Annotated in this window: 57 protein-coding genes (2 of these 57 running past the window's edge); 45 read left to right on the forward strand and 12 right to left on the reverse strand. The window is 54.9% G+C overall.

All coding sequences use genetic code 11. From position 1 onward, the window contains the following. From truA to hisP, 13 genes are all read left to right on the forward strand, one after another. Nucleotides 1-139: the 3' portion of a tRNA pseudouridine(38-40) synthase TruA gene (truA, locus tag JKP81_RS01350; protein WP_200550322.1), read on the forward strand. Its footprint begins 674 nt before the window's first position; 139 of the gene's 813 nt are visible here — the last part of the coding sequence; its start codon lies off the left edge, out of view; it ends in the stop codon at nt 137-139. 27 nt (nt 140-166) lie between these two features. Beyond that, nucleotides 167-826 carry a DedA family protein gene (locus JKP81_RS01355; protein ID WP_200550323.1) on the forward strand — a complete coding sequence of 220 codons (660 nt, stop codon included), beginning with the start codon at nt 167-169 and terminating at the stop codon, nt 824-826. A 103-nt stretch (nt 827-929) separates the two neighbouring features. Further along, complete coding sequence (accD, locus tag JKP81_RS01360) at nt 930-1,844, forward strand: acetyl-CoA carboxylase, carboxyltransferase subunit beta (RefSeq protein WP_020454558.1); 915 nt, start codon at nt 930-932, stop codon at nt 1,842-1,844. A gap of 70 nt (nt 1,845-1,914) precedes the next feature. Continuing rightward, nucleotides 1,915-3,186, forward strand: a complete 1,272-nt coding sequence (gene folC, locus JKP81_RS01365; protein WP_200550324.1) for a bifunctional tetrahydrofolate synthase/dihydrofolate synthase — start codon at nt 1,915-1,917, stop codon at nt 3,184-3,186. Further along, nucleotides 3,176-3,877, forward strand: a complete 702-nt coding sequence (dedD, locus tag JKP81_RS01370; protein ID WP_200550325.1) for a cell division protein DedD — start codon at nt 3,176-3,178, stop codon at nt 3,875-3,877. Before folC ends, dedD begins: the two co-directional genes overlap by 11 nt. A 210-nt stretch (nt 3,878-4,087) precedes the next feature. After that, the gene (gene cvpA / locus JKP81_RS01375) at nt 4,088-4,576 is read left to right on the forward strand and encodes a colicin V production protein (protein WP_017458623.1); all 489 of its coding nucleotides are present in this window, start codon (nt 4,088-4,090) and stop codon (nt 4,574-4,576) included. Between the two features lie 180 nt (nt 4,577-4,756). Then, nucleotides 4,757-6,274 (forward strand): amidophosphoribosyltransferase, encoded by a 1,518-nt coding sequence (purF, locus tag JKP81_RS01380; protein ID WP_017458622.1) that lies wholly within the window; start codon nt 4,757-4,759, stop codon nt 6,272-6,274. Between the two features lie 92 nt (nt 6,275-6,366). After that, nucleotides 6,367-6,948 (forward strand): UbiX family flavin prenyltransferase, encoded by a 582-nt coding sequence (locus JKP81_RS01385; protein ID WP_017458621.1) that lies wholly within the window; start codon nt 6,367-6,369, stop codon nt 6,946-6,948. Nucleotides 6,949-7,220: 272 nt separating this feature from the next. Next, on the forward strand, nt 7,221-8,003 hold the full coding sequence (gene argT, locus JKP81_RS01390; protein WP_200550326.1) for a lysine/arginine/ornithine ABC transporter substrate-binding protein ArgT: 783 nt from the start codon (nt 7,221-7,223) through the stop codon (nt 8,001-8,003). 266 nt (nt 8,004-8,269) lie between these two features. Beyond that, the gene (gene hisJ / locus JKP81_RS01395; protein WP_017458619.1) at nt 8,270-9,052 is read left to right on the forward strand and encodes a histidine ABC transporter substrate-binding protein HisJ; all 783 of its coding nucleotides are present in this window, start codon (nt 8,270-8,272) and stop codon (nt 9,050-9,052) included. Nucleotides 9,053-9,135: 83 nt separating this feature from the next. Beyond that, complete coding sequence (locus JKP81_RS01400; protein WP_200550327.1) at nt 9,136-9,822, forward strand: histidine ABC transporter permease HisQ; 687 nt, start codon at nt 9,136-9,138, stop codon at nt 9,820-9,822. Next, on the forward strand, nt 9,819-10,535 hold the full coding sequence (locus tag JKP81_RS01405; RefSeq protein ID WP_017458617.1) for an ABC transporter permease: 717 nt from the start codon (nt 9,819-9,821) through the stop codon (nt 10,533-10,535). The genes JKP81_RS01400 and JKP81_RS01405 overlap by 4 nt, the downstream gene beginning before the upstream one ends. A gap of 7 nt (nt 10,536-10,542) precedes the next feature. Beyond that, nucleotides 10,543-11,316: a histidine ABC transporter ATP-binding protein HisP gene (gene hisP / locus JKP81_RS01410; protein ID WP_200550328.1), complete on the forward strand. Its 774-nt coding sequence runs from the start codon at nt 10,543-10,545 to the stop codon at nt 11,314-11,316. Nucleotides 11,317-11,322: 6 nt separating this feature from the next. On the opposite strand, the gene JKP81_RS01415 is transcribed toward hisP, so the two are convergent. The 4 genes from JKP81_RS01415 to yfcG all read right to left on the reverse strand — a co-directional run bounded on the left by JKP81_RS01415 (nt 11,323) and on the right by yfcG (nt 14,147). Beyond that, nucleotides 11,323-11,889 carry a hypothetical protein gene (locus JKP81_RS01415; protein ID WP_200550329.1) on the reverse strand — a complete coding sequence of 189 codons (567 nt, stop codon included), beginning with the start codon at nt 11,887-11,889 and terminating at the stop codon, nt 11,323-11,325. 51 nt (nt 11,890-11,940) lie between these two features. After that, a complete protein-coding gene (locus tag JKP81_RS01420) occupies nt 11,941-12,432 on the reverse strand; it encodes a GNAT family N-acetyltransferase (RefSeq protein ID WP_200550330.1) in 492 nt (163 codons plus the stop codon). 68 nt (nt 12,433-12,500) lie between these two features. After that, nucleotides 12,501-13,397, reverse strand: a complete 897-nt coding sequence (locus JKP81_RS01425; protein ID WP_200550331.1) for a TIGR01777 family oxidoreductase — start codon at nt 13,395-13,397, stop codon at nt 12,501-12,503. A gap of 120 nt (nt 13,398-13,517) precedes the next feature. Continuing rightward, a complete protein-coding gene (gene yfcG / locus JKP81_RS01430) occupies nt 13,518-14,147 on the reverse strand; it encodes a GSH-dependent disulfide bond oxidoreductase (RefSeq protein ID WP_200550332.1) in 630 nt (209 codons plus the stop codon). 139 nt (nt 14,148-14,286) lie between these two features. Here yfcG and yfcF point away from each other — a divergent pair, with 139 nt between their 5' ends. The 3 genes from yfcF to yfcD are packed head-to-tail and all read left to right on the forward strand — an operon-like array spanning nt 14,287 to nt 16,138. Further along, a complete protein-coding gene (gene yfcF / locus JKP81_RS01435) occupies nt 14,287-14,931 on the forward strand; it encodes a glutathione transferase (protein WP_175273382.1) in 645 nt (214 codons plus the stop codon). Nucleotides 14,932-14,986: 55 nt separating this feature from the next. Continuing rightward, nucleotides 14,987-15,538, forward strand: coding sequence for a phosphodiesterase (gene yfcE, locus JKP81_RS01440; RefSeq protein ID WP_200550333.1), 552 nt, complete (start codon nt 14,987-14,989; stop codon nt 15,536-15,538). Between the two features lie 54 nt (nt 15,539-15,592). Continuing rightward, nucleotides 15,593-16,138, forward strand: a complete 546-nt coding sequence (yfcD, locus tag JKP81_RS01445; protein WP_200550334.1) for an NUDIX hydrolase YfcD — start codon at nt 15,593-15,595, stop codon at nt 16,136-16,138. A 280-nt stretch (nt 16,139-16,418) separates the two neighbouring features. Here the strand turns inward: yfcD and pta are convergent, their stop codons facing one another. Beyond that, entirely contained in the window at nt 16,419-18,557 is a 2,139-nt protein-coding gene (gene pta / locus JKP81_RS01450; RefSeq protein WP_200550335.1) for a phosphate acetyltransferase, read from the reverse strand. A gap of 78 nt (nt 18,558-18,635) precedes the next feature. Continuing rightward, nucleotides 18,636-19,838, reverse strand: a complete 1,203-nt coding sequence (gene ackA / locus JKP81_RS01455; protein WP_200550336.1) for an acetate kinase — start codon at nt 19,836-19,838, stop codon at nt 18,636-18,638. 336 nt (nt 19,839-20,174) lie between these two features. Here ackA and yfbV point away from each other — a divergent pair, with 336 nt between their 5' ends. The 4 genes from yfbV (at nt 20,175) to JKP81_RS01475 (ending at nt 23,875) form a co-directional block, all read left to right on the forward strand. Beyond that, the gene (gene yfbV, locus JKP81_RS01460) at nt 20,175-20,630 is read left to right on the forward strand and encodes a terminus macrodomain insulation protein YfbV (RefSeq protein ID WP_044489434.1); all 456 of its coding nucleotides are present in this window, start codon (nt 20,175-20,177) and stop codon (nt 20,628-20,630) included. 172 nt (nt 20,631-20,802) lie between these two features. After that, entirely contained in the window at nt 20,803-21,297 is a 495-nt protein-coding gene (locus JKP81_RS01465) for a YfbU family protein (RefSeq protein ID WP_200550337.1), read from the forward strand. A gap of 10 nt (nt 21,298-21,307) precedes the next feature. Next, nucleotides 21,308-21,967: a sugar phosphatase gene (locus JKP81_RS01470; RefSeq protein ID WP_200550338.1), complete on the forward strand. Its 660-nt coding sequence runs from the start codon at nt 21,308-21,310 to the stop codon at nt 21,965-21,967. A gap of 75 nt (nt 21,968-22,042) precedes the next feature. Further along, nucleotides 22,043-23,875 (forward strand): SLC13 family permease, encoded by a 1,833-nt coding sequence (locus JKP81_RS01475; RefSeq protein WP_200550339.1) that lies wholly within the window; start codon nt 22,043-22,045, stop codon nt 23,873-23,875. 31 nt (nt 23,876-23,906) lie between these two features. On the opposite strand, the gene yfbR is transcribed toward JKP81_RS01475, so the two are convergent. After that, nucleotides 23,907-24,506: a 5'-deoxynucleotidase gene (gene yfbR / locus JKP81_RS01480; RefSeq protein WP_017458602.1), complete on the reverse strand. Its 600-nt coding sequence runs from the start codon at nt 24,504-24,506 to the stop codon at nt 23,907-23,909. 80 nt (nt 24,507-24,586) lie between these two features. Then, nucleotides 24,587-25,801, reverse strand: a complete 1,215-nt coding sequence (locus JKP81_RS01485) for a pyridoxal phosphate-dependent aminotransferase (protein ID WP_020454530.1) — start codon at nt 25,799-25,801, stop codon at nt 24,587-24,589. A gap of 946 nt (nt 25,802-26,747) precedes the next feature. Between JKP81_RS01485 and lrhA the strand changes: the two genes are divergently transcribed. From lrhA to nuoN, 14 genes are all read left to right on the forward strand, one after another. Beyond that, on the forward strand, nt 26,748-27,686 hold the full coding sequence (gene lrhA, locus JKP81_RS01490) for a transcriptional regulator LrhA (RefSeq protein ID WP_200550340.1): 939 nt from the start codon (nt 26,748-26,750) through the stop codon (nt 27,684-27,686). A 625-nt stretch (nt 27,687-28,311) separates the two neighbouring features. Further along, nucleotides 28,312-28,755, forward strand: a complete 444-nt coding sequence (gene nuoA / locus JKP81_RS01495) for an NADH-quinone oxidoreductase subunit NuoA (RefSeq protein WP_017458599.1) — start codon at nt 28,312-28,314, stop codon at nt 28,753-28,755. 15 nt (nt 28,756-28,770) lie between these two features. After that, nucleotides 28,771-29,445, forward strand: a complete 675-nt coding sequence (gene nuoB, locus JKP81_RS01500; RefSeq protein ID WP_007371088.1) for an NADH-quinone oxidoreductase subunit NuoB — start codon at nt 28,771-28,773, stop codon at nt 29,443-29,445. 89 nt (nt 29,446-29,534) lie between these two features. Beyond that, nucleotides 29,535-31,337 carry an NADH-quinone oxidoreductase subunit C/D gene (nuoC, locus tag JKP81_RS01505; RefSeq protein ID WP_200550341.1) on the forward strand — a complete coding sequence of 601 codons (1,803 nt, stop codon included), beginning with the start codon at nt 29,535-29,537 and terminating at the stop codon, nt 31,335-31,337. Between the two features lie 2 nt (nt 31,338-31,339). Further along, a complete protein-coding gene (gene nuoE / locus JKP81_RS01510) occupies nt 31,340-31,840 on the forward strand; it encodes an NADH-quinone oxidoreductase subunit NuoE (RefSeq protein WP_017458597.1) in 501 nt (166 codons plus the stop codon). Beyond that, a complete protein-coding gene (gene nuoF / locus JKP81_RS01515; protein ID WP_017458596.1) occupies nt 31,837-33,174 on the forward strand; it encodes an NADH-quinone oxidoreductase subunit NuoF in 1,338 nt (445 codons plus the stop codon). The genes nuoE and nuoF overlap by 4 nt, the downstream gene beginning before the upstream one ends. A gap of 90 nt (nt 33,175-33,264) precedes the next feature. After that, on the forward strand, nt 33,265-35,991 hold the full coding sequence (gene nuoG / locus JKP81_RS01520) for an NADH-quinone oxidoreductase subunit NuoG (protein WP_200550342.1): 2,727 nt from the start codon (nt 33,265-33,267) through the stop codon (nt 35,989-35,991). After that, nucleotides 35,988-36,965 carry an NADH-quinone oxidoreductase subunit NuoH gene (gene nuoH, locus JKP81_RS01525; RefSeq protein WP_200550343.1) on the forward strand — a complete coding sequence of 326 codons (978 nt, stop codon included), beginning with the start codon at nt 35,988-35,990 and terminating at the stop codon, nt 36,963-36,965. The genes nuoG and nuoH overlap by 4 nt, the downstream gene beginning before the upstream one ends. Nucleotides 36,966-36,979: 14 nt before the next feature. After that, the gene (gene nuoI, locus JKP81_RS01530; protein WP_017458593.1) at nt 36,980-37,522 is read left to right on the forward strand and encodes an NADH-quinone oxidoreductase subunit NuoI; all 543 of its coding nucleotides are present in this window, start codon (nt 36,980-36,982) and stop codon (nt 37,520-37,522) included. An 11-nt stretch (nt 37,523-37,533) separates the two neighbouring features. Next, nucleotides 37,534-38,088, forward strand: a complete 555-nt coding sequence (nuoJ, locus tag JKP81_RS01535) for an NADH-quinone oxidoreductase subunit J (RefSeq protein ID WP_200550344.1) — start codon at nt 37,534-37,536, stop codon at nt 38,086-38,088. After that, nucleotides 38,085-38,387 carry an NADH-quinone oxidoreductase subunit NuoK gene (gene nuoK, locus JKP81_RS01540; protein WP_002463445.1) on the forward strand — a complete coding sequence of 101 codons (303 nt, stop codon included), beginning with the start codon at nt 38,085-38,087 and terminating at the stop codon, nt 38,385-38,387. Before nuoJ ends, nuoK begins: the two co-directional genes overlap by 4 nt. Continuing rightward, nucleotides 38,384-40,225 (forward strand): NADH-quinone oxidoreductase subunit L, encoded by a 1,842-nt coding sequence (gene nuoL, locus JKP81_RS01545; protein WP_200550345.1) that lies wholly within the window; start codon nt 38,384-38,386, stop codon nt 40,223-40,225. The genes nuoK and nuoL overlap by 4 nt, the downstream gene beginning before the upstream one ends. A gap of 234 nt (nt 40,226-40,459) precedes the next feature. After that, nucleotides 40,460-41,989, forward strand: a complete 1,530-nt coding sequence (nuoM, locus tag JKP81_RS01550; RefSeq protein WP_020454522.1) for an NADH-quinone oxidoreductase subunit M — start codon at nt 40,460-40,462, stop codon at nt 41,987-41,989. 6 nt (nt 41,990-41,995) lie between these two features. Then, the gene (gene nuoN, locus JKP81_RS01555; protein ID WP_200550346.1) at nt 41,996-43,453 is read left to right on the forward strand and encodes an NADH-quinone oxidoreductase subunit NuoN; all 1,458 of its coding nucleotides are present in this window, start codon (nt 41,996-41,998) and stop codon (nt 43,451-43,453) included. A 75-nt stretch (nt 43,454-43,528) separates the two neighbouring features. Here the strand turns inward: nuoN and JKP81_RS01560 are convergent, their stop codons facing one another. Beyond that, nucleotides 43,529-44,554, reverse strand: coding sequence for a chemotaxis protein (locus JKP81_RS01560; protein ID WP_025263901.1), 1,026 nt, complete (start codon nt 44,552-44,554; stop codon nt 43,529-43,531). 77 nt (nt 44,555-44,631) lie between these two features. Continuing rightward, nucleotides 44,632-45,549, reverse strand: coding sequence for a ribonuclease BN (gene rbn, locus JKP81_RS01565; protein ID WP_200550347.1), 918 nt, complete (start codon nt 45,547-45,549; stop codon nt 44,632-44,634). Between the two features lie 62 nt (nt 45,550-45,611). Between rbn and JKP81_RS01570 the strand changes: the two genes are divergently transcribed. From JKP81_RS01570 to JKP81_RS01610, 9 genes are all read left to right on the forward strand, one after another. Beyond that, nucleotides 45,612-46,073, forward strand: a complete 462-nt coding sequence (locus tag JKP81_RS01570; protein WP_200550348.1) for a GNAT family N-acetyltransferase — start codon at nt 45,612-45,614, stop codon at nt 46,071-46,073. Nucleotides 46,074-46,126: 53 nt separating this feature from the next. Then, entirely contained in the window at nt 46,127-46,432 is a 306-nt protein-coding gene (gene elaB, locus JKP81_RS01575) for a stress response protein ElaB (protein ID WP_017458585.1), read from the forward strand. 87 nt (nt 46,433-46,519) lie between these two features. Further along, the gene (menF, locus tag JKP81_RS01580) at nt 46,520-47,815 is read left to right on the forward strand and encodes an isochorismate synthase MenF (protein WP_200550349.1); all 1,296 of its coding nucleotides are present in this window, start codon (nt 46,520-46,522) and stop codon (nt 47,813-47,815) included. A 71-nt stretch (nt 47,816-47,886) separates the two neighbouring features. Then, a complete protein-coding gene (gene menD, locus JKP81_RS01585) occupies nt 47,887-49,557 on the forward strand; it encodes a 2-succinyl-5-enolpyruvyl-6-hydroxy-3-cyclohexene-1-carboxylic-acid synthase (protein ID WP_200550350.1) in 1,671 nt (556 codons plus the stop codon). Continuing rightward, entirely contained in the window at nt 49,554-50,330 is a 777-nt protein-coding gene (gene menH, locus JKP81_RS01590) for a 2-succinyl-6-hydroxy-2,4-cyclohexadiene-1-carboxylate synthase (RefSeq protein WP_200550351.1), read from the forward strand. Before menD ends, menH begins: the two co-directional genes overlap by 4 nt. Continuing rightward, nucleotides 50,327-51,184 (forward strand): 1,4-dihydroxy-2-naphthoyl-CoA synthase, encoded by an 858-nt coding sequence (menB, locus tag JKP81_RS01595; protein ID WP_017458581.1) that lies wholly within the window; start codon nt 50,327-50,329, stop codon nt 51,182-51,184. Before menH ends, menB begins: the two co-directional genes overlap by 4 nt. Further along, a complete protein-coding gene (gene menC / locus JKP81_RS01600) occupies nt 51,184-52,149 on the forward strand; it encodes an o-succinylbenzoate synthase (protein ID WP_200550352.1) in 966 nt (321 codons plus the stop codon). Before menB ends, menC begins: the two co-directional genes overlap by 1 nt. Beyond that, complete coding sequence (gene menE, locus JKP81_RS01605) at nt 52,146-53,516, forward strand: o-succinylbenzoate--CoA ligase (protein WP_200550353.1); 1,371 nt, start codon at nt 52,146-52,148, stop codon at nt 53,514-53,516. The genes menC and menE overlap by 4 nt, the downstream gene beginning before the upstream one ends. A 113-nt stretch (nt 53,517-53,629) precedes the next feature. After that, nucleotides 53,630-54,562, forward strand: a complete 933-nt coding sequence (locus JKP81_RS01610; protein ID WP_200550354.1) for an Rpn family recombination-promoting nuclease/putative transposase — start codon at nt 53,630-53,632, stop codon at nt 54,560-54,562. An 8-nt stretch (nt 54,563-54,570) separates the two neighbouring features. On the opposite strand, the gene nudI is transcribed toward JKP81_RS01610, so the two are convergent. Beyond that, the gene (gene nudI / locus JKP81_RS01615) at nt 54,571-54,996 is read right to left on the reverse strand and encodes a nucleoside triphosphatase NudI (RefSeq protein WP_200550355.1); all 426 of its coding nucleotides are present in this window, start codon (nt 54,994-54,996) and stop codon (nt 54,571-54,573) included. Between the two features lie 172 nt (nt 54,997-55,168). Here nudI and JKP81_RS01620 point away from each other — a divergent pair, with 172 nt between their 5' ends. Further along, nucleotides 55,169-55,711 (forward strand): YfaZ family outer membrane protein, encoded by a 543-nt coding sequence (locus JKP81_RS01620; RefSeq protein ID WP_017458576.1) that lies wholly within the window; start codon nt 55,169-55,171, stop codon nt 55,709-55,711. Nucleotides 55,712-55,804: 93 nt separating this feature from the next. Beyond that, nucleotides 55,805-57,004: a nicotinamide mononucleotide deamidase-related protein YfaY gene (locus tag JKP81_RS01625; RefSeq protein ID WP_200550356.1), complete on the forward strand. Its 1,200-nt coding sequence runs from the start codon at nt 55,805-55,807 to the stop codon at nt 57,002-57,004. Between the two features lie 23 nt (nt 57,005-57,027). Here JKP81_RS01625 and glpC read toward each other — a convergent pair whose 3' ends face one another. Next, nucleotides 57,028-57,278: the end of an anaerobic glycerol-3-phosphate dehydrogenase subunit GlpC gene (gene glpC / locus JKP81_RS01630; protein WP_200550357.1), read on the reverse strand. The gene runs 940 nt beyond the window's last position; only the last 251 of its 1,191 coding nucleotides appear in the window; its start codon lies off the right edge, out of view; its stop codon occupies nt 57,028-57,030.

Consider the following 57,278-nt stretch of genomic DNA (forward strand, 5'->3'; position numbering starts at 1 on the left):
AGAGCTGCTGGCGGTAAAGGACAGAACGCTGGCGGCAGCAACGGCGAAAGCGGAAGGGCTTTATCTGGTGTCGGTGGATTATCCCGCGCGCTTTGAGCTTCCCGCTGCGCCAATGGGCCCGCTGTTCCTGGCGGACTAGTCGCAATTTAAAAAGGCATAACCAGACATGGACTTAATACACTTCCTTATTGATTTCATCCTGCATATTGATGTGCACCTGGCGGAGCTGGTAGCGCAATACGGCGTCTGGGTTTACGCCATTCTGTTCCTGATCCTGTTTTGTGAAACCGGCCTGGTGGTGACACCGTTTTTGCCAGGTGATTCGCTACTGTTTGTCGCTGGTGCGCTGGCCTCGCTTGGCACCAACGATCTGAATGTCCATATGATGGTGGTGCTGATGTTGGTCGCCGCGATTGCGGGCGATGCGGTTAACTACACCATTGGACGTTTATTCGGTGAGCGTCTATTCAGCAATCCGCATTCAAAGATCTTCCGTCGCAGCTATCTCGATAAAACGCATCAGTTTTATGAGAAGCACGGGGGCAAAACGATTATCCTGGCGCGTTTTGTACCGATCGTGCGTACTTTTGCGCCTTTTGTCGCTGGCATGGGGCATATGTCCTATCGCCACTTCGCGCTGTTCAACGTGGCTGGCGCGCTGCTGTGGGTGTTACTGTTCACCTACGCAGGCTATTTCTTTGGCACTATCCCGGCTATCCAGGAGAATCTTAAGCTGCTGATTGTGGGAATTATCGTGGTGTCTATACTTCCCGGAGTGTTTGAAGTTATTCGTCATCGTCGCGCCGCGTCGCGACAGGCAAAATAAGAAGTCAGTGGCGGTTCGACCACTTTTTTATCCCAAGTTGCGAACCGTTATGTTTTAATGTGCACCATTTATGGGCTACCAGGTTCATGTATAAAGGTTATCAATGAGCTGGATTGAAAGAATTAAGAGCAACATTACCCCCACCCGTAAGGCGAGCATTCCTGAAGGCGTGTGGACAAAATGCGACAGCTGCGGCCAGGTGCTGTATCGCGCCGAGCTGGAGCGTAACCTTGAGGTCTGCCCGAAATGTGACCACCACATGCGGATGTCAGCGCGTAATCGCCTGCATAGCCTGCTGGATGAAGGTTCACTGGTAGAACTGGGTAGCGAACTTGAGCCGAAAGATGTACTGAAGTTCCGCGACTCCAAAAAATACAAAGACCGTCTGGCGACAGCGCAGAAGGAAACCGGCGAGAAAGACGCGCTGGTGGTGATGAAAGGCACGCTGCACGGCATGCCGGTTGTGGCCGCGGCGTTTGAGTTCGCCTTTATGGGCGGATCCATGGGCTCGGTTGTCGGCGCGCGTTTTGTGCGTGCGGTCGAGCAGGCGCTGGAAGACAACTGCCCGCTTATCTGCTTCTCCGCTTCCGGCGGCGCGCGTATGCAGGAAGCGCTGATGTCGCTGATGCAGATGGCGAAAACCTCTGCCGCGCTGGCGAAAATGCAGGAGCGCGGTCTGCCGTATATCTCCGTGCTGACCGACCCGACCATGGGCGGCGTCTCCGCAAGCTTCGCGATGCTGGGCGATCTGAACATCGCTGAACCGAAGGCATTGATTGGTTTTGCCGGTCCGCGCGTTATCGAGCAGACCGTGCGTGAAAAACTGCCACCGGGCTTCCAGCGCAGCGAGTTCCTGATTGAAAAAGGCGCAATCGATATGATTATCCGCCGTCCGGAACTGCGCCTTAAACTGGCGCGTATCCTGGCGAAGCTGATGAATCTGCCGTCGCCGGAACCGGAAGATACGCTGACGGGCACGGTGATGCCGTCACCAACCGATCAGGAAGGCGAAGCCTGATAATACCGAAGGGCAGAGCCAACAGGCTCTGCCCTTTTGCTTTTCAAACCGTACATTATTAACGGGCATCATGGACACAAAACGCATTCCGCAAGCCACGTCGCCCCTGGCCGCGTGGCTTTCTTATCTGGAAAACCTGCACAGTAAAACCATCGATTTGGGCCTTGAACGCGTAAGCCAGGTGGCGGCGCGTCTTGATGTGCTCCGTCCCGCGCCGTTTGTCTTTACCGTTGCCGGAACCAATGGCAAAGGCACGACCTGCCGCACCCTGGAATCTGTCCTGCTGGCTGCGGGTTATCGCGTCGGCGTTTACAGTTCACCGCATCTGGTGCGTTACACCGAGCGCGTGCGCGTGCAGGGTGATGAGCTGGCCGAGAGCGCACATACCCACTCGTTTGCCGAAATTGAAGCGGTGCGCGGCGATATTTCGCTGAGTTATTTTGAATACGGCACCCTGTCGGCGCTGTGGCTGTTTAAACAGGCGCAGCTCGATGTGGTGATTCTGGAAGTCGGCCTTGGTGGGCGCCTGGACGCGACCAATCTGGTCGATGCCGATGTCGCCGTTGTCACCAGCATTGCGCTTGATCATACCGACTGGCTGGGGCCGGATCGTGAAAGCATTGGCCGCGAAAAAGCGGGGATCTTCCGCGCCGGGAAACCGGCGGTGGTGGGCGAACCGGACATGCCGCACACCATTGACGCGGTGGCGCAGGAAAAAGGTGCTAAATTGCTGCGTCGCGGCGTGGACTGGCAGTATGAGGTGGGCGCTGATAGCTGGCGTTTTCACGATGCGCAGGGTGAGCTGAACGGATTGCCGTTACCGCAGGTGCCGCAGCCAAACGCTGCCACCGCGCTGGCCGCGCTGCGCGCCAGCAAGCTGGCGGTGAACGAGCAGGCTATCCGCGACGGCATCGCCGGGGCGATTTTACCCGGACGCTTCCAGATTGTGAGCGAATCGCCGCGTCTTATTCTCGATGTCGCGCATAATCCTCACGCGGCAGGCTATCTTGCCGGACGTCTTTCCGCGCAACCGAAAACCGGGCGTGTGCTGGCGGTGATCGGCATGCTGCATGATAAAGACATCGCCGGAACGCTTGCCTGTCTGGAGCCTGTGGTCGATAGCTGGTATTGTGCCCCTCTGGAAGGGCCGCGCGGTGCGACAGCGGAACAACTGCTGGAGCATCTGCGAACCGGTCGTGCATGGCCGGATGTCGCGCAGGCCTGGCAGGCGGCAATGGCGGACGCTAACGCCTGCGATACCGTGCTGGTGTGTGGCTCGTTCCACACGGTGGCGCATGTCATGGAAGCGATGGAAAAAGCGGGGAGAACCGGTGGCAAGTAAGTTTCAGAACCGTTTGATGGGTACCATTGTGCTGGTCGCGCTCGGGGTGATTATTCTCCCCGGGCTGCTCGACGGGCAGAAAAAGCATTACCAGGATGAATTCGCGGCAATTCCGCTGGTGCCGAAACCCGGCGATCGCGATGAGCCGGATATGATGCCTGCGGCAACGCAAGCGTTACCGGCGCAGCCGCCGGAAGGGGCTGCGGAGGAGGTGCGTGCCGGAAACGCGGCTGCGCCATCGCTGGATTCGTCGCGCCTGGCGGCAAACGACAGCCCGGACCCGGAAGTGACCAGCACGCCAGTAGAACAGCCCAAGCCAAAACCGGTCGAGAAGCCGCAGCCAAAACCGCAACCGCAGCAGCAGGCACAACCGCCAGCCGCGCGTGAGCAGCAGACGGCGGCCAGCGACGCGCCGGCGAAAGCGCAGGAAGATAAATCCGCGCCGACCGGTAAAGCGTATGTGGTGCAACTGGGCGCGCTGAAAAACGCCGATAAAGTGAATGAAGTGGTGGGCAAATTGCGTGGCGCGGGGTATCGCGTTTACACGTCGCCGACGACGCCGGTTCAGGGTAAAATCACCCGCATTCTGGTGGGACCGGATGCATCACGGGACAAGCTAAAAGATTCGCTCGGCGAGCTTAAACAGATCTCGGGTTTAAGCGGTGTCGTCATGAACTATAGCGCGAATTAATGGCTGAAACGTGCCTCACTTTTTGAGGTAAGTGGGCGAGGGAAGCCAATAATTACCACGCCCGAAGAGGCCAAAGTTCCGATGGCGTTGAATATTTTTTCAGCGCCATTTTTATTTCCGCGCGGGAAGGAAATCCCTACGCAAACGTTTTCTTTTTCTGTTAGAATGCGCCCCGAACTGGACGACAGGGCGTAAAATCGTGGGACACATATGGTCTGGATTGATTACGCCATCATTGCGGTGATTGGTTTTTCTTGTCTGGTAAGCCTGATCCGCGGCTTTGTTCGTGAAGCGTTATCGCTGGTGACATGGGGCTGTGCTTTCTTTGTCGCCAGTCATTACTACACTTACCTGTCTGTCTGGTTCACGGGCTTTGAAGACGAACTGGTGCGCAATGGCATCGCCATCGCGGTCCTGTTTATCGCGACGCTGATTGTTGGCGCTATCGTTAATTATGTGATCGGTGCGCTGGTGGAGAAAACCGGCCTGTCGGGTACTGACAGGGTGTTGGGGATCTGTTTTGGCGCGCTACGCGGCGTGCTGATCGTCGCCGCCATTCTGTTCTTTCTGGATACCTTTACAGGCCTGTCGAAGAGCGAAGACTGGCAGAAGTCGCAGCTTATCCCGCAATTCAGCTTCATCATCAGATGGTTCTTTGACTATCTGCAAAGCTCGTCGAGTTTCTTGCCCAGGGTATAAACCCTGAGATGTGGCTTAGAGTTTGGTGTATTAGGCTATTTTACTCGCCATTTTGAACCTGGGCAGTGCTCACAATCCTCGCGTACTATATGTACGCTCCGGTTGTTGCGCGCTGTCCGTGTTCAAACTGTCTTCGACAATTACGCCTACTAAACCAAACTCTTAACGAGGAAAAGACGTATGTGCGGTATTGTCGGTATCGCCGGTTTTATGCCGGTAAACCAGTCGATTTATGACGCGTTGACGGTGCTTCAGCACCGTGGGCAGGATGCTGCGGGCATCATCACGATTGATGCCAATAACTGTTTCCGTCTGCGTAAAGCGAACGGCATGGTGAGTGATGTATTTGAAGCCCGCCATATGCAGCGTATGCAGGGCAATATGGGTATTGGTCACGTACGTTATCCCACTGCGGGCAGCTCCAGCGCTTCAGAGGCGCAGCCTTTTTACGTTAACTCCCCGTACGGCATTACGCTTGCGCACAACGGCAATCTGACCAACGCGCACGAGCTGCGTAAAAAGCTGTTCGAAGAGAAGCGTCGCCACATTAACACCACCTCTGATTCTGAAATCCTGCTCAATATCTTTGCCAGCGAGCTGGATAACTTCCGCCACTATCCGCTGGAAGCAGACAACATTTTTGCCGCAATTGCCGCCACCAACCGCCAGATCCGCGGCGCGTACGCGTGTGTGGCAATGATCATCGGCCACGGCATGGTTGCGTTCCGCGACCCGAATGGCATCCGTCCGCTGGTGCTGGGCAAACGCGAGATCGGCGATGGCCGTACCGAGTATATGGTCGCTTCTGAAAGCGTAGCGCTGGATACGCTGGGCTTCGAATTCCTGCGTGATATCGCGCCGGGCGAAGCGGTATATATCACTGAAAAAGGCCAGTTGTTCAGCCGCCAGTGCGCGGACAACCCGGTCAGCAACCCGTGCCTGTTCGAATACGTTTACTTTGCACGCCCGGACTCCTTCATCGACAAAATTTCCGTCTACAGCGCGCGTGTCAATATGGGCACCAAGCTTGGCGAAAAGATTGCCCGCGAGTGGGAAGATCTGGATATCGACGTGGTGATTCCGATCCCGGAAACCTCCTGCGATATCGCACTGGAAATCGCCCGTATTCTCGGCAAACCGTACCGTCAGGGTTTTGTGAAAAACCGCTATGTTGGCCGCACCTTCATCATGCCGGGTCAACAGTTGCGACGTAAATCTGTGCGCCGCAAACTGAACGCCAACCGCGCTGAGTTCCGCGATAAAAACGTGCTGCTGGTAGATGATTCCATCGTGCGTGGCACCACTTCTGAGCAGATTATCGAGATGGCACGTGAAGCGGGCGCGAAGAAGGTTTATCTCGCTTCTGCCGCCCCGGAAATTCGTTTCCCGAACGTCTACGGTATCGATATGCCAACGGCAAATGAGCTGATTGCGCACGGTCGTGAAGTGGACGAAATCCGCCAGATAATTGGTGCAGACGGGCTGATTTTCCAGGATCTTAACGATTTGATTGATGCGGTGCGTGCCGAAAACCCGGATATTCAGCAGTTCGAATGCTCGGTATTTAACGGTGTTTACGTCACCAAAGATGTCGATCAGCAGTACCTCGATTATCTCGACTCCCTGCGTAATGATGATGCCAAAGCAGTGCAGCTTCAGAACGAAGTGGAAAGTTTAGAGATGCATAACGAAGGTTGATCCTCCTGCGCCCCTCGCTCTGAGGGGCGCAATCTGTTGCAACGCCCTCTATAATCAGGCAAAGTTCGTGCGTGTAAAAAGGGGCAACAATCATGAAACGACTCATTGTGGGGATCTCTGGCGCCAGCGGTGCTATCTACGGCGTGCGCCTGCTGCAGGTGCTGCGTGACGTGGCAGAAGTGGAAACCCATCTGGTTATGAGTCAGGCCGCCCGCCAGACCCTCTCTCTGGAAACCGACTACTCGCTGCGCGATGTGCAGTCGCTGGCTAACGTGGTGCATGACGCGCGCGATATCGCTGCCAGTATCTCTTCCGGTTCGTTTAAAACCGCAGGCATGGTGATTTTGCCATGCTCGATTAAAACCCTTTCCGGCATCGTGCACAGTTATACCGACAGCCTGCTGACGCGTGCGGCGGACGTGGTGCTCAAAGAGCGCAGACCCCTGGTGCTGTGCGTGCGTGAAACGCCGTTGCATCTTGGGCACCTGCGTTTGATGACGCAAGCCGCGGAACTGGGCGCGGTAATTATGCCGCCGGTTCCGGCGTTTTATCATCGCCCGCAAAGTTTGCAGGAGGTGGTTGATCAGACGGTTAACCGCGTGCTGGATCAGTTCGATATTGAATTACCGCACGACCTTTTTACCCGCTGGCAAGGGAGCGATGTCGCAAAATAGTGCGTCGCTTACCGGCATGCGCTTTTTTGGGGCAATTCTGCAAGCGCGATCATAACCTCAACATTTAATCCTCTTTTCGCTGTGTTAGCACTGCGGTTCGTTCAGCAGAGCTGCTATCTTTCATCATTAAGTAAGTTTGCAACGTTTTATTAACATATTTAGCGCGGTGTTTTTTAACGCCCGGGAAAGTGGCATAAGACGTGCAAGGTAACTGTCAGCAACACACAACACAACGTAATACAAAATAAAAACAGAACACTTGAGGGTAATGTATGAAGAAGACGGTTCTCGCTCTGTCTTTACTGCTGGGTCTGTCGGCGACGGCCAGCGTTTATGCAGCGCTTCCCCAGACGGTACGCATCGGAACTGATGCGACCTACGCACCGTTCTCATCGAAAGATGCAAAAGGGAACTTCGTGGGTTTTGATATCGATCTTGGCAATGAAATGTGCAAACGCATTCATGTGAAATGCACCTGGGTGGGCAGCGATTTCGACGCGCTGATCCCGTCGCTGAAAGCGAAGAAAATCGATGCCATCATCTCTTCTCTGTCGATTACCGAAAAACGTCAGCAGGAGATCGCCTTCTCTGACAAGCTCTACGCCGCAGATTCCCGCCTGATCGCCGCTAAAGGCTCGCCGATTCAACCGACGCTGGAGTCGCTGAAAGGCAAGCATGTTGGTGTGCTGCAAGGCTCAACGCAGGAAGGTTACGCCAATGACAACTGGCGCAGCAAAGGCATCGATGTGGTGGCTTATCAGAACCAGGATCTGATCTATTCTGACCTCGCTGCAGGTCGTCTGGACGCTGCGTTCCAGGATGAAGTTGCCGCCAGCGAAGGCTTCCTGAAACAGCCTGCCGGGAAAGATTTTGCGTTTGCTGGCCCGTCAGTTAAAGACAAAAAATACTTCGGTGACGGTACCGGTATCGGCTTGCGTAAAGATGATACCGAGTTGAAAGCCGCCTTCGACAAAGCCTTTGCCGAACTGCGCAAAGACGGCACCTACGACAAACTCGCCAGGAAATACTTCGACTTTAACGTCTACGGCGATTAAGACTGGCCGACCCGCTATGCCGGGTCAAAAGGGAAAACTGTGCCATGCCGGAAAATCGGCATGGTGCAGAGATACGGTGAATGCTCCAGAACAGTGCATTGAATGCTTCGTGATGGTGCATGAGTGCATAGTTAAGCATTCAGAATGCAAATAAAAGCCATTGGACAGCCATAATTTTTTGCCTTAACGGGGCATAAAGTGGCACGATAGCGGCACCGTATTGTGATGAGAATTCCCTTAGGGAAGACAGTCTGTTGAGGATAATGATGAAAAAACTGGTGTTATCTCTTTCTCTGGTGCTCGCTTTCTCCAGCGTTTCCAACGTGTTCGCCGCTATTCCGCAAAAATTACGTATCGGTACCGATCCTACCTATGCGCCTTTCGAATCGAAGAATGCGCAGGGGGAATTAGTGGGTTTTGATATCGATCTGGCAAAAGAGCTGTGTAAACGCATTAATACGCAATGTGTGTTTATCGAAAACCCACTCGACGCGCTGATCCCGTCTCTGAAAGCGAAAAAAATCGATGCCATTATGTCGTCTCTCTCCATTACGGAAAAACGTCAGCAGGAAATTGATTTTACCGACAAGCTCTACGCGGCAGATTCCCGCCTGGTGGTAGCGAAAGATTCTGATGTTCAGCCTGAGCTGGACAAACTGAAAGGCAAACGCATTGGCGTACTGCAAGGCACCACGCAGGAAACCTACGGCAACGTACATTGGGCACCGAAAGGGGTGGAAATAGTCTCCTATCAGGGGCAGGACAATATTTACTCCGACCTGACCGCAGGCCGTATCGACGCCGCGTTTCAGGATGAAGTGGCCGCCAGCGAAGGTTTCCTGAAAACTCCGCAGGGCAAAGCCTATAAATTTGGTGGTCCTTCCATTAAAGACGAAAAACTGTTCGGCGTCGGTACCGGTATGGGCGTGCGTAAAGGCGACACTGAACTGCGCGACGCGCTGAATAAAGCCTTTGCAGAGATGCGCGCTGACGGGACTTACGAAAAGCTGGCGAAGAAATACTTTGATTTTGATGTTTACGGTGGTTAATACCACGCGTGATTAACGTGCGGCCCCTCCCGTTACGGGAGGGGAAGAGACACGGCAACACCACACACGACAGGACTGGCTGCATGCTGTACGGGTTTTCTCAAGTCATTTTACAAGGCGCGCTGGTCACGCTGGAGCTGGCACTCAGCTCCGTGGTGCTGGCGGTGCTGATTGGCCTGGCGGGCGCGGGCGCGAAGCTCTCGAAAAACCGGCTTCTCGCGCTGATCTTTGAAGGCTATACCACGCTTATCCGCGGCGTGCCGGATCTGGTGCTGATGCTGCTTATTTTTTATGGCCTGCAAATTGCGCTCAACGGCATTACTGATGCGCTGGGCATGGAACAGCTTGATATTGATCCGATGGTGGCGGGTATCATCACGCTCGGCTTTATCTACGGTGCCTATTTCACCGAGACCTTCCGCGGTGCTTATATGGCGGTGCCGAAGGGACACATTGAAGCCGCAACCGCCTTCGGTTTTACCGGTCGCCAGACTTTTCGCCGCATTCTGTTCCCGGCGATGATGCGTTACGCGCTGCCGGGCATTGGCAATAACTGGCAGGTGATCCTCAAAGCCACCGCGCTGGTCTCGCTGCTGGGGCTGGAAGATGTGGTCAAAGCTACTCAGCTTGCCGGGAAAAGCACCTGGGAGCCTTTCTATTTCGCGATCGTCTGCGGCATTATTTATCTCATTTTTACAACGGCTTCCAATGGCGTACTGCTTCTGCTCGAACGTCGCTACTCGGTGGGTGTGAAGAGGGCTGACCTGTGATCGAGATTATTCAGGAGTACTGGAAATCCCTGCTGTGGAGCGATGGCTATCGCCTGACCGGTGTGGCGATCACGCTGTGGTTGCTGATCTCTTCGGTGGTGATGGGCGGCGTGATGGCGGTGTTTCTGGCTATCGGGCGCGTTTCCAGCAATAAATTTATCCGCTTCCCGATTTGGTTATTCACCTACGTGTTTCGCGGCACGCCGCTTTATGTGCAACTGCTGGTGTTCTACTCCGGCATGTACACGCTGGAAGTGGTGAAAGGTACCGAGCTGCTGAACGCTTTTTTCCGCAGTGGCCTTAACTGTACGGTGCTGGCGCTCACGCTCAACACCTGCGCCTATACAACCGAGATTTTCGCTGGGGCGATCCGCTCTGTGCCGCACGGTGAAATTGAAGCGGCGCGCGCCTATGGTTTCTCCTCGTTCAAAATGTATCGCAGCATTATTCTGCCCTCGGCGTTGCGCATTGCGCTGCCAGCGTACAGCAACGAGGTGATTTTGATGCTGCATTCCACGGCGTTGGCGTTTACCGCCACGGTGCCGGATCTGTTGAAAATTGCTCGCGATATTAACTCTGCGACCTACCAGCCGTTTACCGCGTTTGGTCTTGCCGCAGTGCTGTATCTGATTATCTCTTATGTGCTGATTAGCCTCTTTCGCAAAGCGGAAAAGCGCTGGCTTCAGCATATGAAACCTTCTTCGACGCACTGAGAACACGATGTCTGAGAATAAATTAAACGTTATCGATCTACACAAGCGCTACGGCGAGCATGAAGTGCTGAAAGGGGTGTCGTTGCAGGCGAACGCAGGTGATGTGATTAGCATCATCGGCTCTTCCGGCTCCGGTAAGAGTACGTTTTTGCGCTGCATTAACTTTCTCGAAAAACCGAGCGAAGGCTCGATTGTGGTTAACGGGCAAAATATCAACCTGGTGCGCGACAAAGACGGCCAGTTAAAAGTAGCTGATAAAAACCAACTGCGTCTGCTGCGTACCCGCCTGACGATGGTGTTCCAGCACTTCAATTTGTGGAGCCATATGACGGTATTAGAAAACGTCATGGAAGCGCCCATTCAGGTGCTTGGCCTGAGCAAGCAGGAAGCCCGCGAGCGTGCGGTGAAATACCTGGCGAAGGTCGGCATCGATGCAATGCAGCAGCAGAAATACCCGGTGCATTTATCCGGAGGTCAGCAGCAGCGCGTCTCCATTGCCCGTGCGCTGGCGATGGAGCCGGAAGTGTTGCTGTTTGATGAGCCCACATCGGCGCTGGATCCGGAGCTGGTGGGTGAAGTTCTGCGCATCATGCAACAGCTGGCGGAAGAGGGGAAAACAATGGTGGTGGTGACCCATGAAATGGGGTTTGCCCGCCATGTTTCTACCCACGTTATCTTCCTGCATCAGGGCAAAATTGAAGAGGAAGGCACCCCGGATGAATTATTCGGCAATCCGAAAAGCCCGCGTTTGCAGCAGTTCCTCAAAGGTTCACTGAAATAAAGCACCTTAACGGGAAGGTGGCGAGACAGGCCACCATCCCTGCGGGATGCCGTTCGCTGAGATAAAACGATAGTGGGTAAACACGGCGCCTCTGGCGCTGACCCGTTTTTCCAGCTGTACTTTCTGTGCGCCGGGCACAACGATGGCATCGCGCGTGCACAGCTCAATCGGACGCTGAAGCCACGAATCATAGAAACGTAACCCGGCTTCGCAGTGCTTACTCTTGCTGATCGGCGGGCCAGGATGACCAATCGAGAAAGCCACTTCGCTGTGTACCATCTCGTTTGCGCTATAGCGCACCCAGGCTTCCGGCACATTCCATAATGTCATCCCTGTGAACAAAAAGAGGCCCAAAAACGTCAGCAACCGGGTTTTGTTGCGGGTAACTTTTTTCCTGCTGCACCATGTCGCTAATAACGCCACCAGCACGGCAATCGCCAGCATCACCAGCGTGTCTGGCGCGCCCGCCTGGAGGTAGACTTTATGGCTGAGCCTGCTGGCAAACAGTATCCAGATAATCCATATCGTGAACAGCACCAGATAAAGCCAAAACCGCGTTTTGCCGGATTTCATCCCTTCGGTATCCCTCTCTTTAAACGTGGCTGTCAGCTCAGCGCGTAAGCCTTATTTTTCCCGCCGGTAAACCCAGTCGTCATAATATTCGCCATGGAGCAGATAAACTTTTTCCAGCACCTGTACGCGGGTAAAGCCGCTCTTTTCCAGCACCCGCACGGAACCTTGATTGTCCGCCAGCACCCACGCATTCAGCGCATTCACGTTGCTCTGTGAAAAAACGTAATCACAGAGCGCTTGCAGCGCTTCGGAGGCGATGCCTCGCCCCTGCGCTGCTGGCGCAACCGAATAGCCGACATCGGCTTCATGCGGATTATGCTGGCTGATTCGTAGGCCAATATCGCCAACCGCGTTGTGCTGGTCACGAATGATAAAGGCGTTGCTGTCCCGCAGGCGATCGTCAAACAGGGTTCGGATTTGCGCCTCTGAGGCGATTTCGGTCATATAGCGCATCACGCTGTTATTTGAACGCAGATGCAGAAAAAAAGGCCAGTCGGATTCCTGAAATGAAGAGAGCGTAAAGCGGGGCGTGTGCAATGTCATGAAATCGCCTTTGCGGTGGTAAGGCGTTCTAGCTTACCACCGCCAGTGACGTACGGATGCCACGAAAATTAGGAGGGAACCACATCTCCCAGCGCCTCTTCCAGATCGTACCAGCGGAAGGCAAAACCGGCGGCTTCGAGGCGTTTTGGCAGCGCGCGTTGACCGCCAAGCACCAGCACAGAGGATTCGCCCATCATCAGGCGCACCGCAAACGCCGGCGCGCGCATGATAGCCGGACGGTGCAGCACATGACCGAGCGTATGTGAGAACTGCTCATTACGAACCGGGTAGGGCGACACCATGTTGAATGGCCCGCGCAGGTCGTTATCCAGCAGCCAGAGAATGCCGTTGACCATATCATCGATATGGATCCACGCCAGATATTGGCGGCCATCGCCTATTGGGCCGCCAAGGCCAAGACGAAACAGCGGCAACAGCTTGCCGAGAATGCCCCCTTTCGGTGCGAGCACCACGCCGGTGCGTAGCAGGCAAACCCGGGTGCGATCGCTTTGCGCTTCACAGGCGATTTGCTCCCAGCGGGCGCACAACTTATGGGTGAATTCGTTATGCGGCGGCTCTTCCTCAGTCACCACGACCTCACCGAGATCGCCATAGTAACCGGCGGCTGAACCGGAGATCAGCACTTGCGGCGGTGTGTCGCTGGCGTTGATCAGATCCGCAATCTGCTGGGTTATCTGCCAGCGGCTGTTGCACAGACGCTGTTTTTGTTCCTCGCTCCAGCGCTTATCGGCAATGGGTTCACCGGCCAGATTGATCACCGCATCGACATCATTCAGGTTGCTTAGCTCATTTAGCCCTTTTAACAGGCTGACGCGCGCATCAAGCAACTGTTGTGCTTTGGCGGGGTTGCGCGTCACCACGGTCACACTGTGTTTTAACTCCAGCAGGCGGGGGATAAGATGACGACCAATCAGGCCAGTTCCGCCGGTAATCAGTATCTTCATGCTTCCCTCCAGGGTATGTGTGCCTTTCCTCAGCATATGTGACTCAGCAAAACCCGCATGCGATGGCGGGCACATTTTGCATCAAATTTTTCAGCAATGTGAAGAGGTTACCCGCAATACTTACGCTTGTTGCGCCTTCTGTAGCGCCCGCTCGGTCGCTGGACGTGTACGAATACGCTCGAACCAGTTAAATACCGCCGGATAATCCTCCAGATCGACGCGCTGGCGCGAGTGGGCATTGATCCACGGCCAGGCGGCAATATCGGCAATGCTGTAATGCTCGCCTGCCAGCCACGGTACGCGTTCAAGACGTTTATTCAGCACCTGATACAAACGCTGGGTTTCTACCTGGTAGCGCTCAATAGCGTAGGGCACCGGCTGCGGCGCAAAGTGGTTAAAGTGGTGGTTCTGTCCGAGCATCGGCCCCAACCCGCCGACCTGCCAGAACAGCCATTGCAGCGTAAGATGGCGCTCACGGAGCTCACCGCTGAGCAATTTCCCTGTTTTTTCGGCCAGATAAAGCAGGATCGCCCCGGATTCGAACACGCTAAGCGGCGCGCCGCCATCGGCGGGAAGATGGTCGACAATGGCCGGGATTTTGTTGTTAGGGGAGATGGAGAGAAAGTCGGAGCGAAACTGATCGCCTTTACTGATATCCACACGGATCAGGCGATATTCCAGCTCCGCCTCTTCCAGAAAAAGCGTTATTTTATGACCGTTTGGTGTAGGCGCAAAATAGAGGTCTATCATCAAAGCTCCCGTGAAGCGGAAAAGAAACGTCTGAGTTTGAGTATAGGTGTTACCTCTGATGCGTGAACTTTCATCAAGTGACAGGGCGCACAGGACGTTATATTTTGAAGAAAAATCCCAACTACTGAACGAGGATGTTATGAGCGAACCGGCTATCACCTTATGGTCTGACGCAGAGTATTTTTCCCCGTATGTGCTGTCGGCCTATGTCGCACTACATGAAAAAGGGCTGCCCTTTACCCTCAAAACCGTCGATCTCGATAGTGGTGCGCAACGTGCACCCGATTGGCCGGGTTTCAGCCTGACGCAACGTGTGCCGGTGCTGGAGATTGAAGGGTTTGAGCTCAGTGAATCCACGGCGATTGATGAATATCTGGAGGAGCGCTTTGCCCCGCCGGAGTGGGAACGTATTTATCCTCTTGATCTGCAAAAACGTGCGCGCGCCCGGCAAATTCAGGCCTGGCTGCGTAGCGATTTAATGCCTATCCGCGAAGAGCGTTCGACCACGGTAGTGTTTGCCGGCGCCAAAAAAGCGCCGCTCAGTGCTGCCGGGCAGGCGAGTGCAGCCAAGCTGTTCGCGATCGCCGGTGAGTTGCTGGCGCACGATAAACCGAATCTGTTTGGCGAATGGTGCATCGCTGATGTTGACCTGGCGTTGATGCTGAACCGGCTCGTGTTGAACGGCGACAGCGTGCCGGAGCGGCTGGCGGATTACGCCACCTTCCAGTGGCAACGCTCATCGGTCCAGCGCTTTGTTGCACTTTCCGCTAAGCGCGCGGGCTGATAAGCCCGGCAACTTCCGTTATTATGGGGCGTTTTCTTCCACATGAGGTGCAGTGATGAAACTGATGTTTGCATCGGATATTCATGGGTCGTTGCCCGCGACGGAACGCGTACTGGAAAGGTTCGCGCAAAGTGATGCCCGCTGGCTGGTGATCCTTGGCGATGTGCTGAATCATGGCCCGCGCAATGCCTTACCCGAAGGCTATGCGCCAGCGCAGGTTGCGGAGCGTTTGAACGAACAGGCCAGCCGGATTATTGCCGTGCGCGGCAACTGCGACAGTGAAGTGGATCAGATGCTGCTGAAGTTTCCGATTACCGCGCCCTGGCAGCAGGTTTTACTGCCTGAACGCCGCCTGTTTTTGACACACGGCCACCTCTTTGGCCCGGATGACGAGCCGTCGCTGGCGGCGGGCGATGTGCTGGTCTATGGTCATACGCATATTCCGGTTGCTGAGAAGCGAGGTGATATTTTCCACTTCAACCCCGGCTCGGTCAGTATTCCAAAAGGCGGATTCGCGGCCAGCTACGGCATGCTGGAAGAGGACGTATTGCGCGTTATCACACTTAATGATCAGCGGGTTATTGCGCAGGTCACGATTAATCCGTAAGTTACCTTTCAACCGAAACGCGCCAACAGAGCGCCCTAAAGAGAAGATTTCCCGATGGTGGAACAGAGTCATTTTGCAGGCATGGAGTGGGTGGATATTGTCAATGAAGACAATGAGGTGATCGCGCAGGCCAGCCGGCAGCAAATGCGGGCGCAATGTCTGCGTCACCGCGCAACCTACATTGTGGTGCATGATGGGATGGGCAAAGTGCTGGTGCAGCGTCGCACAGAGATCAAAGATTTTATGCCCGGTATGCTGGATGCCACCGCCGGTGGTGTGGTGCAAGCAGGAGAAAACCTGCTGGATTCCGCGCGCCGCGAAGCGGAAGAAGAGTTAGGTATTGCGGGTGTGCCGTTTGCCGAGCATGGCCAGTTTTATTTTGAAGACGAACACTGTCGGGTCTGGGGCGGGCTGTTTAGCTGCGTTTCCCACGGGCCGTTCGCATTGCAGGAAGAAGAAGTTAGCGAAGTATGCTGGATGACGCCGGAAGAGATCACTGCGCGCTGCGACGAGTTCACCAATGATTCGTTAAAAGCGCTGGCACTGTGGATGACACGCAATGCCAGTAATGATGCGGTAGCGATGCAGGAAGCAGAGTAATCAGCTTTTCTGTCGCAGGCAAAACACCGACATTATCGGTGTTTTGTTTTTTATGTCCTGACAGTCGATATGGCCGCGCAAGCATAGAGCTGCTTTCACAGAAGCGGCCCCTGAAAGCCATGTCGAAACGTCTACAGAGAAGCACCTGTCGCGTTGTGAGATTTCACTCCTGGTAATAAGGCGAGCCAAAATCTGCTTCGCTTGCCAACAAAACATGATTTTCTGTCAGAAATAAAAAAGGCGACCGGATGGTCGCCTTTTTATTGCCGGTTAAAGCAGATTACTGCTGTGAAGCCTGGATCGCGGTCAGTGCGATGGTGTAGACGATATCGTCTACCAGCGCGCCACGGGACAGGTCGTTAACCGGTTTGCGCATGCCCTGCAGCATCGGCCCGATGGAGATCAGGTCGGCAGAACGCTGTACCGCTTTGTAGGTGGTGTTACCGGTGTTCAGATCCGGGAAGATGAACACGGTAGCACGACCTGCAACCGGCGAGTTCGGCGCTTTGGATTTTGCAACGTCAGCCATAACGGCGGCGTCGTACTGCAACGGGCCGTCGATTACCAGGTCAGGACGTTTTTCCTGCGCCAGACGCGTTGCTTCACGCACTTTCTCTACATCGCTACCCGCGCCGGAGTTACCGGTGGAGTAGGAGAGCATTGCCACGCGCGGTTCGATACCGAACGCGATAGCGGAATCCGCAGACTGAATCGCGATTTCTGCCAGTTGTTCAGCGGTCGGATCCGGGTTGATGGCGCAGTCACCGTACACATAAACCTGTTCCGGCAGCAGCATAAAGAACACGGAGGAAACCAGTGAGCTGCCCGGTGCGGTTTTGATCAACTGCAGCGGCGGGCGGATGGTGTTCGCGGTGGTGTGCACAGCACCGGAAACCAGACCGTCAACTTCGTCCTGTTCCAGCATCAGCGTGCCGAGAACCACGTTGTCTTCCAGCTGTTCGCGGGCGACGGCTTCGGTCATGCCCTTGCTCTTACGCAGCTCCACCAGGCGAGCAACGTAGCTTTCACGCACTACGTCCGGATCGACGATTTCAATCCCGGTGCCCAGCTCAACGCCTTGCGCAGCGGCAACGCGGTTGATCTCGTCCGGGTTACCCAGCAGGATACAGGTCGCGATACCACGTTCAGCACAGATAGCGGCAGCCTTCACGGTACGCGGTTCGTCGCCCTCCGGCAGAACAACGCGTTTGCCCGCTTTACGCGCCAGCTCAGTCAACTGGTAACGGAAGGCCGGCGGAGAGAGACGACGGCTGCGTTCGGAGGTCGCGGTCAGAGAATCGATCCACTGGGCATTGATGTAGCCAGCCACGTATTCCTGAACGTTTTCGATACGCTCGTTATCATCAACCGGAACTTCCAGGTTGAAGCTCTGCAGGCTCAGAGAGGTCTGCCAGGTGTTGGTATTCACCATAAATACCGGCAGGCCGGTGGCGAATGCACGTTCACACAGTTTGCGCACGCTGGCGTCCATTTCGTAACCGCCAGTCAGCAGCAGCGCACCGATTTCCACGCCGTTCATCGCGGCAAGGCAAGCAGCAACCAGCACGTCCGGACGATCTGCGGAGGTCACCAGCAGTGAACCCGGGCGAAAGTGTTCCAGCATGTGCGGAATGCTGCGCGCGCAGAAGGTCACAGATTTCACGCGGCGGGTTTTGATATCACCTTCGTTAACAATGGTCGCATTCAGGTGGCGGGCCATGTCGATTGCGCGGGTAGCAATCAGATCGAAGCTCCACGGCACAGCGCCCAGCACCGGCAGCGGGCTGGCTTCTTGCAGTTTAGCCGGATCGATATGAACCACTTTTGCTTTGGACGAGTCATCAAAAATTTCTGACAGGTCAGGGCGGGTACGGCCTTGTTCATCAACCGGTGCGTTCAGTTTATTAACGATAACGCCAGTGATGTTGGTGTTTTTCGTGCCACCGAAGCTGTTGCGGGTCAGTTCGATACGCTCTTTCAACTGCTCCGGCGTGTCGGTGCCCTGAGACATGACAAACACGATTTCTGCGTTCAGCGTTTTCGCGATTTCAAAGTTCAGCGACTGCGCGAACTGATGTTTACGCGTCGGAACCAGGCCTTCAACCAGCACCACTTCAGCGTCTTTGCTGCTTTCGTGGTAACGGGCGATGATCTCTTCCATCAGCACGTCTTTCTGGTTGCTGGAGAGCAGCGACTCAACGTGGCTCATTTTCAGCGGTTCTGCTGCAGTCAGGCCAGAGTTGGCACGCACGATAGTGGTGGTCTGGTCCGGCGCATCGCCACCGGCGCGCGGCTGGGCAATCGGTTTAAAGACGCTCAGACGAACGCCTTTGCGTTCCATAGCACGGATAACGCCAAGGCTGACGCTGGTCAGGCCGACGCTGGTTCCGGTAGGGATCAGCATAATAATACGGGACACGGTTAATCCTCTTTCGTTACCGTCTTGCGAGACGGGTTACAAAACAGCACCGCCAGCGTGGGCTGGCGGTGTGTGGAATCAGGCAGTCAGGCGGCTCGCGTCTTGCGCGATGACCAGCTCTTCGTTTGTCGGGATAACGACAGCCGGGCGGGTGCCTTCTTTGTTGATAAAGCCAGACTTACCAAAACGGGCAGCCAGGTTACGTTCGTGATCAACTTCAAAGCCGAGAACGCCCAGTTTGCCCAGAGACAGCTCACGTACCATGGCGGCGTTTTCACCGATACCGCCGGTGAAGACAACCGCGTCCAGACGACCGTCCATCAGCGCAGTGTAAGAGCCGATGTACTTCGCCAGACGGTGGCAGTAAACGTCCATTGCGCGTTTCGCGTCTTCTTTATCTTTGTAGTTGTCTTCTACATAACGGCAGTCGCTGGTGACTTCGGTCAGACCCAGCAGGCCAGACTCTTTGGTCAGCATTTTGTTGATAGCTTCAACGCTCATGCCCAGGGTGTCATGCAGATGGAAAATGATAGCCGGGTCGATATCACCAGAACGGGTACCCATTACCAGGCCTTCCAGCGGGGTCAGACCCATGGAAGTATCAACGCATTTGCCGTTGCGGATAGCGGAAACAGAACCACCATTGCCCAGGTGGCAGGTGATGATGTTCAGCTCTTCAACCGGTTTGTTCAGGACTTTGGCTGCTTCCTGAGTCACATAGAAGTGGCTGGTGCCGTGTGCGCCGTAGCGACGAACGCCATGCTCTTTGTACAATTTGTACGGCAGCGCATACAGGTAGGATTCTTCCGGCATAGTGGTGTGGAACGCAGTGTCGAACACCGCCACGTTTTTGTCTTTCAGCTTAGGGAAGGATTTCAGCGCTTCGGCAATACCGATCAGATGAGCCGGGTTGTGCAGCGGTGCGAAAGAGGCTGCATCTTTGATGCCCTGAATAACGGATTCGTCGATAACCACAGAGCTGGTGTATTTTTCGCCACCGTGCACGATGCGGTGACCGATTGCGGTCAGCTGTGCAGACAGTTCTGGTTTTTGTGCCAGAATAGTGTTAACGATAAAGTTCAGCGCTTCGCTGTGAGCGGCACCTGCACCTAAAGCCGCTTCTTGTTTACCGCCATCAATTTTCCACTTGATGCGCGCTTCAGGAAGGTGGAAACATTCGGCTAAACCAGAAAGGTACTCGTCACCATTAACTGCATCGATGATTGCGAATTTCAGTGAGGAGCTACCGCAGTTCAGAACCAGTACTAACTTACTCGACATGGAAGTACCTATTTATGATACGTGGCTAAAAAAGGTCAGTGAGTCGCACAGCGTAGCGCAGGTGGATACTGACAATTATGATTAACATCATGCCGGGTTTACTTTCTGGCATGATGAGAAGAATACATAAAATTTTAAGCTATTTTGCGCAAATTTCAGGCAGTGGCATAATGAGCTTAAATTTGACGATTTAAAGATATTCGTCTAATGAACCGGTCAAGGCCGCCACAGGATACCTGATACCAGGTGGGATTGACAAAAAATTTTAACGTTGTCATTCACAGTTGTTGTTTTGCACAAATTTTTTAATTTTTATATGTGAAGTTGAGGTAAACCATGTCCACTTCAGAGAATCGACCCGTCACTTTTTTTAGTTTGTTTCGTCGGGGTCAGCACTATGCGAAGACCTGGCCTATGGAAAAACGCCTCGCTCCGATGTTCGTTGAAAACCGCGTAATCCGCGCAATGCGCTATGCCACGCGCTTTATGCCGCCGGTGGCGGTATTTACTCTCTGTTGGCAAATTGCGCTCGGCGGCCAGCTTGGACCCGCGGTGGCTACCGCGCTGTTTGCGCTGAGCTTGCCGATGCAAGGGCTATGGTGGCTGGGTAAGCGCTCCGTGACGCCGCTACCGCCGTCGATTCTGCACTGGTTTTATGAAGTGCGCGGTAAGTTGCAAGAAGCGGGTCAGGCGCTGGCACCTGTAGAGGGTAAGCCTGATTATCAGGCGCTGGCCGACACGCTTAAGCGTGCTTTTAAACAGCTCGATAAAACATTTCTTGATGATTTGTGAGTTCGAGCAAGTTTCGCCATCTCTATAAAAGAAGGCATTTTTGCGATGTCTTCTTTTTTATTTTTCATCGTGTTCTACCCAAAACCCCCGGCAAATCAAAAAAGCCGTCTTTTTCAGCAGGTAAACTCAAGGCATCTTTTTTAATGCGCCGATGTGCCACAGGAGTCGAAAGATGGAAATGACCAATGCCCAACGTCTGATCTTATCCAACCAGTACAAAATGATGACCATGATGGATCCGGCTAATGCGGAGCGCTATCGCCGTTTGCAAACTATTATTGAGCGCGGATATGGCCTGCAAATGCGCGAGTTGGATCGTGAGTTCGGCGAGTTAAAAGAAGAGACCTGTCGCACTGTTATCGACATTATGGAGATGTACCACGCACTGCATGTTTCCTGGGCCAACCTGAAAGACACCAGTGCCATTGATGAGCGCCGCGTGACTTTCCTCGGCTTTGACGCCGCAACGGAAGCGCGTTACCTCGGCTACGTGCGTTTCATGGTGAACATCGAAGGCCGCTATACCCATTTTGACGCGGGTACCCACGGCTTTAACGCGCAAACCCCAATGTGGGAAAAATATCAGCGCATGCTGGGCGTGTGGCACTCCTGCCCGCGTCAGTACCACCTGAGCAGTAACGAAATTAATCAGATTATCAACGCCTGAGGAGGTGAGTGTGCAGTGTAAAGGATTTCTGTTTGACCTGGATGGCACCCTGGTGAATTCGCTGCCCGCCGTGGAGCGGGCATGGTGTAACTGGGCTGATCGATTTGGTATCGCGCATGATGAAGTACTGAATTTTATCCATGGCAAACAGGCGATTACCTCGCTGCGGCATTTCTTACCGGGCAAGTCTGAAGCAGTGATTGCGGCTGAATTTACCTGGCTTGAACAGATTGAAGCGGCAGACACTGATGGCATTACCGCGCTACCAGGCGCGATTGCGCTGCTTCAGCATTTAGATGAGTCAGGCATTCCGTGGGCCATTGTCACTTCCGGGTCGGTGCCTGTCGCTCACGCGCGTCATCGTGCGACCGGCTTGCCGACGCCGAAAGTGTTTGTCACCGCCGAGCAAGTCACACGCGGCAAACCTGAACCTGATGCTTATCTCCTCGGCGCGCAACTGCTGGGACTTTCACCGCAAGAGTGCGTGGTGGTGGAAGATGCGCCGGCGGGTGTCCTTTCCGGCCTTGCCGCAGGTTGCCATGTGATTGCGGTAAATGTTCCGGTAGATGCGCCCCGGCTTGATGAAGTTGATTTCCGGCTCACCACGCTTGAAACGCTTGATGTCGCAAAACGGCCGGACGGCCTGGTGAATGTCACGCTAAAGGCCTGATCCCATGATTTAACCCCACTTTCGTGGGGTTTTTTATGGCACTATTTCTCCACTATCAACTGACAAGGATACGTTGTGAACGGTGAACTTATCTGGGTACTGTGTCTGCTGGGCATCGCGGTGGTGCTTTTTGCAACGGGCAAAGTGCGTATGGATGCTGTTGCGCTGTTTGTTATTGTTGCCTTTGTTCTCAGTGGAACGCTGACGCTTTCCGAAGCGTTTTCTGGTTTTAGCGATCCGAACGTCGTGTTAATCGCCGCCCTGTTTATCATCGGCGATGGCCTGGTGCGCACCGGCGTAGCGACGAATATGGGGGCGTGGCTGGTCAACATGGCGGGCAGCAGCGAAATCAAAATGCTGGTGCTGTTGATGGTTACCGTTGCCGGGCTTGGCGCATTTATGAGTTCGACCGGCGTGGTGGCTATCTTCATCCCGGTAGTGCTCAGTGTGTCAATGCGTATGCAGATTTCGCCGTCACGGCTGATGATGCCGCTCAGCTTCGCTGGCCTTATTAGTGGCATGATGACGCTGGTAGCGACGCCGCCAAATCTTGTCGTTAACAGCGAATTGCTACGCGAAGGCTTTAGCGGGTTCAGCTTTTTTAGCGTGACGCCTTTGGGGCTGGTGATTTTGCTGCTTGGCATCATTTATATGCTGTTGATGCGTTTCACGTTGAAAGGGGAGAATGACGATACCGCGCGTGAAAGCTGGAAACGCCGCAGTTTTCGCGATCTTATTAAGGAGTATCGTCTGGCCGGGCGCGCGCGCCGTCTGGCGATTCGCCCCGGTTCGCCAATGATTGGGCAGCGCCTGGATGATTTACAGCTGCGCGAACGGTATGGCGCCAACATTATCGGTGTTGAGCGCTGGCGACATTTCCGGCGTGTCATTGTTAACGTTAATGGGGTGTCCGAATTTCGTGCCCGCGATGTGCTGCTGATTGATATGTCTGCCGCCGAAGTAGACTTGCGCCAGTTTTGCGCTGAACAACTGCTTGAGCCGATGATCCTGCGCGGTGAGTATTTTTCCGACCAGGCGCTGGATGTTGGGATGGCGGAGGTGTCGTTGATCCCCGATTCGGAATTGATTGGTAAAACAGTGCGGGAAATCGGTTTTCGCACCCGCTACGGTCTTAACGTTGTTGGTCTGAAACGCAACGGCGAGGCGCTGGAAGGTGCGGTGACGGATGAAACGTTACAACTGGGCGACGTTTTTTTGGTGGTCGGGAACTGGAAACTCATCAGCCAGCTTGGTTCGCACGGGCGCGACTTTGTGGTGCTCAACTTGCCGGTAGAAGAGAGCGCCGCATCCCCGGCGCACAGTCAGGCGGCACATGCCATTTTCTGTCTGGTATTGATGGTTGCTTTGATGCTGACCGATGAAATTCCCAACCCTGTTGCCGCGATCATTGCTTGTATGCTGATGGGCAAGTTTCGCTGTATTGATGCAGAAAGTGCGTATAAAGCGATCCACTGGCCGAGCGTTATTTTGATTGTCGGCATGATGCCGTTCGCGTTGGCGTTGCAAAAAACCGGCGGTGTGGATCTGGTGGTGAAAGGGTTGATGGATTTGGGCGGCGGCTACGGTCCGCACCTGATGCTGATATGTTTGTTCGTGATGTGCGCCACGATTGGTTTATTTATCTCTAACACTGCGACCGCGGTATTGATGGCGCCGATTGCCCTGGCGGCGGCGAAATCGATGGGTGTTTCGCCTTACCCGTTCGCAATGGTCGTGGCGATGGCGGCCTCGGCTGCGTTTATGACGCCCGTTTCCTCACCGGTGAATACGCTGGTTTTAGGGCCAGGTAACTATCGATTTAGTGATTTCGTAAAAATCGGTGTGCCGTTCACGTTGTTGGTGATGGTGGTCTGCACACTATTAATTCCGGTGCTGTTCCCGTTTTGACATGACCGGGCTGTTAGCCCGGCATGTTCAGTTACAGCGGTGAATCCTGGCTGATTTCATCCAGCGACAAATGAAAGCTCGGCACAAACACCTGCATAAAATAATCCATTTCCGGGCTGCGGCGCGCATCAAGTGTTTTTTCCAGCCGTGATTTAGCCAGCAAGAATTCATTGTTGCCGGCGGAGAGCTCTTCCAGACATTTCAGATAAGCGCACAGGGCATCTGCCTGCTTCACGATCGATTTTTCTTCTGCGGTGTAGTGATGTTCATCGATCAGCGGCGCAAAAATATCGCGCAGTTCTTCCGGCACCATCTCGACCAGTTTTTGCTGGGCGATCTTCTCGATGGCTTTATATTCCTGGGCGATCTGCGAGTTGAAGTATTTTACCGGCGTTGGTAAATCACCGGTCAGCACTTCCGATGCATCGTGGTACATCGCCAGCAGCGCGATGCGTTCAGCATTGACCTGGCCTGCGAATTTACGGTTTTTAATTGCCGCCAGCGCGTGGGCGACCATCGCCACTTGCAGGCTATGTTCGGAGACATTCTCCGTACGCACATTGCGCATCAGAGGCCAGCGATTGATAAGTTTAAGGCGGGAAAGGTGGGCGAAAAAGTGGCTCTGACTCATGGTTAACCTTGTCTGTGACTGCGACCTGAGTCATTGTGCGCAGAGTGTGGGGGAAGATGCAAATCCTCCCCCCGGAATGCTTACTGGTGGTAACCCGAGAGGAAACGACCAAAACGGGTAATCGCCATTTCCAGATCGTCTTCGCGCGGCAACGTCACAATTCGCACGTGATCGGGCCATGGCCAGTTAAACGCAGAACCTTGTACCAGCAGTACTTTTTCCTGTAACAGGAAATCGAGCACCATTTTCTGATCGTCATGAATATTGAAGCGCTTTGCGTCGATTTTCGGGAACATATACAGCGCGCCGCTTGGTTTCACGCAAGAAACACCCGGGATCTCATTGATCAGCTCCCACGCGCGATTACGCTGCTCATACAGACGTCCACCAGGAACAATAAATTCACTAATGCTCTGGTAGCCGCCGAGCGCAGTCTGAATCGCGTGTTGTGCCGGAACGTTGGCGCACAGACGCATCGATGCCAGCATCTCAAGCCCTTCAATGTAGCCTTTCGCGTGCTTTTTCGGCCCGCTCAACACCATCCAGCCCTGGCGGAAACCCGCGACCCGGTAGGTTTTCGACAATCCGTTAAAGGTGATAGTGAACAGATCCGGCGCGAGTGCGGCAATGGAGTGATGCTGCGCTTCGTCGTAAAGAATTTTGTCGTAGATTTCATCTGCAAAGATGATGAGGTTGTGCTGACGCGCGATCTCAACGATTTCCAGCAGCAGCTCTTTTGAGTAAACCGCGCCGGTTGGGTTGTTTGGGTTGATAATGACAATCCCGCGCGTACGCGGCGTAATTTTGGCGCGAATATCGTCGAGATCGGGAAACCAGCCTGCCGACTCATCACATAAATAGTGCACCGCTTTCCCGCCGGAGAGCGAGACTGCAGCGGTCCACAGCGGGTAATCCGGTGCGGGCACCAGCATTTCGTCACCGCTGTTAAGCAACGCCTGCATCGACTGCACGATCAATTCGGAAACACCGTTGCCAATATAGATGTCTTCCACAGTGATTTCGCGCATGCCGCGTGCCTGGTAGTGCTGCATGATGGCTTTGCGCGCGGAATAAAGCCCTTTGGAGTCGCAGTAACCTTGCGCGCTGGGCAGGTTGCGGATCACATCAACCAGAATTTCATCCGGTGCCTCGAAGCCGAAAGGGGCTGGGTTGCCGATGTTGAGTTTGAGGACCTTGTTGCCTTCTTCTTCAAGACGTTTTGCTTCTTTAAGAACCGGGCCACGGATGTCGTAACAGACGTTATCTAATTTGCTGGATTTTTCGATGGAGGACATGAATCTTTGACCTTTTAGCTAGAATAGCCACTGCCTGCCGTGGAAGTGAGCACGGAACAATGTACTCCCCCGTCCGGCTGTTTTGAAGGGTTTGCAGGAGAAGATTTTGTCTTAATGCCTCTGATGGTTAACGATTTTTTAACTATTTATCGTGCTTTTTGTTTTTCGTTTTTTCCGTTTTTGTTTTTAAATTTGGTTTTTCATGCTGATTTTATTTTTTCAGGTGATATTTTTAACCGTCTAAATGCGTTCGTTTCGTCTCGGTTTGAGGCGACTGTGCTACGGTAGAATTCGCTTCCTGCTCAAAACCAGCGCGATAGATTACCTCCGCAGTCGGCAGGCGAATAGGTGAGTTGGCTGTAAACGCAATGTTAAGCATTATTAATAGTTAGTTCTTCACTTAATTAATAGCTATTTAATATTGAGAATAGGAACGATGACTATCACTAATATTTATAAGATGATGGTGTGGTACAAACCATTTGTTTGCTTAAGATTATTCGCAATAATGCTTATAAATATAAAGGTTTTAGGTTAAACTCGTGGGGCAAGAAATGGAACTGACACCAAAAGCCTTGCTTTAGTTAAGGTTTATTTCTTAATTGTAGTTGATTGTTATTACTCGCTTTTAATTCTGACCAGTTATATAGGCTGGTTCTATATGGCGCAGTGCTATGTATAGCCTATGAACCTTGCACAAACATGTTTTTCTTAAAAGGAATAACGCGCTTTGGCATCTTTTATATATCTAAAAGGAATGGCAGAAGGCGAAATAAAGCCATTCAGTTCAGCTTGCGTTAGACAGCGAACTATAAACACCTGAACGACTGCCAGCTTTACCTGGTTATGATCCCGCTGGATGCACTTTTTAAATGGAATTACTTAATCTTACGAGCACAGCATAAACCCGGGTCACTCCGCGCGAACGACCCGTAAGTGAAAAATTATGATAAATGCAAATCGTCCGATATTGAATCTCGACCTCGATCTGCTGAGAACTTTCGTTGCGGTCGCCGATCTAAACACTTTTGCTGCGGCCGCTGCTGCAGTTTGTCGCACACAATCCGCCGTAAGTCAGCAAATGCAGCGGCTTGAACAATTAGTGGGAAAAGAATTATTTGCCCGTCATGGTCGCAATAAACTCTTAACTGAACATGGTATTCAGTTACTGGGATATGCGCGAAAGATCTTACGTTTCAATGACGAAGCATGCACGTCGTTAATGTTTAGCAATCTTCAGGGCGTCTTAACTATTGGCGCTTCTGACGAGTCCGCAGACACGATTTTACCGTTTTTGCTTAATCGTATTAGCTCGGTATATCCGAAGCTGGCTCTTGATGTGCGCGTGAAACGCAACCCCTTTTCTGACGAACGCGAACAAGAGCACGATGTTGATCTCGTGGTGACGACTCACCGTTCCGCGCAATTTGATTGCCTGACGTTACGCACATCGCCAACGCACTGGTACTGCTCGGCTGAATATGCGTTACAGAAAAGTGAGGCGATACCGTTGGTCTTATTGGATGAGCCCAGCCCATTTCGCGATATGGTCATCAATTCGCTAAATGATGCGGATATCCCCTGGCGCATGGCGTATGTCGCTTCGTCGCTGTCGGCGGTAAAAGCGGCCGTAAAAGCCGGATTAGGTGTGACCGCGCGGCCGGTGGAAATGATGAGCCCTGATTTGCGCGTGCTGGGCAGAGCCGAAGGGCTGCCGCTGTTGCCGGATACGGAATATCTGCTTTGTTATAACCCACAAAGCCGCAACGAGCTGGCACAGGTAATTTTCCAGGCCATGGAACATTATCAAAACCCCTGGCATTACAGCGGCGGTACTCCTGAAGGAGGAGGCGATCCGCTGGTTATAGAAGGGGATTTTAGCTAACATTCCCTGCCAAATCTGGTAACAAAATGTAAGTGCAAAAATGAACCGCTGGCGGCAAAAAAGCGGTTATCGGTTCATTTTACGCACAGATTGTGAATCACAGAAACACCCTTCCTGAAAATTATTCTTTCTTTCAATAATTTAATATCACTCACAGCAAGATCTCCTTTTTTCAACTATAGTCTTTCATGCCTGCTGGTCATGTTAAAAATCAAGGCGGATTGTTGCTGTTTCACTGAATGAATTAACAAAAGCGTGTCTCAGATCAAGAAAATACTCCCGTTGAGGGGGAGGAATCCGGACAAAATCCTGTCAAAATAAGCGGGTAATTAGTGTAAAACCTCGCTACGGACACGATTCAACACTTGGATATTTCTTGTGAATGTTTGAAGCCGTTCAAGAAAACGGCACTAAATGTTAATGAATTGCTGCCGATGTAAACTAATGTGAGGAAACCTTTGTTAAAGTTGACAAAAGGTTATAGAAAGGAGTAAAAACCCACATCGTTTAGCTGTTTTCGCCTTTTACACAGTTAATGTGTGGTTTTTTATTCCTCCCCGTGAATCGATGTGGCGTCATCTGCCAGCAAGAGCAGAGGTAATAACGCTACCTTTTGAGTTAAGCAATGCGTATGTCAACATCCACTGAAATCATCGCTCATCACTGGGCATTCGCTATCTTTCTTATTGTCGCCATTGGCCTGTGTTGCCTGATGCTGATCGGCGGTCGGTTTTTGGGCGGTCGCGCACGCGCGAGGCACAAAAACGTTCCTTTCGAATCGGGTATCGACTCCGTCGGTTCCGCTCGCTTACGTCTATCCGCCAAGTTCTACCTGGTGGCCATGTTCTTCGTCATCTTCGATGTGGAAGCGCTCTATTTATATGCATGGTCAACCTCCATTCGCGAGAGTGGTTGGGTCGGGTTTGTCGAAGCCGCAATTTTTATATTAGTGCTGCTGGCTGGTCTGGTTTATCTGGTGCGTATTGGCGCGCTGGATTGGACGCCCGTGCGTTCGCGCCGTGAGCAAATCAACCCAGAGACTAACAGCTACACTGACAGTCAACGCTAACCGCGAGGCAATAAGATGGATTATACGCTCACCCGCATAGATCCTAACGGTGAGAACGACCGTTACCCCCTGCAGAAACAGGAGATCGTAACCGACCCCCTGGAACAAGAAATTAACCGTAGCGTTTATATGGGCAAACTCGAAAATGCCCTGCACGATATGGTGAACTGGGGACGTAAAAACTCAATTTGGCCATATAATTTTGGCCTGTCGTGCTGTTACGTAGAGATGGTGACATCCTTTACGGCGGTGCACGACGTTGCGCGTTTTGGTGCGGAAGTGCTGCGTGCTTCTCCTCGTCAGGCAGACCTGATGGTGGTGGCGGGCACATGCTTTACCAAAATGGCGCCGGTCATTCAGCGCCTTTACGACCAGATGCTGGAACCTAAGTGGGTTATCTCCATGGGGGCCTGCGCAAACTCTGGCGGTATGTACGACATCTACTCAGTCGTACAAGGCGTCGACAAATTTATCCCGGTGGATGTTTACATCCCTGGCTGCCCGCCGCGTCCTGAAGCTTATATGCAGGCGCTGATGCTGCTGCAGGAGTCGATTGGTAAGGAGCGTCGTCCGCTCTCGTGGGTGGTTGGCGATCAGGGCGTTTATCGCGCCAATATGCAGTCGGAACGCGACCGTAAGCGTGGCGAGCGTATCGCCGTAACCAATCTGCGTACGCCGGACGAGATTTAATTTGCGCCTGTGGGTAATGGAAGAAACTTCGCATTTCAATAATCCAATAACGCGAAGCCATACCCAACAGTCACCACGGACCCTTTGCAATGGTGAACAATATGACCGATTTAACTGCGCAAGAAGCCGCATGGCAGACCCGGGATCATCTGGATGATCCGGTCATTGGCGAATTGCGCAACCGTTTTGGGCCGGATGCCTTTACCGTTCAGGCGACCCGCACCGGGGTACCCGTCGTTTGGGTTAAGCGTGAGCAATTGCTGGAAGTGGTCGATTTCTTAAAGAAATTACCGAAACCGTACGTCATGCTGTTCGATTTGCACGGCATGGACGAACGTCTACGCACACACCGCGCCGGTTTGCCCGCCGCGGATTTTTCCGTTTTCTACCACTTCATTTCCATCGATCGCAACCGCGACATCATGCTGAAAGTGGCGCTGGCTGAAAACGATCTGAATGTGCCGACGCTGACCAAACTTTTCCCGAATGCCAACTGGTATGAGCGTGAAACCTGGGAGATGTTTGGCGTTACCTTTAATGGTCACCCGCACCTGACGCGCATCATGATGCCGCAAACCTGGACGGGTCACCCGCTGCGTAAAGATTACCCGGCGCGCGCAACTGAATTCGATCCATTTGAGCTGACCAAAGCCAAGCAGGATCTGGAAATGGAAGCGTTGACCTTCAAGCCGGAAGACTGGGGCATGAAACGCGGCACCGAAAACGAGGACTTTATGTTCCTCAACCTCGGTCCGAACCACCCCTCTGCGCACGGTGCGTTCCGTATCATCCTGCAGCTGGACGGCGAAGAGATCGTCGACTGCGTGCCGGATATCGGTTACCACCATCGTGGCGCGGAGAAAATGGGTGAGCGCCAGTCCTGGCACAGCTACATTCCTTACACCGACCGTATCGAATATCTCGGCGGTTGCGTAAACGAAATGCCTTACGTGCTGGCGGTGGAAAAACTGGCCGGTATCACCGTGCCGGATCGCGTCAACGTGATCCGCGTGATGCTGTCTGAACTGTTCCGCATCAACAGCCACCTGCTTTATATCTCAACCTTTATTCAGGACGTCGGCGCAATGACGCCGGTGTTCTTCGCCTTTACCGATCGTCAGAAAATCTACGATCTGGTGGAAGCGATCACCGGTTTCCGTATGCACCCGGCCTGGTTCCGCATTGGCGGTGTGGCGCACGATCTGCCGCGTGGTTGGGATCGTCTGCTGCGCGAGTTCCTCGACTGGATGCCAAAACGCCTGGCCTCTTACGAGAAAGCGGCGCTGCGTAACACCATTTTGAAAGGCCGCTCGCAGGGCGTTGCCGCTTACAACGCAAAAGAAGCGCTGGAGTGGGGCACGACCGGTGCAGGTCTGCGTGCGACCGGCATCAATTTTGACGTGCGTAAAGCGCGCCCGTACTCCGGTTACGAGAATTTCGACTTTGAAATCCCGGTTGGCGGTGGCGTAAGTGACTGCTACACCCGAGTGATGCTGAAAGTTGAAGAGCTGCGCCAGAGCCTGCGCATTCTTGAGCAGTGCCTCAACAACATGCCGGAAGGCCCGTTCAAAGCGGATCACCCGCTGACTACGCCGCCGCCGAAAGAGCGCACGCTGCAACATATCGAAACCCTGATTACTCACTTCCTGCAAGTGTCGTGGGGCCCGGTAATGCCGGCCAACGAATCCTTCCAGATGATTGAAGCAACCAAGGGTATTAACAGTTACTACCTGACCAGCGACGGCAGCACCATGAGCTACCGCACCCGCGTTCGTACCCCGAGTTTTGCGCACCTGCAGCAAATCCCGTCGGCCATCCGCGGCAGCCTGGTATCAGACTTGATTGTCTATCTGGGTAGTATCGATTTTGTTATGTCAGATGTGGATCGCTAATTATGCACGAGAATCAACAACCACAAACCGAGGCTTTTGAGCTGAGTGCGGCAGAGCGTGAGGCAATTGAGCACGAGAAGCACCACTACGAAGACCCGCGTGCGGCGTCCATTGAAGCGCTGAAGATCGTTCAGAAACAGCGTGGTTGGGTGCCGGACGGCGCAATTTACGCCATCGCTGATGTGCTGGGTATTCCGGCGAGCGATGTCGAAGGCGTGGCAACATTCTACAGCCAGATCTTCCGCCAGCCGGTTGGCCGCCATGTTATTCGCTATTGCGACAGCGTGGTTTGCCATATCACCGGCTATCAGGGCATTCAATCAGCGATTGAAAGCCACCTGAAGATCAAACCGGGCCAGACAACGTTCGACGGTCGCTTTACGCTGCTGCCGACCTGCTGTCTGGGTAACTGCGATAAAGGCCCGAACATGATGATTGATGAGGACACTCACAGCCATCTGACACCGGACGCGATCCCTGACTTGCTGGAGCGGTATAAATGAAAACAGTTATCCGTACTCCTGAAACGCATCCGCTGACCTGGCGTCTGCGCGATGACAAACAGCCGGTCTGGCTCGAAGAGTACCAGAGCAAAAACGGTTACGCCGGTGCGCGCAAAGCGCTGACCGGCATGGCGCCGGATGAGATTGTCAACGCGGTCAAAGATTCTGGTCTGAAAGGTCGCGGTGGCGCGGGCTTCTCCACGGGGCTGAAGTGGAGCCTGATGCCGAAAGACGAATCCATGAACATCCGTTACCTGCTGTGTAACGCCGATGAAATGGAACCGGGCACCTACAAAGACCGCCTGCTGATGGAGCAACTGCCGCACCTGCTGGTGGAAGGAATGCTGATTTCGGCATTCGCGCTGAAAGCCTACCGTGGCTACATCTTCCTGCGCGGTGAATACATTGAAGCGGCGGTGCATCTGCGCCGCGCGATTGCGGAAGCAACCGAAGCCGGTCTGCTCGGCAAGAACATTCTTGGCAGCGGTTTTGACTTCGAACTGTTCGTGCATACCGGTGCGGGACGTTATATCTGCGGCGAAGAAACGGCGCTGATTAACTCGCTGGAAGGCCGCCGCGCCAACCCGCGTTCCAAACCGCCATTCCCGGCAAGTTCTGGCGCATGGGGCAAACCGACGTGTGTCAACAACGTCGAAACCCTGTGTAACGTCCCGGCTATTCTGGCGAACGGCGTTGAGTGGTATCAGAACATTTCGACCAGCAAAGATGCAGGCACCAAACTGATGGGCTTCTCCGGGCGCGTGAAGAATCCGGGTCTGTGGGAGCTGCCGTTTGGTACCACCGCGCGTGAAATTCTTGAGGATTACGCGGGCGGTATGCGTGATGGCCTGAAATTTAAAGCCTGGCAGCCGGGTGGGGCAGGTACTGACTTCCTGACCGAAGCGCACCTCGACTTGCCGATGGAGTTTGAAAGCATCGGTAAAGCAGGTAGCCGTCTCGGTACAGCGCTGGCGATGGCCGTTGACCATGAAATTGGCATGGTACCGCTGGTGCGTAACCTGGAAGAGTTCTTCGCCCGCGAGTCCTGCGGCTGGTGTACGCCATGTCGCGATGGTCTGCCGTGGAGCGTGAAAATCCTGCGTGCGCTGGAGCGCGGTGAAGGCCAGCCTGGAGATATCGAGACACTTGAGCAACTGTGTCGACAACTCGGGCCGGGTAAAACCTTCTGCGCGCATGCGCCAGGTGCGGTTGAACCGTTACAGAGCGCGATTAAATATTTCCGCGAAGAGTTCGAAGCGGGCATTAAACAGCAATTCAGCAATACCCATGCAATTGGCGGTATCCAGCCAAACTTGCTGAAAGCGCGCTGGTAATGGTTCTCCCTTCATCGTGCAGATGAGGGGAACGCGAACAGAATTTTGATTAACTCTTAGTCGCTGACTGAGACAACTGGAAGCATGCTAATGGCTACTATTCATGTAGACGGCAAAGAATACGAGGTAAACGGAGCAGACAACCTTCTTGAGGCGTGTCTCTCTTTAGGCCTTGATATTCCCTATTTTTGCTGGCATCCGGCGCTGGGGAGCGTGGGTGCGTGCCGCCAGTGTGCGGTGAAGCAATATCAAAACGCGGAAGACACGCGTGGCCGCCTGGTAATGTCCTGTATGACACCAGCATCAGACGGTACTTTTATCTCTATTGATGACGACGAAGCGAAGCAGTTCCGTGAAAGCGTGGTCGAGTGGTTGATGACCAACCACCCGCACGACTGCCCGGTCTGCGAAGAAGGGGGCAACTGCCACCTGCAGGATATGACCGTAATGACCGGTCACAGCTTCCGCCGCTATCGTTTTACCAAACGTACGCACCGTAATCAGGATCTCGGCCCGTTCATCTCTCACGAAATGAACCGCTGTATCGCCTGTTACCGCTGCGTGCGTTACTACAAAGACTACGCGGACGGCACGGATCTTGGCGTGTATGGCGCCCATGACAACGTCTACTTTGGTCGCCCGGAAGATGGCGTGCTTGAAAGCGAATTCTCCGGCAACCTGGTGGAAATTTGCCCGACCGGCGTATTCACCGATAAAACCCACTCCGAGCGTTATAACCGTAAGTGGGATATGCAGTTTGCGCCGAGCATCTGCCAGCAGTGCTCGCTGGGTTGCAACACCAGCCCTGGCGAACGTTATGGCGAACTGCGCCGCATTGAAAACCGTTACAACGGTACCGTTAACCACTATTTCCTTTGCGACCGTGGTCGTTTCGGCTATGGCTACGTCAACCTGAAAGACAGACCGCGTCAGCCGGTTCAACGCCGTGGCGATGATCTGATCACCCTTAACGCCGAGCAGGCGATGCAGGGTGCCGCGGATATTCTGCGTCAGTCGAAGAAAGTGATCGGTATCGGTTCTCCGCGCGCAAGCGTAGAGAGCAACTTCGCGCTGCGTGCATTAGTCGGCGCGGAAAACTTCTACACCGGCATTGCCAAAGGTGAGCAGGAACGTCTTGAGCTGGCGCTGAAAGTGCTGCGCGAAAGCGGCATCCGTACACCGGCGCTGCGTGAAATTGAATCTTACGACGCGGTTTTGATCCTCGGTGAAGATATCACCCAGACCGGCGCGCGCGTCTCGCTGGCGGTTCGCCAGGCGGTGAAAGGCAAAGCACGTGAAATGGCGGCGGCGCAGAAAGTGGCCGACTGGCAGATCGCGGCGATCATGAACATTGGTCAGCGCGCTAAACATCCGCTGTTCGTTACGAACGTCGACAGCACGCGTCTGGACGATATCGCGGCGTGGACCTACTGCGCACCGGTAGAAGACCAGGCTCGCTTAGGTTTCGCCATTGCGCATGCGCTGGACGACGCGTCCCCTGCGGTTGACGGTCTGAGCAACGACCTGAAAAGCAAAGTAGATGTGATTGTTCAGGCGCTGGCTGGAGCGAAAAAACCGCTGATTATCTCCGGAACTAACGCCGGGAGCACGGCGGTGATTCAGGCGGCAGCAAACGTTGCGAAAGCACTGAAAGGCCGTGGTTCCGATGTCGGCATCACCATGATTGCCCGTTCGGTGAACAGCATGGGGCTGGGGCTTATCGGCGGCGGTAGCCTCGATGACGCGCTGGCTGAGCTGGAAAGCGGCAGTGCTGACGCCGTTGTCGTGCTGGAAAACGATCTGCATCGTCACGCTTCTGCTGCCCGCGTTGACGCGGCGCTGGCGAAAGCGCCGCTGGTGCTGGTGGTTGATCATCAGCGCACCGCCATTATGGACAGCGCTCATCTGGTGCTCTCCGCCGCCAGCTTTGCTGAAAGCGATGGTACGGTTATCAACAACGAAGGCCGCGCGCAGCGCTTCTTCCAGGTTTACGATCCGACCTACTACGACAGCAAAACCCTGATGCTGGAAAGCTGGCGCTGGCTGCACTCGCTGCACAGCACCGTGCAAAACCGCGAAGTGGACTGGACACAGCTTGATCATGTGATCGACGCGGCTGTCGAAGCACTGCCGCAACTGGCCGGTATTAAAGACGCCGCGCCGGATGCCAGCTTCCGCATTCGTGGCCAGAAACTGGCGCGTGAACCGCACCGCTACAGTGGACGCACAGCAATGCGCGCCAATATCAGCGTGCACGAACTGCGTCAGCCGCAGGACAAAGACACCATGTTTGCTTTCTCAATGGAAGGGAACAACCAGCCGTCTGCCCCGCGTTCGCAAATCCCGTTTGCATGGGCGCCGGGCTGGAACTCCCCGCAGGCCTGGAACAAATTCCAGGACGAAGTGGGTGGTCATCTGCGTCACGGCGATCCGGGCGTACGCTTGATCGAAGCATCTGAAAGCGGTCTTGATTATTTCACTACCGTACCGGGCGCGTTCGAAGTGCAGGATGGAAAATGGCGTATCGCGCCTTACTATCACCTGTTTGGCAGTGACGAACTGTCGCAGCGTTCGCCGGTGTTCCAGAGCCGCATGCCGCAGCCGTACATCAAGCTGAATCCGGCAGACGCCGCGAAGCTTGGTGTGAACGCGGGTGCGCATATCTCCTTCACTTACGAAGGGCAGACTATCAGCCTGCCGTTGCAGGTTTCTGAAGGTCTGGCGGCAGGGCAGGTTGGTCTGCCGATGGGGATGCCGGGCATCGCGCCGGTACTGGCCGGAGCACGTCTTGAAAATCTGCAGGAGGCGCAAGCATGAGCTGGTTAACACCGGATGTTATCGACATTCTGTTAAGCATTCTGAAAGCGGTCGTCATTCTGCTGGTGGTGGTCACCTGCGGCGCGTTCATGAGCTTTGGTGAACGTCGTCTGCTCGGTCTGTTCCAGAACCGTTACGGGCCGAACCGCGTAGGCTGGGGTGGTTCACTCCAGCTGGTGGCGGACATGATCAAGATGTTCTTTAAAGAGGACTGGATCCCGCGCTTTTCGGACCGCGTGATTTTTACTCTTGCGCCAATGATTGCCTTTACCTCGCTGCTGTTAGCGTTCGCCATTGTGCCAGTCAGCCCGACCTGGGTAGTGGCCGACCTCAATATCGGGATCCTGTTCTTCCTGATGATGGCGGGTCTGGCCGTTTACGCGGTGCTGTTCGCTGGCTGGTCGAGTAACAACAAATACTCGTTGCTCGGTGCGATGCGTGCTTCCGCGCAGACCCTGAGCTATGAAGTGTTTCTCGGGCTTTCCCTGATGGGCGTGGTTGCGCAGGCCGGTTCATTCAACATGACCGACATCGTTAACAATCAGGCCGGTTTGTGGAACGTTATCCCGCAATTCTTTGGCTTTGTGACTTTCGCTATCGCGGGCGTTGCGGTGTGTCACCGTCACCCGTTTGACCAGCCGGAAGCGGAGCAGGAGCTGGCGGATGGTTACCACATCGAATATTCCGGTATGAAGTTCGGACTGTTCTTCGTCGGGGAATACATCGGTATCGTCACCATTTCCGCACTGATGGTCACGTTGTTCTTCGGTGGCTGGCAAGGGCCGTTCTTACCGCCATTCATCTGGTTCGCGCTGAAAACCGCGTTCTTTATGATGATGTTCATTTTGATCCGCGCCGCGCTGCCGCGTCCGCGTTATGACCAGGTGATGTCCTTCGGCTGGAAAGTCTGCCTGCCATTGACGCTGATTAACTTGCTGGGAACGGCGGCTGTCATTCTCTGGCAAGCGCAATAAGGGGTGAAAAGACCATGACTTTAAAAGAATTACTCGTGGGCTTCGGCACCCAGGTTCGTAGTATCTGGATGATTGGCCTGCATGCGTTCGCCAAACGTGAAACGCGTATGTACCCGGAAGAGCCGGTCTACCTGCCGCCGCGCTACCGTGGCCGTATCGTGCTGACGCGCGACCCGGACGGTTCCGAGCGCTGCGTTGCCTGTAACCTGTGTGCGGTAGCCTGCCCTGTCGGCTGTATCTCGCTGCAAAAAGCGGAGATGCAGGACGGCCGCTGGTATCCGGAATTTTTCCGTATCAACTTCTCACGCTGCATTTTCTGCGGCCTGTGCGAAGAAGCGTGCCCGACAACGGCAATTCAGCTCACCCCGGATTTCGAGATGGGCGAATACAAACGTCAGGATCTGGTGTACGAAAAAGAGGATCTGCTGATCTCCGGTCCGGGCAAATACCCGGAATATAACTTCTACCGGATGGCAGGTATGGCAATCGACGGCAAAGATAAAGGCGAAGCGGAAAATGAAGCCAAGCCTATCGACGTCAAGGGCCTGTTACCGTAAGGAGAGGGGCAATGGAGTTCGCTTTTTATATCTGTGGCCTGGTCGCCATCCTGACGACGGTACGCGTGATTACGCATACCAACCCGGTACACGCGTTGCTGTATCTGATTGTGTCTCTGCTGGCCATTGCCGGGGTCTTCTTTTCGCTCGGCGCGTACTTCGCCGGGGCGCTGGAGATCATCGTCTACGCCGGGGCCATCATGGTGCTGTTTGTGTTCGTTGTGATGATGCTAAACCTCGGCAATACCGTGGTCGAGCAGGAGCGCAACTGGCTGTCGCCGCAAATCTGGATTGGTCCGGCGCTGCTCTCCGCAGTGCTGCTGGCGGTGATGATTTACGCCATCCTCGGGGTTAACGATCAGGGCATCGAGGGTACGGCGATTGGCGCGAAAGCGGTGGGCATTACGCTGTTTGGTCCTTACGTACTGGCGGTAGAACTGGCGTCTATGCTGCTGCTGGCGGGGCTGGTTGTTGCTTTCCATCTGGGTCGCGAAGACAGACCTGGCGAAGTGCTGAGCAATCGCACGGAAGACCGCGCGAAAAGAAAAACGGAGGAGCACGCATGATCCCGTTGCAACATGGATTGATCCTCGCTGCGATTTTGTTTGTTTTGGGGCTGACCGGTCTGGTTATCCGCCGCAACCTGCTGTTTATGCTGATTGGGCTGGAAATCATGATTAACGCCGCTGCGCTGGCCTTTGTGGTCGCGGGCAGCTACTGGGGTCAGACCGACGGACAGGTGATGTATATTCTCGCCATTAGCCTCGCGGCTGCCGAAGCGAGCATTGGCCTGGCGTTGCTGCTGCAACTCCATCGTCGCCGCCAGAATCTGAATATCGATTCAGTAAGTGAGATGCGTGGATGAACATGCTCGCCTTAACCATTATTTTTCCTTTTATTGGCTTTGTGCTGTTGGCGTTTTCCCGTGGCCGCTGGTCGGAAAATGTTTCTGCAACCGTAGGTGTCGGGTCGATTGGTCTGGCTGCGCTGGTTACTGCGTATGCGGGCGTTGATTTCTTTAATAACGGTCAGCAACCTTTCGCAAAACCGCTGTGGACGTGGATGGCTGTCGGCGATTTCAACATCGGCTTCAATCTGGTGCTGGACGGCCTCTCTTTGACCATGCTTTCGGTGGTCACCGGAGTAGGCTTCCTGATCCACATGTTCGCTTCCTGGTATATGCGTGGTGAAGAGGGTTACTCCCGCTTCTTCGCCTACACCAACCTGTTTATCGCCAGCATGGTCGTTCTGGTGCTGGGTGATAACCTTTTGCTGATGTACCTCGGCTGGGAAGGCGTGGGTCTGTGCTCCTATCTGCTGATTGGTTTCTACTATACCGATCCGAAGAATGGCGCTGCGGCGATGAAAGCGTTTGTCGTCACCCGCGTGGGTGACGTGTTCCTCGCTTTCGCCCTGTTCATTCTTTACAACGAACTGGGCACGCTGAACTTCCGCGAGATGGTTGAACTGGCACCGCAGCACTTCGCCAACGGCAATAACATGCTGATGTGGGCGACGCTGATGCTGTTGGGCGGTGCGGTTGGTAAATCCGCACAGCTGCCGTTGCAGACCTGGCTTGCCGATGCGATGGCTGGCCCGACCCCGGTTTCTGCGCTGATCCACGCTGCGACAATGGTTACCGCCGGTGTCTACCTGATTGCACGTACGCACGGCTTGTTCCTGCTAACGCCGGAAGTACTGCATCTGGTCGGGATTGTCGGGGCGGTAACACTGCTGATGGCCGGTTTCGCCGCATTAGTGCAAACCGATATCAAACGTGTGCTCGCTTACTCCACCATGAGCCAGATTGGTTACATGTTCCTGGCGCTGGGTGTACAGGCGTGGGATGCGGCGATTTTCCACCTCATGACGCACGCGTTCTTTAAAGCGCTGCTGTTCCTCTCCTCCGGTTCGGTGATCCTCGCGTGTCATCACGAGCAGAACATCTTCAAAATGGGTGGCCTGCGTAAGTCGATTCCGCTGGTGTACGCTTGCTTCCTGGTCGGTGGCGCAGCGCTGTCAGCGTTGCCGATGATCACCGCAGGCTTCTTCAGTAAGGACGAAATCCTTGCCGGTGCAGTTGCGAATGGTCATATCAATCTGATGATTGCTGGCCTGGTCGGTGCCTTTATGACATCGCTCTACACCTTCCGTCTGATTTTCATTGTCTTCCACGGAAAAGAGCAAATCCACGCGCATGCAGGGAAGGGAATTACCCATCATCTGCCGCTGATTGTGCTGCTGGTGCTGTCTACTTTTGTTGGCGCAATGATCGTGCCGCCGCTGAAAGGCGTGTTGCCGGAAACCACCGAGCTTGCGCACAGCAGCGTCGTGATGCTGGAAGTGGCATCCGGTGCGGTAGCGATTATCGGTATCCTGCTGGCAGCATGGCTGTGGCTGGGTAATCGCACACTGGTGCATTCGATTGCCAACAGCGCTACGGGGCGTTTCTTCGGTACCTGGTGGTTCAATGCCTGGGGCTTCGACTGGCTTTACGATCGCGTCTTTGTGAAGCCATACCTCGGTGTTGCATGGTTGCTGAAGAGCGATCCGCTGAATGCGCTGATGAACATCCCGGCGATCCTTTCCCGCTTCGCAGGCAAAGGTCTGCTGTTTAGCGAGAACGGTTATCTGCGCTGGTATGTGGCATCCATGAGCATTGGCGCGGTTGTCGTGCTGGCGCTGTTGATGGTATTGCGCTGAGTTTGTTGGCCGGTTGAGTGCGCTTATCCGGCCTGCAAACGGAAAGAGAATTTTTAGAAATTCGTTGAAAATCTGGTCCGAATGGACAGGCGTTATCGGCGAAGTCAGAGTGGACACCGCCTGCGCAGAGCAACCGGAGCGTACAGATGTACGTGAGGATTGCGAGCACAGCCGGGGTTCGCTATGACGAGCAAGATAGCCTGAGGCGGACTTAAACAAGGAACAAAAATCGCCATGTTACTACCCTGGCTAATTCTGATTCCCTTTATCGGCGGCTTCCTCTGCTGGCAGACCGAGCGCTTCGGCGTGAAGGTGCCGCGCTGGATCGCGCTGATCACCATGGGACTGACGCTGGCGCTTTCTCTGCAACTCTGGTTGCAGGGCGGCTATTCTCTGACGCAAGTCACCGGCCTTCCGCAGTGGCAGGAAACGTTCAAGCATGACTGGATCCCGCGCTTTGGCATTAGCATTCATCTGGCAATGGATGGTTTGTCGCTGCTGATGGTGGTGCTGACCGGCTTCCTCGGCGTGCTGGCGGTGCTCTGCTCCTGGCGTGAAATCGAGAAATATCAGGGCTTCTTCCACCTGAACCTGATGTGGATCCTCGGCGGCGTTATCGGCGTGTTCCTTGCCATCGACATGTTCCTGTTCTTCTTCTTCTGGGAAATGATGCTGGTGCCGATGTACTTCCTGATCGCGCTGTGGGGCCACAAAGCCTCCGATGGGAAGACGCGTATTACCGCGGCGACCAAGTTCTTCATTTATACCCAGGCGAGCGGTCTGGTCATGCTGATTGCCATCCTGGCGCTGGTGCTGGTGCATTACAACGCGACCGGCGTATGGACTTTCGCTTACGAAGATCTGTTGAAGACGCCGATGTCCGGCAATGTCGAATATCTGCTGATGCTCGGCTTCTTCATCGCCTTTGCGGTAAAAATGCCGGTGGTGCCGCTGCACGGCTGGCTGCCAGACGCGCACTCGCAGGCACCGACCGCCGGTTCTGTTGACCTCGCGGGGATCTTGCTGAAAACCGCCGCCTACGGTCTGCTGCGCTTCTCGCTGCCGCTGTTCCCGAACGCGTCGGCAGAGTTTGCGCCTATCGCCATGTGGCTTGGCGTGATCGGCATCTTCTACGGCGCGTGGATGGCCTTCACCCAGACCGATATCAAACGTCTTATCGCCTACACCTCTGTGTCTCACATGGGTTTTGTGCTGATTGCTATCTACACCGGCAGCCAGCTTGCTTACCAGGGCGCGGTGATTCAGATGATTGCCCACGGTCTTTCCGCTGCGGGTCTGTTTATTCTGTGCGGCCAGCTCTACGAACGTCTGCATACGCGCGATATGCGTATGATGGGCGGCTTGTGGAGCAAAATTAAGTGGCTGCCAGCGCTGTCGATGTTCTTTGCCGTCGCAACGCTTGGGATGCCGGGTACCGGTAACTTCGTGGGTGAATTCATGATCCTCTTCGGCAGCTATCAGGTTGTGCCGACGATCACGGTGATTTCCACCTTCGGTCTGGTGTTCGCGTCGGTGTACTCGCTGGCGATGCTGCATCGTGCTTACTTCGGCAAGGCGAAAAGCGAACTCGCCAGCCAGGAACTGCGGGGTCTGTCGCTGCGCGAGCTGTTTATGATTCTGATCCTGGTTGTGCTTCTGGTACTGCTTGGCTTCTATCCGCAGCCGATTCTGGATACATCGCACGCCGCGATGGGCAATATCCAGCAGTGGTTTGTTAATTCTGTTACTACTACAAGGCCGTAAATCGCCATGACGATAACTCCACAACACCTGATTGCGCTGCTGCCGCTGCTAATCGTCGGATTGACGGTGGTGGTTGTGATGCTCTCCATTGCGTGGCGACGCAACCATTTTCTCAATGCCACGCTGTCGGTCATTGGCCTGAACGTCGCGCTGCTCTCTTTGTGGTTCGTCGGCCAGGCGGGGGCGATGGATGTCACCCCGCTGATGCGCGTCGATGGCTACGCCATGCTTTACACCGGGCTGGTGCTGCTGGCGAGCCTCGCCACTTGCACTTTTGCCTATCCGTGGCTGGAAGGGTATAGCGATAACAAAGAAGAGTTTTATCTGCTGGTACTGATTGCCGCGCTCGGCGGCATTCTGCTGGCGAACGCGAATCACATGGCGGCGCTGTTCCTCGGTATTGAGCTGATCTCTCTGCCGCTGTTCGGGCTGGTGGGCTACGCCTTCCGCCAGAAACGCTCGCTGGAAGCCAGTATCAAATACACCATTTTGTCCGCTGCCGCCTCCTCGTTCCTGCTGTTCGGTATCGCGCTGGTTTATGCGCAAACTGGCAACCTGTCGTTTGTCGCGATCGGTAAAAGCCTGGGCGAAGGGATGCTGCATGAACCGCTGCTGCTGGCGGGTCTGGGCATGATGATTGTCGGACTTGGCTTTAAACTCTCGCTGGTGCCGTTCCACCTGTGGACGCCAGACGTTTACCAGGGCGCGCCTGCTCCGGTGTCCACATTCCTGGCCACCGCCAGTAAAATCGCCATTTTTGGCGTGCTGATGCGTCTGTTCCTCTACGCACCGGTGGGGGAAAGCGAAGCGGTTCGCGTGGTTCTGGGTATCATCGCTTTCGTCTCCATCATCTTCGGTAACCTGATGGCGCTGAGCCAGACCAACATTAAACGTCTGCTGGGCTTCTCCTCTATTTCGCACCTGGGTTATCTGCTGGTGGCGCTGATTGCGCTGCAAGGCGGCCAGATGTCAATGGAAACCGTCGGTGTTTACCTGGCCGGTTATCTGTTCAGCAGCCTTGGCGCGTTCGGTGTGGTCAGCCTGATGTCCAGTCCGTATCGTGGCCCGGATGCAGAATCGCTTTACTCTTACCGTGGCTTGTTCTGGCACCGTCCGATCCTGTCTGCGGTAATGACGGTGATGATGCTGTCGCTGGCGGGTATTCCGATGACGCTGGGCTTTATCGGTAAGTTCTACATTCTGGCGGTCGGCGTTGAAGCGCATCTGTGGTGGCTGACTGCCGCAGTGGTGCTGGGCTCGGCGATTGGTTTGTATTACTACCTGCGCGTGGCGGTGAGTCTCTACCTGAACGCACCGCAACAGTTGAACCGCGATGCACCGTCTAACTGGGCTTACAGCGCAGGCGGGATCGTGGTGCTTATCTCCGCGCTGCTGGTACTGCTGTTAGGTATCTATCCGCAGCCGCTAATCAGCATCGTTCAACTGGCGATGCCGATAATGTAAGGCCTGGAAACAGGTAAAGAAAAACCGCCGGTATCGGCGGTTTTTTTATGGGCTAACCAAATAAACGTGGAACGATTATTTCGCCAGCAGCGGGGTAGACGTTACCTGATGGTGGCTGATCAGCGGGCCGCGAATATTATTCGCAGCGCGATCCAGCACTTCCTGAATCACGGAAGAGAGTTCGTTAATCTCGAACTTCGCCACGTAACCGTCTGCCTGCACTTTCCGCACGTGATCTTCGTTAGCGCTACCGGAGAGGGACGAGTGGATCACCACCGGGATGTTTTTCAAACGCGGATCGGTTTTGATCAGGCGCGTTAAGGTAAAGCCATCCATCTCCGGCATCTCAAGGTCGGTCAGAACCATTGAGATCTTATCGCTTACTGGAACACCTTCCGCATCGGCCTGCTGCGCCATCAACTGGATTTTTTCCCACGCGTCTTTACCGGTGATATGCATTGCATTCGGGATCTGCATGGCGTTGAGGCCTTTTTCCAGCATCGCGCGCGCCACTTTGGAGTCTTCCGCCACAATGGCAACAGAGCCCGGTTTCAGGTTGAATTTCTTGTCCGGCACATGATCGCCGTGGACGTCATGATCCGCAGGCACGATGTCATAGAGGATCTGCTCAACGTCCAGCACCATCGCCAGGTTGTTGGTATCCTTATCGTCATCCAGGCAGGCAATACTCGTGATGTAGCGACCATTGATCGCTTTTTCGGCCGTGTGCACCTGTTTCCAGTCCAGGCGAATAATATTTTCCACGGACTCAACGGCAAATGCCTGCACGCTACGGGCATATTCCGTAATCAGTAAGATGTTCAGACCGCTTGCAGGTTTACAACCCGCAACGGCGGCAAGGTCAATCACCGGGATCACCTGATCGCGGATGTTAACCATCCCCATCAGCGGCGCTTTCATCCCTGCGGGACGGGTAAAGGTGGGCATCGGTACGATTTCGCGTAGCTTAAACACGTTGATGCCAAATAACTCGGATTTGGTGGCATCTAACGATGTGCCAAGGCGAAACAGCAACAGCTCAAACCGGTTCGACAGAGTAAGATTCGCCCTGTCATCGATGTCTTTCTGGAAATTGTCCATCATGCCCTCAAATAGGAAATGCCTGCGTATATCTATTATCGGCATGGTGGAGAAAAAATAGAGTGCCTAAATTAAAATCAAATGTGAACTACCGCAAAATCTTCAGCCAATGTCGTTTGCGAAAAGTACGTTTTACACTCGGCGAGCATCGCCTGGCTGCCCTGTTCGTCATAACGTGAACTGAGATGGGTAATCACCAACTTTTTTGCGCCTGCATCAGCGGCGAGCTGCGCCGCCTGGCGGGTTGAACTGTGTCCCCGGCTGTTCGCTTTTTCCTCCATTACCTGCTCAAGCGTGGCTTCATGCACCAGTAAATCAACGCCTTGCGCCAGTTCCAGCGCGGTCGGGCAGGGCGCGGTGTCGCCAAAAATCGCCAGTTTTTTTCCGCTTTCTGCCGGGGCAAGATAATCCGCGCCATTGACGATACGTCCGTCAGGCAGCGTGACGGTTTTCCCCTCTTTTAATTGCTGGAACAGCGGCCCGGCCGGGATGCCCTGCGCTTTTAACGCCGCCGCGTTCAGCGCGCCGGGTTTATCATGCTCTTCAATACGATAGCCGTAGCACTCAACCGGGTGCGACAGCGGATAAGCAGTCACTTTGCGCAAGCCATCATCAACGACCAGCCCGGGCGTCACTTCCTCAATTGTCAGCGGGTAATCGGTCCATGAACCGCTAAGCCGCAGCGTGGTTTCTACAAACTCGCGGATCCCTTTTGGGCCGTAAATCTGCAGCGGCTGAACATTCCCGGCCATTGAGCGGCTGCATAGCAACCCAGGCAGTCCAAAAAGATGATCGCCGTGCAGGTGAGTAATAAAAATTTTATCGAGCTTGCCGGGGTGAAAGGCGGTGCGCAGCATCTGGTGCTGGGTTCCTTCGCCGCAATCAAACAGCCAAAGCCCGGCGCGGGTTGGGTGTTGTAAATTGAGCAGCATCGCCGTGACATTACGCGTCCGTGTAGGTACGCCCGCAGAGGTGCCTAAGAAAATCAGTTCCACAATCTTTGCCCGAATGAAAAAGAATCTAGTATAACGAGGTCACTATAAATGAGGAGAACAACATGATCCGCTGGCAGGATGTGCACCATTCCGAACTGACCGTTTCTGAGTTGTATGCGTTACTGAAATTGCGCTGCGAAGTGTTTGTGGTTGAGCAGGCTTGCGCTTATCTGGATGTGGATGGTGAGGACCTGGTGGGCGAGAACCGCCATCTTCTCGGCTGGAAAGGTGACGAACTGGTGGCGTATGCGAGGATTCTGAAAAGTGATGATGATCTCTCACCGGTGGCTATCGGCCGGGTGATTGTCAGTGCGCAGGTTCGCGGCGAAAAACTGGGCTATCAGTTGATGGAACGCGCGGTGCTTTCTTGCGAGCAACACTGGCCGCAGCACGCGCTATATCTGGGCGCGCAGGCGCATCTGCAATCTTTCTATGCCCATTTTGGTTTTCAACCCGTTACCGATGTGTATGACGAAGATGGTATTGCACATATCGGGATGGCGCGCGAGATCCGCCAGGCGTAACCGACAGCCTTTGTCTATAGTTAGCGGACAGGTGCATAACATGGAGACAACAGATGGCATATCATTCTTATGAATCACATATTGATGACGACCTGACCCTGCTGAGCGAAACGCTGGAAGAAATTCTCCGCTCATCGGGCGACCCCGCAGATCAAAAGTACATTGAGTTGAAGGCCCGTGCCGAACAGGCACTGCATGAAGTGAAAAACCGCGTCAGCAGTGCATCGGATACGTACTACTACCGGGCGAAAAAAGCCGTTTATCGTGCAGATGACTACGTGCATGAAAAACCGTGGCAGGGCATTGGTGCCGGTGCCGCAGTAGGTCTGGTGCTCGGTCTGCTGTTAGCCCGCCGCTAACGTTTCACTTCCCCTCCCTGGAAGGGGGTACTGTTATTACGCTAAGTACCCCGTATACTATGTGGTTTTTAACAGGGAGGGGCTCGCGTGTACTCCATTTCCTCGGCGCTTTCACACTTACACCGTTGCCTGACCGATGACATTCCCCGGTCGTCAGGATTTTGCTTTTTTGATGCCCCTTTCCCCCTAAACGACGCTTTTGATCCTCTGACCTGGCTTGCCAGCCAGCGCGTGTGGCCACAATTTTACTGGCAGCAACGTAGCGGTGATGACGAAGCCGCCGCGCTTGGCGCATTGCGCCGTTTCTCTTCTTTACCCCTGGCGCAAGATTTTTTGCAGCAATGCGCTGAAGATGTCCGCATCTGGGGGCTTAACGCGTTTGATCCCACACAAGGCGAACTGTTTTTACCGCGTCTGGAGTGGCGTCGGGAAGGCGGTCACGCTTTTCTGCGTGTCTATATTTTCAGTGAGACGTCCCTGTATGATGACGCGCAGCGCGCGCTCACGTTTCTCTCGGCACTGGTGGAATCGACACCGCTGCAAAACGTGCAGCAAACGTGCCTTGAGCAGCGTCACATCCCCGAGCGCGATGGCTGGCGAACGCTGATTGCGCAGGCGTTGCAAACGCTGGAAAGCGGTGAGCTGGATAAAGTCGTACTCGCCCGCGCAACGGATTACCATTTTGCCAGCTCGGTGGACGCCGCCGCGTTGATGGCCGCCAGCCGTCGCCTCAATCATCACTGTTTTCATTTCATGATGGCGTTTAATGCGCAAACGGCCTTTTTAGGCTCAACGCCTGAGCGGCTGTGGCGTCGCCGTGGTAGCGCCTTACGCACTGAAGCGCTGGCCGGAACGGTTGCTAATCGTGAAGATGACCAGCAGGCGCAACAGCTTGCCGACTGGCTAATGGCTGATGACAAAAACCAGCGTGAAAATATGCTGGTGGTGGAAGATATCTGCCAGCGTTTACAGCAGCAAACCGGTGCGCTGGAAGTGCTGCCGCCGAAAGTGGTCCGGCTGCGTAAAGTACAGCATCTTCGCCGCTGTATCTGGACCGATCTGCAAAAGCCGGATGACGCACTCTGTCTGCAAATGCTCCAGCCAACAGCGGCAGTTGCGGGATTGCCGCGCCGTGAAGCGCGGGCATTTATTGCGCGTCATGAGCCTTTTCAGCGTGAGTGGTATGCCGGTTCGGCGGGTTATCTTTCGCGGCAACAGAGTGAGTTCTGCGTTGCCCTGCGTTCGGCAAAAATTGACGGCAATACCGTACGTCTTTATGCCGGTGCAGGCATTGTTTCCGGTTCAGACGCGGAGCAAGAGTGGCAGGAAATTGAGAACAAAGCGGCGGGATTGCGATCATTACTACAACTTAGTCACGCATAACCGACTCATATCAAAAATACATAGTTCCTGATTATTTATACTAAGCCGTAATATTGATACCGGACAAATTCATGTCGATAAGCTCATTTAACCGACGCTGGGCGGCGGTGATCCTCGAAGCCCTTACCCGTCACGGCGTCAGGCATGTGTGTATTGCCCCCGGATCCCGTTCCACCCCATTAACGCTGGCCGCAGCGGAAAATCACGCCTTTATTCATCACACCCATTTTGATGAACGTGGTTTAGGCCACCTTGCGCTGGGGCTGGCAAAGGCCAGCAATGAGCCGGTGGCGGTGATCGTGACATCCGGCACGGCGGTTGCGAATCTTTATCCCGCACTGATTGAAGCGGGGCTGACCGGTGAAAAGCTGGTGCTGCTGACGGCAGATCGACCGCCGGAGTTGATTGATTGCGGTGCTAACCAGGCAATTCGCCAGCCGGGCATGTTTGCCACGCATCCTGCTGAATCTCTCGCGCTCCCGCGTCCGTCGCAGGACATTCCTGCGCGCTGGCTGGTTTCCACCCTTGATAACCTGCTGGATTCGTTACAGGGCGGCGCGGTACATATTAACTGCCCGTTTGCCGAGCCGCTGTACGGTGAAATGGATGATACCGGCCTTGCCTGGCAGCAGGCGCTGGGTGACTGGTGGCAGGCAGACACGCCATGGTTGCGTGTACCGAATAGGGTGAGCAGCGAAACGCAGCGCGACTGGTTTTTCTGGCGACAAAAACGCGGCGTGATAGTGGCAGGGCGCATGAGCGCGGCTGAAGGCCGTTTGCTTGCTGAATGGGCGAAAACGCTCGGCTGGCCGCTGATTGGTGATGCGCTTTCGCAGACCGGGCAACCGCTGCCGTGCGCCGATCTCTGGCTCGGTAATGGCCAGGCAGTGGCAGAGCTGAATCAGGCGCAGATTGTGTTGCAGTTTGGTAGCAGCCTGACCGGCAAACGTCTGTTGCAGTGGCAGGCGACCTGCGAACCGGAAGAGTACTGGCTGATTGACCGCCTGCAAGGGCGGCTCGATCCGGCCCATCATCGCGGGCGTCGACTGGTTTCCAGCGTTGCCGACTGGCTGGAGCAGCATCCGGCTGAACCGCGTGCGCCGTGGTGCGAGGCGATCCCACGCCTTTCGGCGCAGGCCTGGGAAATCGTTTGTGCGAAGCGTGATATTTTTGGCGAGGCGCAACTGGCGCATCGTATCGCGGATTATTTGCCAGCCCAGGGTCAACTTTTTCTTGGAAACAGCCTGGTCGTGCGGCTGGTCGATGCACTGGGGCAGCTCCCGGCGGGATACCCGGTTTACAGCAATCGCGGCGCCAGCGGTATTGACGGCTTGCTTTCAACGGCGGCGGGCGTTCAGCGCGCCACTGCGCGGCCTACGCTGGCGATTGTGGGCGATCTCTCCGCGCTTTACGATCTCAACGCGCTGGCGCTGCTGCGGCAGGCTTCTGCGCCGTTCGTCCTGCTGGTGGTGAATAACAATGGTGGGCAAATTTTCTCGTTACTGCCCACGCCGCCCGCCGAGCGCGAGCAGTTTTATTTGATGCCGCAGAATGTCCATTTTGCGCATGCGGCGGCGATGTTTAATCTGGCTTACCATCAACCGGAGAATTGGGCTGAGCTTGAGCAGGCGCTCGAAGGGGCCTGGTGCAAGCCAGGTGCGACGGTGATTGAACTGGTGGTGAACGCAACCGACGGCGCGCAGACGTTACAAACGCTGCTGGCGCAGGTGAGCCATCTGTGATCCTGCACGGTAAAACCATTAGTGGACACCAGCCGCAACCGTGGCTGGTGTTTCTGCATGGTTTTTCCGGCGATAACCGCGAGTGGCAACCCGTTGGCGACGCGCTGAGTGATTTCCCGCGCTTGTACCTCGATCTGCCTGGACATGGCGGTTCAGCACATATTGGCGTTGCGTCCTTTGATGCGCTGGACGCGCTGCTGCGCACCACCCTTGAGTATTACAACATACGCAACTACTGGCTGGTGGGGTATTCGCTTGGTGGGCGCGTGGCGATGTACCACGCATGCCTGCATCCTGCCGGGCTGTGCGGTCTGGTGGTTGAAGGTGGTCACCCGGGACTGACATCCGCTGACGATCGCGCACAGCGGCTGCGTAATGATCAGCAGTGGGCTGCGCGTTTTCGCCAGCAGCCATTGAGTGAGGTATTTGACGCCTGGTACCGGCAACCCGTTTTTGCCACGCTGAGCGAATCGCAACGAGCGGCGCTGGTGGCCACACGCGGCGAGAATAACGGCGCAACGCTGGCGGCGATGCTGGAGGCAACTTCGCTTGCCTGCCAGCCTGATTTGCGCGCCGCACTTCAGACACTTTCTGTGCCAGTACATTATTTATACGGTGAACATGACAGCAAATTTCAGGCGCTGGCGACGCAAGTCTCGCGCCACTGTCACGCCATTCCTGCCGCCGGGCACAACGCGCACCGGGAAAATCCCGCTGCCGTTATTGCCGCCCTGGCGCGTATTCTGCGTCTTGAGACAAAGGACACACTATGATCCACCCAGATGAAAACATGCTTTATGCGCCGGTTGAATGGCGTGACTGTTCTGAAGGTTACACCGACATCCGTTATCAGAAATCGGCTGATGGTATTGCCAAGATCACCATTAACCGCCCGCAGGTGCGCAATGCGTTTCGCCCGCTGACGGTTAAAGAGATGATTCAGGCCATGGCTGATGCGCGTTATGACGACAGCGTGGGCGTGATAATTCTGACCGGCGAAGGGGATAAAGCCTTCTGTTCCGGCGGCGATCAAAAAGTGCGCGGCGATTACGGCGGCTACCAGGATGACTCCGGTGTGCATCATCTCAACGTGCTGGATTTCCAGCGCCAGATCCGCACCTGCCCGAAACCGGTGGTGGCGATGGTGGCGGGTTACTCCATCGGCGGCGGTCACGTGCTGCACATGATGTGCGATCTGACCATCGCGGCGGAAAACGCTATTTTCGGCCAGACCGGCCCGAAAGTCGGCTCTTTCGATGGTGGCTGGGGGGCGTCTTACATGGCGCGCATCGTTGGGCAGAAAAAAGCGCGCGAAATCTGGTTCCTCTGCCGTCAGTACGATGCCAAACAGGCGCTCGATATGGGACTTGTCAACACCGTTGTGCCGGTTGCCGATCTTGAGAAAGAGACCGTGCGCTGGTGTCGCGAAATGCTGCAAAACAGCCCAATGGCGCTGCGCTGCCTGAAAGCTGCGCTGAACGCCGACTGCGATGGTCAGGCGGGCCTGCAGGAGCTGGCGGGTAACGCCACCATGCTGTTCTACATGACCGAAGAAGGTCAGGAAGGCCGCAATGCGTTTAACGAAAAACGCCAGCCTGATTTCAGCAAATTCAAACGGAATCCATAATGCGACAGGCGCAGGTTTACCGCTGGCAAATCCCGCTTGATGCGGGCGTGGTGCTGCGTGAGCGGCGCCTGAAAACACGTGACGGGTTGTTCGTTCATCTCACCGAGGGCGAGCGTGAAGGCTGGGGGGAAATTTCCCCTCTGCCGGGGTTTAGCCTGGAAACGCTGGATGACGTTCAACCGGTTGTGATGGCGTGGGCGCGTAGCTGGCGCGATGGCGAACAGCCACCGCTGCCGGATGCGCCTTCTGCGGCATTTGGTTTGAGTTGCGCGCTGGCAGAGCTTAGCGATGCGCTGCCGCAGGCGGCGGATTACCGCGCCGCGATGCTGTGTAGCGGTGACCCGGATGAGCTGTTCGCCGCGCTTGCTGCTTTGCCGGGTGAGAAGCTGGCGAAAGTGAAAGTGGGGCTCTATGAAGCAGTGCGTGACGGCATGGTGGTCAACTTGCTGCTGGAGTCGATTCCCGATCTCTATTTGCGCCTCGATGCTAACCGCGCCTGGACGCCGCTGAAAGCGCAACAGTTTGCGAAGTATGTCAATCCGGCTTACCGCTCGCGCATTGCGTTTCTTGAAGAGCCCTGTAAGACGCGCGAGGAATCACTGGCGTTTGCCCGCGAGACCGGCATTACCCTCGCCTGGGATGAGAGCCTGCGTGACGCGGACTTTTGTTTTGAGCAGCAGCCCGGCGTCGGCGCCGTGGTGATTAAACCGATGCTGACCGGCAGTTTACAGAAAGTCCAGCAACAGGTCGCTGCGGCGAAAGCGCTGGGGCTGACGACCGTTATCAGTTCGTCAATCGAATCGAGCCTTGGCCTGACGCAACTGGCGCGTATCGCCGCCTGGCTGACGCCGGGAACGGTGCCGGGTCTCGATACGCTGCAATTAATGCAAACGCAGTTGATTCGCCGCTGGCCTGAGAGTGATTTACCCTGCTTGCAGGTTGATGCGCTGGAACCATTGCTATGATTTTTCCCGACTGGCCCTGGCGTCACTGGCGCACGCTACAAGGCGAGCAGGCGGCGATTCGCCTTGAGCAGCAAAGCCTTAACTGGCGTGAGCTTTGTGTGCGTATTGACAGGCTTGCCAGCGGGTTTGCCCGCCAGGGTGTGCAGCCGGGCGATGGCGTCATGTTACGCGCGCGCAACCAGCCAGAGACGTTGCTGGCGTGGCTGGCGCTGTTGCAATGCGGTGCGCGGGTTATACCGCTGAACCCGCAGTTACCCGCCACGCAACTGGAGGCGCAGTTAGGGCAGTTGACACTGCGTTTTGCGCTCGACCTGGAGTCGCACGCGGTGTACGCCGGTTTAACATCGCTGGCGTTAAGCGAGGCTGACGGCGATTATGCCGTTGACTGGCAGCCTCAACGGCTGGCGTCAATGACCCTGACTTCCGGTTCTACCGGGTTGCCAAAAGCCGCCGTGCATACCTGCGCGGCGCATCTTGCCAGTGCGCAGGGCGTACTGGCGCTGATCCCGTTTACCGCGAAAGACGACTGGCTTCTCTCGTTGCCGCTGTTTCATGTGTCCGGGCAAGGGATTTTATGGCGCTGGCTGCTGGCTGGCGCGCGGATCACCGTGCGGCAAAAAGCGCCGCTGGAGCAGGCGCTGGCCGGGTGCAGCCACGCCTCGCTGGTTCCAACGCAGCTGTGGCGCTTGTTGAATGACAAGGTTCCGGTCTCGCTGAAAGCAGTGTTACTGGGTGGTGCAGCGATCCCCGTCGAACTCACGCAGCAGGCACGCGAGCGCGGGATCCGCAGCTGGTGTGGTTACGGTTTAACTGAATTTGCCTCGACGGTGTGTGCGAAAGAAGCCGATGGCAAACCTGATGTCGGCTACGCGCTGCCAGGGCGTGAAGTGAAAATTGTCGGCGAGGAAGTCTGGCTGCGTGCCGCCAGCATGGCGTCGGGTTACTGGTGCAACGGAGAACTCCTGCCGCTGGTAAACAGTGAAGGCTGGTTTGCCACGCGCGATCGCGGCGAGCTGAACGATGGTCGCCTGACCATTCACGGTCGTCTTGACAATCTTTTTTTCAGCGGCGGGGAAGGCATTCAACCAGAAGAAGTTGAACGCGTTATTGCCCGCCACCCGCAGGTGCAGCAGGTGCTGGTGGTACCGGTGGATGACGCGGAATTTGGTCAACGTCCGGTGGCGGTGGTGGAGTGCGAAGGTGACGTAAATGCCGATGCGCTGAGCCAATGGGTCGCTGATAAACTGGCCCGTTTCCAGCAGCCGGTACGCTGGCTGCTGTTGCCTGCAGCGCTTAAAAATGGCGGTATTAAGATCTCCCGGCGCGCCGTTCAGCAGTGGGTTAGCACCCTTGACGGCAACACGTAAAAATAGCGGCAGGACTATTTTTGCGAGCCTTCACGACAAACTGACTGGCCGATAAACCCCCCTCCCGCAAGTGTGTTAGTTTGCGCTCTGGCTTCTGAAACGCAGGGATAGCGATGCCGCATTCATCCTCTTCTACACCGCACGATGCGGTGTTTCGCAAATTATTATCACATGCGCAAACCGCTCGTGATTTTTTCGACATTCACCTGCCAGAGCATTTGATTGCACTGTGTGATCTTTCCACGCTGCATCTGGAATCGGGCAGTTTTGTTGAGGAAGATCTGCGATATTGCTACTCAGATATTCTCTATTCGCTGAGAACGCGCGCTGGCGACGGTTATCTTTATGCCTTGATTGAACACCAAAGTTCACCGGATAAAAATATGGCCTTTCGCCTGATGCGCTATGCCATTGCCGCAATGCAGCGCCATCTTGATAAAGGGCATGGCGAATTACCAGTGGTTATCCCAATGCTTTTTTATCATGGACGCGTCACACCGTATCCGTGGTCGCTACGCTGGCTTGATGCCTTTCAGTTGCCGCAGCAGGCGGAAAAACTTTACACCAGCGCGTTTCCACTGGTGGACATCACCCAACTTGCCGATGCTGAAATTGTGCAACATCGACGTATTGCGATGCTTGAGCTCTTACAAAAACATGTTCGGCAACGCGATATGCTGGAGTTTCAGGAGCAACTGGTCAGCCTGCTGGCGCTGGGCTACACTGGCGGCGAACAGTTGAAGACGTTGCTGCACTATTTGTTGAAAGCGGGTCATACCGCCGATCCGGCAGCGTTTTTAACCGCCATTGCCAGCAGAACCACGGATCATCAGCAAAAGGAGGTGTTAATGAACATTGCACAATTTCTTCGCGAAGAAGGCATGACGTTTGGCCTGAAAAAAGGATTGGCGCAGGGGCGTGCCGAAGGCGTTCGACAAGAAGCGCTGCGCATTGCCAAAGTGATGCTGGAAAAAGGAATGGAGCCCGATGTCGTAGCAACATTAACCGGGCTACCGGCGGAAGTGGTGGAAAAGGTCAGCCACTGAGTACGTTTTCAGAGCAACCCTTTCATCCTTAATGTATTGCGGGTCGCGTCGTTCAGATCGTAGCGATGCAGATCCGCAGGTTTTACCCACGCGTAATCCTGGAATTCGTCATTGATGCTGACTTCGCGATTGGCGCTGACGCAATCAAAAATCAAGTAGATCATATAGATTTGTTCTTTGCTGCCATCGGCATAGGTTTTCACCCGGATATCATCGCGAAACGTCCACGGCGTGATTTCGCTCAGCTCCAGCTTGTCGCCCAATTCTTCACGGATCTCCCGGCGCAGCGCCTCTTCAATCCGCTCTCCAGGCTCCACACCTCCGCCGGATAATGCCCATTGACCGGGAAAAACACCGCGATCGTCGGCCATTTTACACAGCAAATAGGCGCCGTCATTTTGAATCAGTGGGCATACAATCGTCCGTTGTCGCATGGTTAATTCCTGTAGAGTGATGAACACAACGCGCCATGTTAACGCAAGCGCTGATGCTGAAAAATTGACCCCGTCTATATTTACTGACCTTTTTATTCATTCTTCTGACAGAAAAATAAGCGTACAATCAGAGGCTTTTGGGCATCAGGCCCGTTATGTGCGGAAATCAAAAATGAAGAACGTTGCTTTATTAGGTTTAGCCAGCGTGTTGCTGGTCTCTGCTGGGGCGCAGGCCGTGAGTCTGAACGGCCAGATTGGGAAAGATTACACCAACTTTGGTTTTGGTTTGGGTACCGAAACCAGCGGCATCGCCGTGAGCGGTAACTGGGCACACAGTGAAGATGATGGCGATATTGCCGGCCTGGGACTTGGTTACAACATCCCGCTTGGTCCGTTCCTTGCGACCGTCGGTGGTAAAGGCATTTATCTGAATCCGGATGTGGGCAGCGAAGGTTATGCCGTTGCGGTCGGTGGTGGGTTGCAGTGGAAAATCGCCAGTAGCTTTAGCATCTTCGGTGAATACTACTACTCGCCGGATTCACTCTCCAGCGGCGTGAAAGAGTACCAGGAAGCGAACGCCGGGGCGCGTTACACCATTATGCGCCCGCTGACAGTTGAGGCCGGTTACCGCTACATCGACATGACCGGTAAAGAAGGGCGTCGCGACAACGCCGTGGCTGATGGCCCGTATGTCGGCGTCAGCGCCAGTTTCTAATCCCCTGGCGCGGCCTCTGTCCGCGCCCGTTTGTCTCCGTTTTTCCTCTGCGCATGCGCTATAGTGTTTCAACCTCGATTGCAGGAGCTAACGATGTTAAATGTGGAGATGTTATCGACCGGCGATGAAGTGCTGCATGGTCAGATTGTGGATACCAATGCGGCCTGGCTGGCTGATTTTTTCTTTAACCAGGGGTTGCCTCTCACGCGCCGTAACACCGTGGGCGATAACCTTGATGATTTGGTCGCTATCCTGCGTGAACGTAGTGAGCACGCGGATGTGCTGATTGTGAATGGCGGCCTGGGGCCGACCAGCGACGATCTCAGCGCGCTGGCGGCGGCGACTGCCAAAGGTGAAGCGCTGGTGCTACACGAAGCGTGGCTGGCACAAATGGAACGCTTCTTTACCGAACGTGGCCGCGTGATGGCACCGAGTAATCGCAAACAGGCTGAGATCCCGGCCAGCGCCGAACTGGTGGATAACCCGGTCGGTACCGCCTGTGGTTTTGCTCTGCAGCTCAAGCGTTGCCTGATGTTTTTCACGCCGGGCGTACCGTCGGAATTTAAAGTGATGGTGGAACAAGAAATTCTGCCGCGACTGCGCGCACGCTTTACCCTGCCGGAGCCGCCGGTTTGCCTGCGCTTAACCACTTTTGGTCGCTCAGAGAGCGATCTGGCGCAGAGCCTGCAACACCTTCAACTGCCGCCAGGCGTGGTGATGGGCTACCGCTCTTCGATGCCGATTATCGAGTTAAAACTGACTGGCCCGGCAGAACATCGCGCCGCGATGGAAGCGCTGTGGCCGGAAGTGAAACGCGTCGCCGGTGAAAGTTTGATTTTTGAAGGCACCGACGGTTTACCGGCCGCGCTTGCCGCAACCCTGCGGGAACGCCAACTGAGCCTGACGCTAAGCGAACAGTTCACTGGCGGTCTGGTGGCATTACAACTTTCACGCGCCGGTGCGCCGCTGCTGGCCAGCGAAGTGTTACCGTCGCAGGCGGAAGCGCTGGCGCAAAGCGCTCGCTGGACCACCGAGCTGCGCAATCGCCATCTCGCCGGGCTGGCGCTGACAGTGACCGGTCTTGAAGAGGATCATCTTAACTTCGCGCTGGCGACGCCGGAAGGCACCCGCGCCCTGCGGGTGAAATTCAATACTACCCGCCACGGGCTGGTGGTGCGCCAGGAAGTGTGCGCCATGATGGCGTTGAACATTCTGCGCCGCTGGCTGGCGGGCAAAGATATTGCCAGCGATCACGGCTGGATCAATGTGGTGGAAACGCTGTCGGTAGAGTAATCGCTGAGGGTAACGGCATGCCGTTACCCCAATGCATTTGCCAGTAGCGTAATGGGATGTTCACAGCGTTTGCTGGTGGACATCTCAATTTGCCATTTGCAGGTTTCACAATCCGTCACCACCAGATCCGCACCGCTGGCTTCAATTTGCTCGAATAGCGGCGCGCCAATCGCCTGCGATGTTGGGTAGTTTTCGCTTTTAAAGCCGTAGGTTCCGGCAATCCCGCAGCAGCGCGAATCCAGCACCGTCAATTCAAGCCCGGGAATGCGCCGCA

Origin of the sequence: Kosakonia sp. LAM2021 (assembly GCF_016620385.1) — a bacterium.
Classification (GTDB): domain Bacteria; phylum Pseudomonadota; class Gammaproteobacteria; order Enterobacterales; family Enterobacteriaceae; genus Kosakonia; species Kosakonia sacchari.

Coding starts and splice junctions, on each gene's coding strand:
- accD (WP_020454558.1), top strand. CDS start 930: ATGAGCTGGATTGAAAGAATTAAGAGCAACATTACCCCCACCCGTAAG.
- yfcG (WP_200550332.1), bottom strand. CDS start 14,147: ATGATAGACCTCTATTTTGCGCCTACACCAAACGGTCATAAAATAACG.
- menD (WP_200550350.1), top strand. CDS start 47,887: ATGTCGATAAGCTCATTTAACCGACGCTGGGCGGCGGTGATCCTCGAA.
- nuoI (WP_017458593.1), top strand. CDS start 36,980: ATGACTTTAAAAGAATTACTCGTGGGCTTCGGCACCCAGGTTCGTAGT.
- yfcD (WP_200550334.1), top strand. CDS start 15,593: ATGGTGGAACAGAGTCATTTTGCAGGCATGGAGTGGGTGGATATTGTC.
- JKP81_RS01420 (WP_200550330.1), bottom strand. CDS start 12,432: ATGACATTGCACACGCCCCGCTTTACGCTCTCTTCATTTCAGGAATCC.
- JKP81_RS01415 (WP_200550329.1), bottom strand. CDS start 11,889: ATGAAATCCGGCAAAACGCGGTTTTGGCTTTATCTGGTGCTGTTCACG.
- nuoC (WP_200550341.1), top strand. CDS start 29,535: ATGGTGAACAATATGACCGATTTAACTGCGCAAGAAGCCGCATGGCAG.
- argT (WP_200550326.1), top strand. CDS start 7,221: ATGAAGAAGACGGTTCTCGCTCTGTCTTTACTGCTGGGTCTGTCGGCG.
- nuoK (WP_002463445.1), top strand. CDS start 38,085: ATGATCCCGTTGCAACATGGATTGATCCTCGCTGCGATTTTGTTTGTT.
- JKP81_RS01355 (WP_200550323.1), top strand. CDS start 167: ATGGACTTAATACACTTCCTTATTGATTTCATCCTGCATATTGATGTG.
- yfbR (WP_017458602.1), bottom strand. CDS start 24,506: ATGAGTCAGAGCCACTTTTTCGCCCACCTTTCCCGCCTTAAACTTATC.
- JKP81_RS01610 (WP_200550354.1), top strand. CDS start 53,630: ATGCCGCATTCATCCTCTTCTACACCGCACGATGCGGTGTTTCGCAAA.
- nuoE (WP_017458597.1), top strand. CDS start 31,340: ATGCACGAGAATCAACAACCACAAACCGAGGCTTTTGAGCTGAGTGCG.
- JKP81_RS01385 (WP_017458621.1), top strand. CDS start 6,367: ATGAAACGACTCATTGTGGGGATCTCTGGCGCCAGCGGTGCTATCTAC.
- lrhA (WP_200550340.1), top strand. CDS start 26,748: ATGATAAATGCAAATCGTCCGATATTGAATCTCGACCTCGATCTGCTG.
- nuoN (WP_200550346.1), top strand. CDS start 41,996: ATGACGATAACTCCACAACACCTGATTGCGCTGCTGCCGCTGCTAATC.
- nuoG (WP_200550342.1), top strand. CDS start 33,265: ATGGCTACTATTCATGTAGACGGCAAAGAATACGAGGTAAACGGAGCA.
- nuoF (WP_017458596.1), top strand. CDS start 31,837: ATGAAAACAGTTATCCGTACTCCTGAAACGCATCCGCTGACCTGGCGT.
- menE (WP_200550353.1), top strand. CDS start 52,146: ATGATTTTTCCCGACTGGCCCTGGCGTCACTGGCGCACGCTACAAGGC.
- JKP81_RS01620 (WP_017458576.1), top strand. CDS start 55,169: ATGAAGAACGTTGCTTTATTAGGTTTAGCCAGCGTGTTGCTGGTCTCT.
- purF (WP_017458622.1), top strand. CDS start 4,757: ATGTGCGGTATTGTCGGTATCGCCGGTTTTATGCCGGTAAACCAGTCG.
- nuoA (WP_017458599.1), top strand. CDS start 28,312: ATGCGTATGTCAACATCCACTGAAATCATCGCTCATCACTGGGCATTC.
- nuoJ (WP_200550344.1), top strand. CDS start 37,534: ATGGAGTTCGCTTTTTATATCTGTGGCCTGGTCGCCATCCTGACGACG.
- nuoM (WP_020454522.1), top strand. CDS start 40,460: ATGTTACTACCCTGGCTAATTCTGATTCCCTTTATCGGCGGCTTCCTC.
- JKP81_RS01400 (WP_200550327.1), top strand. CDS start 9,136: ATGCTGTACGGGTTTTCTCAAGTCATTTTACAAGGCGCGCTGGTCACG.
- nuoH (WP_200550343.1), top strand. CDS start 35,988: ATGAGCTGGTTAACACCGGATGTTATCGACATTCTGTTAAGCATTCTG.
- JKP81_RS01625 (WP_200550356.1), top strand. CDS start 55,805: ATGTTAAATGTGGAGATGTTATCGACCGGCGATGAAGTGCTGCATGGT.
- JKP81_RS01465 (WP_200550337.1), top strand. CDS start 20,803: ATGGAAATGACCAATGCCCAACGTCTGATCTTATCCAACCAGTACAAA.
- yfcE (WP_200550333.1), top strand. CDS start 14,987: ATGAAACTGATGTTTGCATCGGATATTCATGGGTCGTTGCCCGCGACG.
- folC (WP_200550324.1), top strand. CDS start 1,915: ATGGACACAAAACGCATTCCGCAAGCCACGTCGCCCCTGGCCGCGTGG.
- elaB (WP_017458585.1), top strand. CDS start 46,127: ATGGCATATCATTCTTATGAATCACATATTGATGACGACCTGACCCTG.
- yfbV (WP_044489434.1), top strand. CDS start 20,175: ATGTCCACTTCAGAGAATCGACCCGTCACTTTTTTTAGTTTGTTTCGT.
- hisP (WP_200550328.1), top strand. CDS start 10,543: ATGTCTGAGAATAAATTAAACGTTATCGATCTACACAAGCGCTACGGC.
- menC (WP_200550352.1), top strand. CDS start 51,184: ATGCGACAGGCGCAGGTTTACCGCTGGCAAATCCCGCTTGATGCGGGC.
- hisJ (WP_017458619.1), top strand. CDS start 8,270: ATGAAAAAACTGGTGTTATCTCTTTCTCTGGTGCTCGCTTTCTCCAGC.
- JKP81_RS01485 (WP_020454530.1), bottom strand. CDS start 25,801: ATGTCCTCCATCGAAAAATCCAGCAAATTAGATAACGTCTGTTACGAC.
- ackA (WP_200550336.1), bottom strand. CDS start 19,838: ATGTCGAGTAAGTTAGTACTGGTTCTGAACTGCGGTAGCTCCTCACTG.
- JKP81_RS01570 (WP_200550348.1), top strand. CDS start 45,612: ATGATCCGCTGGCAGGATGTGCACCATTCCGAACTGACCGTTTCTGAG.
- nuoB (WP_007371088.1), top strand. CDS start 28,771: ATGGATTATACGCTCACCCGCATAGATCCTAACGGTGAGAACGACCGT.
- yfcF (WP_175273382.1), top strand. CDS start 14,287: ATGAGCGAACCGGCTATCACCTTATGGTCTGACGCAGAGTATTTTTCC.
- menB (WP_017458581.1), top strand. CDS start 50,327: ATGATCCACCCAGATGAAAACATGCTTTATGCGCCGGTTGAATGGCGT.
- cvpA (WP_017458623.1), top strand. CDS start 4,088: ATGGTCTGGATTGATTACGCCATCATTGCGGTGATTGGTTTTTCTTGT.
- nudI (WP_200550355.1), bottom strand. CDS start 54,996: ATGCGACAACGGACGATTGTATGCCCACTGATTCAAAATGACGGCGCC.
- JKP81_RS01560 (WP_025263901.1), bottom strand. CDS start 44,554: ATGGACAATTTCCAGAAAGACATCGATGACAGGGCGAATCTTACTCTG.
- JKP81_RS01425 (WP_200550331.1), bottom strand. CDS start 13,397: ATGAAGATACTGATTACCGGCGGAACTGGCCTGATTGGTCGTCATCTT.
- nuoL (WP_200550345.1), top strand. CDS start 38,384: ATGAACATGCTCGCCTTAACCATTATTTTTCCTTTTATTGGCTTTGTG.